This is a genomic window from Marinobacter oulmenensis (assembly GCF_014201735.1).
In the GTDB taxonomy this organism is placed as follows: Bacteria; Pseudomonadota; Gammaproteobacteria; order Pseudomonadales; family Oleiphilaceae; genus Marinobacter; species Marinobacter oulmenensis.
Genome location: NZ_JACHFE010000004.1, coordinates 226,226 through 281,588, shown reverse-complemented (window position 1 = coordinate 281,588; position 55,363 = coordinate 226,226). Strand labels below are relative to the sequence as shown.

Sequence of the window (55,363 nt, the reverse complement as noted above, 5' to 3'; positions counted from 1 at the left end):
AGGGCCGGTGGTGGTGCTCAATGGCTTCCCTGAGGTCCTCGTAGGCGGCCGTCATGGTGGTCTGCCAGTGCTCGGCCTGCTGCCCGGACAGCGGCGGTGCGCCGTCCGGAGAACCGTCCAGATAATCCAGTTGATGGGCAAATTCGTGCAGGATCACGTTGTGGGAGCAGTTCGGCGTGGTCGCTGCCTGCAGGCACTGGCTCCATGCCAGGACCACCTGGCCAAACCCGGACGCTTCACCGGCCCGGACTTCTTCACTTTCGTGCACGATCATGCCGTGATGCCAGGCATGCTTCACCCGGTAGACGTCCGGGTAAACCAGGATGCTGCGGATATCGTCGTAGTCGGAAAATGGGCGGTGCAGCAACAGAAGGCAGGCGTGGCCGGCGATGGTCACGCGCACCCGGTCATCCATCTCCAGACCGTCACAGCCATAAAAGTCCTTTTCCGCGAGAAACAGCTGGACCTTTTGCTCGAGCGCGCGCTTTTCCGTCACTGACAGCCGCTGGTAAAACGGGACGTTCGTTTCGAGCAACTGTCGCCATTGCCCGGGAAAGGGCTCCCCCAGCTCCCGTTGCCTGCGCCAGGACCGGTAGAAAAAGAGGTAGAACAACGTAAAGGCAATCAGTGCAACGGCAAAGACGGCAAAAGTCGCGGGGGATGACATACAGGCCCATCCTGAGAAACGTGTGGATCCACTATATCCCAGGATGGCGCTCAGGCCGAATGCGGTCGGCTTCTGTTAACGCACAACGAACACGGAAATATCGGTGTGTTTGACGATCTCCGAACCATTTGAGCGCAGCAGATGCAGTTTGTCGCCAAGCCCGGGTGCATGCGACGCCATCACCACCAGGTCGGCGCCCGTGTTCTTGATGGCTTCCAGGAGCTTGTCGTCCAGTTCGACGGCGGTATCCACTGACGACAGCACTTCCGCCTCGGTTTTGATGCCGTGGGCATTGCCCTGCTCTTCGGCAAATTCATGCATCCGGTCGGCCAGTTCCTCCGGATTATGGGCAGCCGCCCCGGGTGTACTGTTGGTGACCGTTACGTAGCACAGGGTTGCGCCGTAGTGTTTGGCCATGTCGATGGCGGTGTTCAGTGCCTTGGGCATCTTGTCGAGATGGGACAGGTCCACAGGGACCAGAATTTTGCGGTACATATCGACACCTCCCAGTGTTGATGGCCAGCGTCAGGCTGGCCGCAATGACGTCTTCTTTAAGGGTGGTTGCTAACACCGGAAGTTTCCAGTCCGTTCGCTCAGGGTTTGATCCTACGCAATTTGGGGGTGAGGATGGTTGCCTTAACCCCACGACGGGAGGTGAAAAGCATGAAGTACATTTTTGAAGTCCGTATCCGGGAGGGCTATCAGGCGGAGGACTATGCCGATGCCTGGGTCCGGGCCAGTGAACTGATCCAGCAGGCGCCGGGTGCCCGTGGCACTATGCTGCACCGGAAAATCGGTGATCCGCATACCCTGATTGCCATTGCCTCCTGGGACAGCAAGGCAGCGCGGGATGCCATGGAAAAGGACAAGGATCCCCGTATTACCGAGATTATTCGCAGTGCCGCACCGTTTGTGGAGGTGATTCCCCTGGGCGAGTTCGAGGAGCCGGAGTGGGTGGTGATGCCGCCTTCGGCCTGACTGATCAGGACGCCTCCTGCTTTACCAGGGTAAAGTCCCGGTCCAGTTGGTAAGTATCCAGGTCCCGCGCCAGGAACAGCTGCCCCCGGTAATGCTGCAGGGCTTCCGCAGCAATCTGGTTGATGTGAGGTGTGCCACCGGGGCCGGACTGGTACCGGGAGCTGAAGTGAGTCAGCACCAGATTGGGTAGCCCTGCCTGCCGGGCAAAACGGGCCACCTGTTCGGCACAGCTGTGCTGGGGCCAGTGGCCGACTTTATCCGCAATATCCCGGGTGTAGGTGGCCTCATGGATGAGAACATGGCTGTTGCGACTGGCATCGGCCAGAAGCTCGGGAGAATCGTTGTCGCCGGCCACGATGATTTGCCGTGGCGCCCGGCAGATACGGGTGTAATCGTCACTGAGCAGCAGCCGGCCGTCATCAAGCAGGACATCCTCGCCCTTCTGCAGGCGCCCCCAGGCTGGGCCGGCTTCCACGCCATCGGCCTCAAGTTGCTCCTGAATCAGTTGCCGTTCAACCCGGCGCTCGGTGAAGGTGAAGGCACGGCAGGGCACCCGGTGAGACAGGGCGGTGGTGGTTACCCGCAGGTTCTGGTCCTGCCAGTGAACGTTTTCTCCCTCGGAGTCGATGAAATTCAGCGGGAAACTCAGGCTGGAATCGCTGTTGCCAATGGCGGCTTCGACAAACCGGTGAACGGCAGCCGGTGCCACCAGGTCCAGAGGTTCTGACCGACCGAGCATGGAGGCACTGGTTAACAGCCCCGGCAGTCCGAAGATGTGATCTCCGTGATTGTGGGTGATGAATATGGCCCGCAACTGCATCACCGAATAACGGGTCCGGAGCAGTTGGTGCTGGGTCGCCTCGCCGCAGTCCACCAGATACCAGGGTTTGGGCCCGTGCAGGCAAAGCGCCAGGCCTGTTACGTTACGGGCCCGGGTGGGCGTGCCGGCGGATGTCCCGAGGAAAGTAAATTCCATCGTGCCTCGTTTCGCGGTAATGTCCGTTCCAAGGATAGGATGCTTGGTATTCCCTGAAAAGCATCAACACCCCATTCCAGACAAGAAAAGGAGCCGCAAGGTGTCTGAATCCCCCCGTTACCAGTGCTTTGAAGTGGATGTCACTGACCGGATTGCCCACGTCAGGCTGTGCCGTCCGGATGCCCTCAACTCCATGACCCGCGAGTTCTGGCTGGAGCTGCCACAGTGCATGCAGGACATTGAAGCCAACACCGATGCCCGGGTGATTGTGATTTCGTCCACCGGCAAGCATTTCTCCGCCGGCATGGACCTGGGCGTGTTTACCGACCCCAAGGCTGTGCCCATGACCGGTGACCCGGGGCGTATGGCGGAAAACCTGCGCCGTGTGGTGTTGCAGTTGCAGGATACGGTCACCTCCCTTGAGAAGGTTCGGCTGCCGGTGCTGGCCGCATTGCAGGGCGGCTGCATTGGCGGTGCTCTGGATATGGTCTGCGCCGCCGACAGCCGGTACTGCACCCGGGATGCCTGGTTCACCATCAAAGAAACGGAACTGGGTATGACCGCGGATGTGGGTACCCTGCAGCGTCTGCCCAAGCTCATGCCGGAAGGCGTGGTGCGCGAACTGGCCTATACCGGCCGCCGGTTTGGAGCCGATGAGGCCCATCGGCTCGGTTTCGTGAATGCGGTCTATGACAGCCACGAAGCCATGCTGGAGGGCGTGATGGAGATTGCCCGTACCATTGCGGCAAACTCGCCACTGGCCGTCACTGGCTGCAAGGAAATGCTCAACTTCAGCCGGGACCACAGCGTCGAGGACAGTCTCAAGTACATGGCCAACTGGCAGTCCGGTATGTTCCGCCCCAACGACATGATGAAAACCTTCCAGGCCCAGGGCCAGAAGCAGGTGCCGGAGTATGATGACCTGTTCCCGGTCAAAGGGCTGTTTGACAGCTGATCATGGCATCGCGTCGCGGTTCGTCCATTTCCACGGCAGCCGCCCTGGGTTTTCAGGGCGGTATTGGCGTGGTAGGTCTCGGGTTGGTCTGGTGGCTGGGCATTCCTTTGCAGTGGCAGGGCCTGGCTCCGGCGGAGGTACTGCTGCTGGGTGTGCTGGGGGCCGGGCTGACCTATCTGCTGCTGTTGCTGGTTTCAAAAATCCCGGGCCTGTTCCCCGATGACCTGGGCCGTCAGATGCGGGGCCTGTACCGCTTTGCCCGCAGTTACAGTTGGCTGGTGTTGATTGCTCTGTCGGTGCTGGCCGGCGTGGGCGAGGAACTGCTGTTCCGCGGCGCGGTCCAGGGGCTGGCCCTGGACTACCTACCATCCTGGGCCGCCGTCCTTGCCGCTGCGGTTCTGTTCGGGGCGGTGCACTATGTGTCGTTCACCTATTTTGTCATGGCCACGGGGCTGGGGCTGGTAATGGGCACGGCCTATCAGCTCAGTGGCAGCCTGGCACTGGTCATGGTCTGGCATGCCGTCTATGACATGATTGCCATCTATTGCCTGCTGACCTATCCACACTGGTTCGGGGTCCGAGCCAGGCCCTAGTGCGCTTTTCTACGCCTCACCCCGTTTGCTGGCCTCAAAGCGCTCCAGTTCGACGTTGATGGCATTGGTGGAAATCTGGATTTCGTACAGGGAGTAAAGCAGTGACAGCGACAGCAGCACCAGGCTGATGCCGAAGGCGATAACACCCGGCAACTGCAACTCCAGAAACAGCAGGAACATGGACACGGTGCAGAGAAAGAAACTCAGCACACCAAACGCCTGCATGCGCTTGGTCAGCACGATGCGTTTTCGCAACATGCCGATCTGGCGGCCAATCAGGCGGTGGTCTTCCTCGGAGCTCATCTGGCGCAGTTGCCGGATAAGTTGTGCCAGCACCAGAAAGCGATTGGTATAGGCCAGCAGAAGCAGGGAAATCGCCGGGAAGAGCAGGGCGGGTGTGGTCAGGTTCAAGGTCGGGGCTCCTTTACCGCTGGAGTATTCGGGTACGTTTGAGTGCCTGGGTCATGCGTTCCATGGTACCACCACCGTGTCGCCAGAAGTGCCAGTACAGGGGCACATCAAGATGATGGCCGGGTGCGATGGATACCAGGGTTCCGGCCGACAGCTCCCTGCTGGCCTGTATTTCCGGAATCATGCCATAACCCAGCCCGGCCAGCGCCATTTTTACAAAACCTTCGGATGACGGGCACCGGTGATGGGGAAACGAGCTGCGGAATCCGACCCCGGCCAGAAACCGATGCTGTAACTGGTCATTGGGGCCGAAAATGATTGCCGGCGCGTGCCGCAGGCTTTCCTCCGTCAAGCCGTCGGGAAAATGCCGGGCCACATAGTCTGGCGTTGCCAGGGGCAGGTAGGTCATGGTGCCCATGGCCATGCACCGGGCTCCGGCCACTGGTTGCGGGCTGCTGCACAGGCAGGCGGCAACATCCCCCTCGCGCATCCGGCGCAGCCCCACGTCCTGATCTTCAATCACCAGGTCCAGAAGCAGACCTTCCTCCTGACAGAAACGCCCGATCGCCTCGGCCCACCAGGTCGCCAGACTGTCGGCATTAATGGCAATGCGGAGCCGGGATGACGGTTCGGTCAGCGTGGGCAGCGAGGTGGCCAGATCCCGTTCGAGCAACTGCACCTGCTGTACATGGTTGAGCAGACGCTGACCGGCCGGTGTCGCCCGGAGTTCCGGACTGCGTACCAGTACCGGCTGGCCCAGGCGTATTTCGAGGGTCCGGATGCGCTGGGACACAGCGGACTGACTCAGCCCCAGCGCATCCCCCGCGCGTTCAAACCCGCCATGCTCAAGCACTGTGGCCAGCGCCTCAAGAAGTTTGTAGTCAATCATAAGAAAAACTGATGCAGCATTAGGAGTATGAATTTCAAGTATACACCTGCGCGGGTATGCTTGCGTCCTGGTTTGACGGAGGCAGGCATGATTGAGAGTTATCTGACAGGGCTGGTGGTTTGTGGCGGCATCATCGTGGCAATCGGTGCCCAGAATGCCTATGTGCTCAGTCAGGCCATTCGCCGGGAACATCACTGGTGGTCGGCCGGCCTGTGCATGACCTCGGACGTTATCCTGTTTACGCTTGGCATGTTTGGCGTCAGCGCCGCGTTGATGGCCATGCCGCAGGCAATGAAAGTGCTGCGCTGGCTGGGCGTGGCGTTTCTGGGGTGGCTGGCGCTGCAGGCCCTGGTACGCGCCGGACGTGGTCGTGAAGCGCTGCAGGCGGAAGGCGGGCTCGGCCGTCGCAGTGTCAAAGGCGTGCTGTTCACGACCCTGGCCGTGACCCTGTTTAATCCCCAGGTCTACCTGGACACCCTGCTGCTGATTCCCTCCATTGGCGCCCAGCAGGACGATGCCACCAGTTTTGTCGCCGGCGCCAGCAGTGCTTCTGTGCTCTGGTTCAGCGGGCTTGCCTGGTTTGGCTCAACGCTGGCGCCGGTGCTGTCGAAACCGTCTGCCTGGCGGGTGATTGATGGCCTGATTGGCCTGATGATGGCGGCGATTGCCTTGCAGTTGGCTATCGGTGGTCTGTAAGATTCAAACGATCGTATGAATCTGAACGTTCACCCGGGAGCCCGAGATCATGAATGCCACTGTTCGCCGCTGGTTTGCGTCTTCCGGCGCGTTGCGCCGTCTGCTGACGCTGTATCCGCCGTACCTGGGTGCCGGCATCCGGGTGACCCACATCGCCCCGGATTTCCGCTCTGCCACGGTGGAAATGCGCCAGCGCTGGTACAACCGCAATTACGTGGGTACCCATTTCGGCGGTTCGCTCTACAGCATGGTGGACCCGATGTACATGCTGCTGCTGATGCGCCGACTGGGGTCGGGGTATCTGGTCTGGGACAAGTCGGCGAGTATCGAATTTGTTCGCCCCGGGCGGGGCACGGTCACAGCCCGCTTTGAAATGAGTGACGAGCGGCTGAAAGAGATTCAGGCAGCCACTGCCAGCGGCGACAAATACCTGCCCACCTGGGATGTTGAGGTTGTCGATAGTGAGGGTGAGGTCGTGGCCCGTGTCCACAAGGTGCTGTACGTTCGCCGCAAACGGTGATTCAACCGCCCGGTGTTTTCCGTGCCCGGTTAGCCTGAGCCTGCGAGTGAATCGCGAGCCCCATCAAAAACGCCGCGCGCTGCTGAGACGTCCCTGCCAGTAGTAGCCGTTGATGTCAGATACCGTCACGCCCGCCGATGTGGAGGCATGGATGAACCGGTTGTTGCCCATGTAGATGCCGGCATGCTGCTCCTTGCCCGCAATCCGGAAGAACACCACGTCGCCGGGCTGAATGTCGCCGGGCCTGACCACCGATCCCCGGGCCAGCATTTGCGAGGTGGTGCGGGGCAGGTGTTGCCCGAGTCCTTCCCGGTAGGCTGTGAGGATGAAGCCGGAGCAGTCGAAACCGCTCGCCGAGGTGCCGCCGTATTGATAGGGGGCTCCGCGATAGCGTTCGAATACCTGCCAGAGCCTGCCGGTGTCCCCCGGCGCTTCGGTGAGTTCCGGAGGCAGGGGCTGCATCTGAGCCTGCTTCTGTTGCAGGCTTTCATTGCCGGCACAACCGCCCAGAACCAGCAGTATGGCGGCCAGAAATGTCAGGTTGCGGATGGCGAATGGCATGGGAAGCCCCGGCGGAATGAACAGGGTTTCACTGTATTATGACAAAATCGAAATGTCAGCCCTGATGCCGGTTATTTAATGTGTGGATTTGTTGGCCGGGGCAGTGGGGGTTGGCTGGCTGTCCTGACCGGACAGAATGCGGTCAGCGTCCAGGGACGCAATGGGTACCCGGGTGTCGGTGGGTACGTCTCCGGTCAGTTGCAGTTGCAGATAACGCAGGGCGCAGACCCGCAGGAATGAGGTGAAATTGCCCAGGTCGTGGCCGGCATCAATGGATTCGTGATAAAGCCGCGTCAGCAGTTGGGGCAGGTTCATGTCGTCTCGCTGAGCGATCTCTGCGAGTACGTGCCAGAAGGCGTTTTCCATGCGCACACTGGTGACCATGCCATCGATCCTCAGTGAATGGGTCTTGCTGACCCACAGGTCCGGATCCGTGTTGATAAACAGTTTGCACATGGCCACCTCCGGGAAACGGGGCCGGCGGCCGGCCCCGTCGTGATTACTGGTCGAGCAGCTTGAAGAACTGCGCCAGCCAGGCCGGGTGCGCGGGCCAGGCCGGTGCGGTCACCAGATTACCATCGGTGACTGCCTGATCAACCTCGATGCCGGCAAAGCGGCCGCCGGCCAGTTCCACTTCCGGTTGGCAGGCCGGGTAGGCAGAGCACTGGCGCCCTTTGATAACGCCGGCCGCGGCCAGCAACTGGGCACCGTGGCAGATGGCGGCAACGGGCTTGTCGGTTTCGAAGAAGTGGCGTACCAGAGCCTTGACCTCCTCGTTCAGGCGCAGATACTCGGGCGCCCGGCCGCCGGGAATCACCAGGGCGTCGTAATCCGCCGGATTCAGCCCGTCAAAGTCCGCGTTCAGGGCAAAGCGGTGCCCGGGTTTTTCCGAATAGGTCTGGTCGCCCTCGAAGTCGTGGATGGCCGTGGCCACCGTGTCCCCGGACTTCTTGTCGGGGCAGACCGCGTGGACCGTGTGGCCGACCGCCTGAAGTGCCTGGAAGGGCACCATGGTTTCGTAGTCCTCGGTGAAGTCACCGGTGATCATCAGAATCTTTTTCCCGCTCATGGCTGTCTCCTTGTCATTGTCATGCCAATCCCTTCTGAGATTAGCAGGGGCATGCGGGGAGCGGGTATTAGCGGACTACTACACCTGATCCGCCTCGACTGCCTGCAGGAATGCCCGGATATCCGCGAACGCCTCCTCCGCTTCCGGCAGTTGCCGGGGAAACATGTGCCAGACATGCACCAGGCCGGGCCAGAGGTGTAACTGAGCCGGTGAGCCGGCATTGCGGGCGGCGGTCACGTAACGGCGGGCGTTATCAACGAGCATTTCCTGATCGGTGGCATGAACCAGCGTTGGCGGCAGATTGTGAAGCGCACCACGCAGGGGTGAGGCAACCGGGTTGGCGGGGGACAGTCGGAACCCCAGCAACGTGACCCACCACAGCAGCGGCAATGGCACCCGTTTCAGGCCCCGGGTCATCGGGCCCAGAAGCGCATCGGTGGCCATGTTGTCCCGGTTGCTGGGCGCGGTCAGGGTGAGATCGGTGGAAGGGGCCAGTGCCACAGCCGCATCGGCCTGCCGCAGCCCCTGGTCACGAATCCAGGCGATCAGGCTCAGGGTATGGCTACCACCGGCCGAATCGCCCGCTACCACCAGAAAGTCCAGAGCTTCGGGGCCATCCGGTCCGTTTTCCAGCAGCCACTGATAGGCTTCGCGACAATCCCGGATGCCGTCCATAAACCGGTGCTCCGGCATCAGGCGGTAATCCACAGCGAACACCGCGGCATTGGCCAGTTGCGAAAAGCGATCGGTGATGGCCCGGTGACTGCGCGGGCTGCCGGCGGCCCAGGCACCGCCGTGAATGTAGAGCACACGCCGCCGGCTGTCGGCACCGGGCGCCAGCACCCATTCGCCCCGGGGCTGCGAATTGGACCGGAATTCCGACTGCATGGGAAGGTCGTCGTTGAGGTGGTCCATACAGTGGCGCAGCGTCTTCAGCCGGGCCTTGCCTCTGGCTGCCTGGGCAGCCTGCTGGAGTTGCCGGATGTCACTGAGCACCGAAGCGAGGCCGTCGCTCGGAGTCTGGTCCCGCACCGGGTAATGAGCCTGATCCAGGTGGGACAGATCCTTTATCCGGAACAGGAACCGGGGGGCAGCAAGCAGGACGAGGGCGATGGCAATAAGGGTCAGGATGAATTCCACAATGTATCCCTGTAGATTCGGCGGCAGTGGCTTTACAGTGTATGCCCATAGGGCTTACATGAGCCAGAGAACGTCACCCGATGAATTTGGGAGGAATAATGAGTACACCTGATGTCGTCGTGATTACCGGGGCAAACCGGGGAATCGGACTGGAACTGGCACGCCTGTATGCAGGCAGGGGTAGTGAGGTGATCGGTGTCTGCCGTCAGAGCTCGGAAGAGCTGGCAGGCGTAGCGAGCCGGGTGATCGACGGTATCGATGTGACCACTGATGACGGCGTTAACAGGCTCAAGTCCGGCCTGGACGGTGTGTCGGTGGATCTGCTGATCAACAATGCCGGTCTTCTGAGGGACGAGCAACTGGGCAATATCGATTTCGATTCCATCCGTGAGCAGATGGAAGTCAACGCCTATGGACCGTTGCGGGTGGCGGAAGCCCTGATCCCGCTGATGAAGGAAGGCAGCCGGATTGCCAATATCACCAGCCGGATGGGGTCGATTGCCGACAACGACTCCGGCGGCAAGTACGGTTACCGGGCCTCCAAGGCGGCGCTGAACGCCTTCGGCAAATCCCTGGCAGTCGACCTGAAATCCAGGGGCATTGCCGTCGCCCTGCTGCACCCGGGTTATGTCAAAACCCGCATGGTGAACTTCGGCGGCCTGATCACTCCGGAAGAATCGGCCATGGGTCTGGCTGAGCGGATTGCCAACCTGACGCTGGAGAACAGCGGGTCGTTCTGGCACAGCAATGGTGAAGAGTTGCCCTGGTAATGGCTGGGGCATCAGGGCGCGGCACCGGGCGTGATGGCCCTGAAAAGCGGGTGTTTTTCGGGCTGGAACTGCCGGTGCCGGTGCGGGATCAACTGCTGACCCTGCCCGTTCCCGTTGAGGGAGCCCGCTGGCAGCGGGCGGATCAATTGCATTTGACACTGGCGTTCGTCGGCGCGGTGTCACCGGCTCAGCTGTCATCCCTCATTGGCTCAGCGTCGCAGTTACGGGCCCCGCGCTTTGATCTGGAAGTGACCGGGCTGGGCGTGTTCGGTCACCCGGACACGCCCCGCAATCTGTGGGCGGGGGTTCAGCCAACGGCTCCGGTTACCCGGCTGCATGAACAACTGGTGGCCTGCCTCGGTGACCATGGTTCCGGCAGCGTGGCCGGAACGTTCACCCCTCACATTACCCTGGCACGCTTCCGCAAGGGCGCCGGACCGGTGCGGGAACTGTTGGCAGAGCAACAGGAAACCCGTTTTGGCCTGCTGCCGGTCCGGCACTTCGCCCTGTTTGAAAGTACACCGGGGCAAGACGGCTCGGTTTACACTGTCATCAGACGTTTTTCACTTGATTAGAGAATCCTCATGGAAAAAACAAGAATGACCATCGTTGCGGTGACCGGCATCGCGCTGTTCTTCCTGGCGAATTACCTTTGCCGGTTCCTGCTGGGGTTTACCGGGCTGCTCGCCTCCGTACTGATTGCACTGGCCATTGCCATCTACATGGGGTTCTCGGTCGCACGAGCCCTGCAGCGAGTGCCAGCGGCCGCGGAGCGGTCACGGCTGCTCTGGATTTACGGCGGGTTCCTGGGTGCCCTGTTTGCGGCGTTTACCGCCTGGCTGTTTCTCGGCGAGGGTTTCAACGCCGTTATTCTGGCGACCATCTTTCTGCATTACCTGCCGTATCCGGCCCTCGCGCATGTGATGTTGTCCGAGGGCGTCCAGCGCCGCTTCCTGGGAGGCCCCCGACAGTCATGACGGGCGCATGGAGCATGCGGTAATGGACCTGTGTCTTCAGGAGGTCTCCGTCGGGGCGCTCAGGGGTGTGTCGCTGACCATCGGCTCGGGCGAGGTAACCTGTCTTTCCGGTCCTTCCGGTTCCGGTAAAAGCCGTTTGCTGCGGGCCGTTGCAGATCTGGATCCCCATGATGGCCGGATTTTTCTGGGCGAGGACGAACAGAACGCCATGCCTGCCAACCGGTGGCGTGAACAGGTGATCATGGTGCCGGCGGACAGTCAGTGGTGGTATGACGCGGTGGGCGACCATGGTGTTGACCGGGACGATGCCATGATTGACCGGGTCCCCGGCATGGGCAGAGAGGTTCTGGACTGGCCGGTGAACCGTCTGTCTTCCGGTGAGCGCCAGCGCCTCGCTTTGTGGCGGGCGCTCGTTCGCAACCCCCGGGCGCTGCTGCTTGATGAGCCCACCGCGAACCTCGACGACGACATGGCCGAGGCGGTCGAGCGCTGGTTGCTGGATGAAATCCGCCGCCGGCAAATGGCTGTACTCTGGGTGGCCCATGACCGGGCCCAGATTCACCGGGTGGCGGATCATCACGTTGCAATCTGTGGCAGTGCTCTGGAGGCTCGCGATGCAGGTGATTGATCTGGCCTGGTGGAAGCTGGGGCTCGCCGCCTTTCTGGTACTCGCGCTGGCAGGGCTGAGTCTGTACGGTCGCCTGGGGCTTGCCCGCAATCTGTTGATTGCCGCCGCCCGCACGGTTATTCAACTGGCTCTGATCGGTCTGGTGCTGGAGGCACTTTTCGCTTCGGCCCACGTATACTGGGTGGCTGTCATGGCCCTGGTGATGCTGCTGGTGGCCGGCCGCGAGGTGATGGCGCGACAGCAGCGCCGCTTGCGGGGCGTCTGGGCGTTCGGCATCGGCACCGGCGCCATGTTCCTTTCTTCCTTTGCCGTCACGATTCTGGCCCTGACGGTGATCATCGGACCCTCACCCTGGTACGCGCCCCAGTACGCGATTCCCCTGCTGGGGATGATGCTCGGCAACACCATGACCGGCGTGGCCCTCAGCCTGGACCGCCTGAACGAATCGGTCTGGAGCCAGCGGGCACTGATCGAGAACCGGTTGATGCTCGGCGAAACCTGGGCATCCGCCATGGAGGGGATCCGCAGGGACGCCATGCGCAGCGGCATGATGCCCTCGATCAATGCCATGGCCGCCGCCGGCATTGTCAGCCTTCCGGGAATGATGACCGGCCAGATTCTGGCGGGCAGTCCGCCTGCGGTCGCGGTCAAATACCAGATTCTGGTGATGCTGCTGATTTCAGTAGGTACCGGTTTCGGTGCCGTGATGGCTGTCAGCTGGGGCAGTCGCCGTCTGTTTGATGAGCGCCAGCGCCTGCGTCTGGACCGCCTGGTGCGAACGCAATGATCAGAGCGTATGGCCGTGGCTGAGCCTGAAATGTTATATTGTAACAATTTGAGGTGAAAGCCGATGTCTCAACCTGTCCACGCCATTCCAACCACTCTGATCCTGGGGTTTCTCGGGGTTGGCAAAACCACCGCCATACTGGATCTGCTCAGGCAGAAGCCTGCCGATGAAACCTGGGCTGTTCTGGTCAATGAATTTGGCGAAGTGGGTATTGATGGCGCCATGCTCCAGACCGAAGGCGCCTATGTGAAAGAAGTTCCCGGTGGCTGCATGTGTTGCGTGGCAGGACTGCCCATGCAGATTGGCCTGAATCAGCTGATTCATCGGGCCAGACCGGACCGGCTACTGATTGAACCTACCGGTCTTGGGCATCCTGCCCAGATCATCCAGACCCTGACTCAGGAGCACTATCTGGATGTCCTGCACATGGGCCCGGTGATCACGCTGGTCGACCCCCGGAAACTGGGCGACGAGCGGGTGCGGGAAAACGTGCATTTTCGGGATCAGGTGGCGGCTGCCGACATCCTGGTGGCGAACAAGACGGACCTGTGTACACCGGCCCAGCTCTCGGATTTTGACCGCTGGGCCAGTGCTCTTGAACCCGCCAAGCAGCAGATTTTCCATAACGGGAGCAACGGGATGGCGGCAGACTGGCTGCATGGCGAGCCGGATCAGCGGCCAGTCAGTGACCCGCACGCTCATGGGCACCATCGGCACGATGAGACGCCCCCGCCAGAGCCGGCGGATATCCAGGCCCAGCCATGGCAGATGGTTGAGAACCGGGGGCAGGGCCATTTCAGTCTTGGCTGGCGGGTGCATCCGGAGGATGTGTTCGATGAGAGCCAGTTGCTGGCGCTTGCCGGTGATGAGTCTGTCGTCCGCTTCAAGGCTGTGGTCCGGACACCGGACGGCTGGCGCACGATGAATGTTGTCGATGGCGTGGTAAGCACCGGGCCCACCGAGCCACGGGACCTTAGCCGTCTGGAGCTGATCAGTGAGTCCGTCATTGATGCGCCGGCGCTCGATCGGCTGGTGCGCTCGGCTGCAGGCAGGGAACCGGTGCAATGACTGCCGACGAATCACTCCTTTGTCCGGTCTGCGAGCAGGGACGGACCGGGCCGTTCAGAACCCTCGGGCAGCAGGTGTATCTGCGCTGCGACGTTTGTGAAGCGACGATCATGGCACCCGAGTCCCGCCTGCCTGAGGATGAGGAACGCAGGGTCTACGAACTGCACGACAACCATCCGGATGATCCGGGCTACCGCCGGTTTCTGTCGAAGGTCATGGACCCGCTGTTGCCCAAATTGCCGGCAGGCGCCCGCGGGCTGGATTACGGCTGCGGCCCCGGGCCGGCCCTGGCAGCTATGTTTGCCGGCGCGGGGTTTGAGATGTCGCTCTATGATCCTTTCTTCTATCCGGATCCGGCGACCCTGGAGCGCCGGTACGATTTCATTACCTGCACCGAGGTAGTGGAGCATCTGCACCGTCCGGCCGACGTGTTCCGGCAACTAAACAGCCTGCTTGAACCGGGTGGCTGGCTGGGCATCATGACCTGTTTCCAGACCGACGACAGCCGGTTCGACCACTGGCATTACCGCCGGGACCCGACCCATGTGGTGTTCTATCGTCAGGGCACGTTTGAATGGCTGGCCGAGTATTACGGTTGGCACCTGGAGATTCCGCGCAAGGATGTGGTGCTGATCCGGCGTTAGTTGGTGTCGCCTTCGCCGGGTGCTACAGGGCATTCGGGAACCGGCGGGCAGCTCTGCATGCCTGGCGTGCTTCGGCTGAAATCTTCGTCATCAAAGGTGTTTGGCGCCAGTTCCATGGCGCAGCTCAGGGCTTTTTGTGCGCCGTCCTGGCAACCGACCGAATCCAGGGCATGGGCGAGGTTGTTCCAGCCCGGGGCATAGTCCCGAAAGCGGTCCACCAGGCGCGTGAAATGGCCCAGCGCCCGATCGGTGTTGGCCAGACTGTATTCCAGATTACCCTGTGCCAGCAGGGGTGTCGGGGTGTCCGGCCAGCGTTGTTCCGCAGCCTGGTAGGCCGTCAGGGCATCACCATAGTGCCGGGTGGTTTCCAGGTCGTGAGCCGAGCGCAGGAAGGCCACCGGCTGAGCTGTGGCCGGGAGTTCCGACGGCGGCAGGGCGACCACGGCCCAGCGTTCGGCCCGGTTCCAGGTGGCATGGAATACGTCGTATGCCATGGCGTAGTGTTCCCGGGTGTCTGTGTTCAGGATCAGTGTCTGCGCATCGTGGTTGTATCCGACCACGACAGCGAAATGCCACTGGGGCCACCAGTCCAGCCCGAGGTTCTGCATCACCAGCACGGGATTGCCCGCTGAGACTTCCGCGAGAATGTTGTCCACTTCCGGCTCCAGGGGATAGACCAGCATGCCGTAGTCCCTGGCAGTGGCCACCAGTTCCACCTGCAGGGAGCCTTCCCGACCCGGGATATAGACTTTGTCCTTGAGTTCCTCCGGGCTGGTGTTGAGTCCCTGGGTATTCAGTACCGTGGCGAGCGCGGCCGGGCCGCACTGGTACTTTTCCTGGGGGTAGAAAGGCACGTCCGGCACCAGCACGTCGGCATCCGACTGGACAACGGTGTCGGCCGGACCGGCAGGATCCTCAGGCCAGGGTGGGGCGGAAGCGCAGCCAGCCAGAGCCATGACCGTCAGAACAACGGCCATGGCGGGGAACCGTTCGGGCATGGCTTAGCGGATACAGCGCACGAACGGGAACAGGTCGGTGGCGCAGAGCATGTCGGTGACGATGAACACCAGCAGGAACAGCACAATCACACCAACCACGCCTTCGCCGGCCGGAGCCTCAGCGAGCTGTTGTTCGAAGTCTGCCAGTTCCGACGGTGTCAGGTTCTGGATGCGCTCGGCAACCTGGTCCTTGCTGACCCCGAGGTCCGCGAGCTTTTCCTGAACTTCCTGTTTTTCCAGCATGTCCAGCAGCTGCTGGCGGTCCAGTTGTGTCTGTTCCTGCTGGATAACGTCACCAGTGCCTACCATGCTGGCCTGGGCAACGGTTGAAAAGGTGGTGGCCAGAGTCAGGACCGCAACCATGGCCAGTGAAATCTGTTTCAGGTAGCTACGTATTCCGGGCATGTCAGACTCCTTTGTTCAGGTTTGCATTTACCCTAGGCTCAGGTGTCCGTTTATTCAACCGGCCGACCGCGTTTTGCCATTAACGTTGCGTCATCATCCCAGCCAGTGGCTGTGTACCTGACCAGAGAACAGGGTGAGCACGGATGAGGCTTCCGGCGCAGACTGCACCCGGGCTTTCAGTGCCGATACATCAAAACCTTCCTGTGCCAGTTCCGGTTGCTGGACGTCCAGATAGGCGGACATGATCGGGGCGGTGAATTCCGGGTGGAACTGCACGCCCCAGGCGTTGGGGCCCACACGGAAGGCCTGGTGCGGCTCGAAGTCGGAGCGCCCCAGCAGGATCGCCTCCGGGGGCAGCCGGAGTACCGACTGCTTGTGGGTCAACTGGGCGTCGAACCGGCGGGGTAACTGACTGAACAGCGGATCACTGCTGGCGTTGTCAGACAGGGTGACCTCATGGGTGCCGGTCTCCCGGCCCTCGGGATGGTAGCCCACTTCGCCGCCCAGGGCGTGGGCCAGCAACTGGTGGCCATAGCAGACACCGAGTACCGGGACTCCGGATTCCACCGCCTGTCGCACCCAGGCGGCGGTGTTTTCACTCCAGTCCGGCCGCTCGCTGACCATGGCGGGCGAGCCGGTGATAACCACGCCCTGCCAGTCGGCGGGATGACCGGGCAGGGGCTGCGTGGTGACATCCACCACGCTCAGGTCCAGGGTGTCCGGCAGGCCACGGATAAACCAGGCGTCGAAATCCCCGAACTGCTCTCGGATCGGGGGGTAGGTGGTTCCGGTCTTCAGGATGATCACCCGGGGTGCGCCCTGTGTCGGTTTGCGGGTCATGGCCTTGGGGCTCCTGTCAGTCCTGCGGCAGTTCAGCGTTATGGAACACGTTCTGGACGTCGTCCAGGTCGTTCAGCATGTCCATGAATTTCTCGAACAGCGGGATGTCGTCGCCTTCCACCGGCGTGGTGGTCTTGGGCAGGAACTGGATTTCATCGACATCGAACTCGATCCCCTCGAACGCCGCTTCCAGAGCCTGCTTGGCCTTGGCGTACTCGGTGTTGGGTGTGAACACGGTGATCTTGCCGTCCTCGTGCTCGATGTCGGTGACATCCACGTCGTCTTCCATCAGGGTTTCCAGAACGGCTTCCTCATCGTCGCCGGAGAAGGCAAAGATGGCGCAGTGGTCAAACATATGGGATACGGCGCCGGGGGTGCCGATCTTGCACTTGGTTTTGGTGAACGCCAGGCGCACGTCACCGAAGGTGCGGTTCGGATTGTCGGTCAGGCAATCGATGATCACCATGCAGTTGCCCGGGCCATAACCCTCGTAGCGGGCAGCGGAGTAATCCTCGCCACCGCCGCCCTGGGCCTTGTCCAGGGCCTTTTCAATAACGTGGGCGGGCACCTGATCTTTCTTGGCGCGTTCGATCAACCCCCGCAAAGACAGGTTGGCCTGCGGGTCCACGCCGCCGGCTTTGGCGCAAACGTAGATTTCACGGCCGTATTTGCTATAGACCTTGGTTTTTGCGGCGGCCGTCTTGGCCATGGATTCTTTGCGGTTCTGGTAGGCTCTGCCCATCTGTATGCCTCTCGGGTTTTCAGAAAAAAAGGATTTTACTGAACCCGGAGGCGATGGAACAGGGGCTCACCGGCCCCGGGCGGGAAAGGAGGGTTTCCGCATCCCTGCGGAAACCGGGGAAATCGCCGTCAGGCGTAGTCCAGCGGCTGCTGGTAGTTGTCCTGGGAGACCAGATCAATGCCACAGTCGACGCTTGAGACCCAGTCCAGGAAGCGGTCGACCATGTCGCGGCCTTCGAAACGCTTGCCGTGCTGGGGCACGATCATTTCCACGTCCATCTTGCGGACCATGTTGGCCCACATCTGACAGACTTTCTTGGAGGCGATGTACCGGCGGTGGAAACCGATCATGGTCGGCACGTGCTTGTCGAAATCGGACACGGGCTTGTGATCGTCCTCGCCACCCAGGGATGCCCCCAGATCACCGGAAAACAGGATCTTGGAAACCGGATCGTAAAACTGGAGGTTGCCCACCGAGTGCATGAAGTGAGCCGGCAGGCACTGGATGTAGGTGTCGCCGAAAGTGACGTTGATGCCGCCGTCCGGCACGCTGATGATGCGATCGTAGACGCTGCCGCTGAGCTGGTTGGTCACGTAGCTGGAGACCAGGTGAGGCAGGAACCGGGCCCAGAGTTTGGAGGTGACGATCTTGGCGCGGGTGTGCACGATCCAGCGGTCAATGGCGCCGATGATGTCCGGATCCTGGTGGGATGCGAAAACAAAGTCCATATCCCGGATGTTCATGTACCGGGAGGCCGCAACGGACAGAGGCGTGTAGGTAAGGTCCCCGCCCGGATCGATCAGCGCTTCGTGAGTGCCGTCAACAATAAGGAACTGGTTGGACTGCACGCCCTCGCCAGTTACCAGGGTATCGAACATCAGGCATTTGTGGTGCCCGTCGTCGAACAGAATAATCGGTTCAGCCGCCATATCGGTCTCCCGCTACATTCAGGCGTGGTGCCCTCACGGCGCCGTCTGCGCATCAAGGGCCTGATATTGCAATTAGCGCGGCAGATTACCGAAACACGGGGAACAGCCTCTTGCCGCAGATCAAGAATCTGATATCCGTCAAGGCACCTGCCGCTGTCCGCGCCATTACATCATGTTTGTAATGCCCTGATAATGCGTCCCATCACAACAGTGCGCTACACTGGCAGGTCTTTTCCATTACACAGGGGGTATGGAGGCCAGTCCGGCTCCATCGGGAACCATTCATGGGTCAGCAACCAGTCGAACAAACCGAACAGACACAAACAACCGAGTCGGATTCCGTTCAGGTGGGGCATTCCCTGACCGATCTTTCCACCCCGATCTACGGCATTTTCATTCTTGGCATCCTCTATACCCTCTATGTGGCTCACCAGATCGTGCTGCCGATCATTCTGGCAATCCTGGCCAGTCTGCTGCTGGCGCCCCTGGTCAAAAAAGCGCAGGTAAGCTGGCGGGTCCCCAGGGTGTTCAGTGCCCTGATCCTGGTTCTGCTGGTTCTGGCCGGGATTGCTGGTATCGGTGCCGCCGTGGCAACGCCGGCCATGGAATGGGCGCAGCGGGCGCCGGAGGGGGTGTCACGCCTGCTGGTAGGCGACAGCGAGATCATGCGCCAGATTGACAAGGTCAGCCGCTCGGCCCAGGAAGTGGAGCAGTCGGTGGAGGGGCTGTCCAAGGAGCAGGGCCAGGAGCCTACCACCGTGGTGCTGCAGACCGAGTCCTGGCGCAGCCAACTGATGTCCAAGGCTCGCAACGGTATTGCCGGACTCGCTCTGGCCCTAACGCTGACCTATTTCCTGCTGGTCAGTGGTGACCGGCTGATCCGGAATTTCGTCAAGCAACTGCCACGGCCGCACCGGTCGACGGTCCTGCGCATCACCCGGGATTCCCAGCAACAGATCGCCCAGTACCTGGCGGTGCTGGGGTTGAGCAATACCTCCGTGGGCCTGCTGACGGCACTGATATGCTGGGCCATTGGCCTGCCGGATCCCGCGGTGTGGGGCCTGGTTGCAGGCCTGGCCCGTTTTATTCCCTACCTGGGCAATATGCTCACCATCGCCTTGCTGGTGATTGTCTCGGCCCTGAGTCTGGACACCATCTGGATGATGGCTGTTGCGCCGCTGAGCTTTATTCTGCTGACCACCATCACCGGGGTGTTTCTGGAACCCTGGATTCACGGCTTCCGGATGGCGATCAACCCTATCGTGATCTTTGTCTCGATCTTCTTCTGGGGCTGGCTCTGGGGGCCGGTGGGGGTGCTGCTGGCGGTGCCGCTGATGACGGTTATCCAGGTGGTGCTCAAACAGATTCCCCGGCTGCGGCCGGTGTACAAGGTGATTGCCCGTTAGCGTCTGCGCCGGGCGGCTAATGGATATCCGTAACAGCCCCTGACACTGGCGGTGATCTTTCCTATTCTTGGCGGATACCAAATCCATCAGACAGGGAGACGCTGTTGCCCATGATTCCATCCTCCATGAAGGCCATGGTCCTGACCGGCCATGGCGGTATCGACAAGCTCGAGTACCAGGATGTGCCCGTGCCCCAGCCTGGCCCTGGCGAGGTGCTGGTGCAGGTGACTGCAACCGCGAAGAACAACACCGACCGCAAGGCCCGTGAGGGCCTGTATCCCACCAAAAAAGGCGAGATGACGTCGTTCCAGATGGGCGGCAAGCCGACGCTGACGTTTCCACGGATTCAGGGAGCCGATGTGGTTGGCCGCGTGGCGGCCGTTGGCGAGGGTGTCAGCGAAAGCCGCGTGGGCGAGCGCGGGCTGCTGGATTTCAATATTTACGCCGATGATCGCACAGACATCAATCTGACTCCGGACTATTACGGCCATGGCGCGGACGGCGGCTATGCCGAGTATGTGGTGGTGCCGTCCGACCAGTTCCACCATATTGCCAATCCGCTGGTGACCGATGCCGAGCTGGCGTCCATGGGCATGTGCTCCTACCAGACCGCCATGCACATGCTCACCTCCGCAGATGTATCCGAAGGTGAACATGTCCTTGTGACCGGCGCCAGCGGTGGCGTTGGCACCGCGCTGATCCAGTTGTGCCGCATCATGGGCGCGATCCCCTATGCCCTGAGCCAGCAGAGCAAAGCGCAGGCGCTGCTGGATCTTGGTGCCGAAGCCGTGCTGGACCGCGGTGACATGGAGACGTTTGTGGACCGGGTGAAGCAGGCGACAGGCGGAAAACCGCTCGATGCGGTCATGGATCTGGTGGGCGGTGAAATGACCGATCGTTTCATCGATGCCATGATCTTCGACATGAACGCCCGCCGTACCTATCCGCGCCTGAGCATTGCCGGCGCCAGTGGCGGAAACATCAGTGAGATCCTGTGGACCCGGATCTACCTTTACCAGGTCCAGATTTTCGGGGTTTCCCACGGCACCCGCGACGAAGCCGCCCAGTTGATGCAGTGGATACGGGACGGACAGCTCAAGCCGGTGCTGCACGGCGCTTTCCCTCTGTCCGAACTGCACAGGGCGGAGGAATACTTCATGAACCGGGGCAGCAACTACCTCGGCAAGATTGTGATCGTGCCTGATGAGCAATGGCAGGTGCACGGTGAACCCCACGCCCTGGAGGCTGACTGATGAAACCGGAACTGAGCATCCAGTTGATGGACACCCACGCCGGAGGCGATGTCAGCCGCATCGTCACCGGCGGCATTGATCTGCTACCCGGCGATACGGTGCGTGCCCAGATGGAATACCTGCGGGACGACGCCGATGGCCTGCGCCGCTTGCTGCTGGAAGAGCCCTACGGCATTCCGGAAATGTCGGTGGACCTGCTGGTGCCGGCCACCGATCCCCGGGCCGCGGCCGGCTACATCATCATGGAGGTGATGGGGTACCCGATCTATTCGGGGTCCAACACCATCTGCACCGCAACCGCGGTGCTGGAGTCCGGCATCGTGGAAAAGCGGGAAGGCCGGCAACATTTCATGCTGGAATCGCCGGCGGGGCTGGTGAACATTGAAGCAACGGTTCGTGACGGAGTGGTAGAGGCCATCACCTGCGAGGGTCTGCCCAGTTACATTGACACCTACAAAGCCAGCATCCATGTGCCGGACCTTGGGGAAGTGACTTACAGCGTGGCCTACAGTGGAGGTTTCTACGCGCTGGTGGACGCCCGGGAACTCGGCTTTCAGCTGAATATGGATGAGGAGCAGGCGCTGTCGCGCACGGCGTACGCTATTGTTGAGGCGATTCAGGCCGAGCGGGGCTTCTCCCACTACACCCTGGGGGATGTCGGCCCGCTGCCGTTCCTGCATTTCATGGGCCCGGTTGAACACGTGGCCGATGGCTACTACCGCTCCCGGTCAGCGACCTATGTGCACCCCGGTGTGATCTGTCGCAGTACCACCGGCACCGGCACCTCAGCCCGCCTGGCGCTGATGAACTACGAAGGCAGCATCCGCCCGGGGGATCGCCTGGAAACCATCTCGCTTCGGGAGACCGGGTTTATCGGTGAATTCACCTCGGTGGAGCAGGCCGGCGACTATCAGGTGGTGAAAAACAGCATCACCGGCAAGGGCTACGTCATCGCCCGTTCCGATATTGTGGTGAACTGCGACGATCCCATGGTGGAATGCGGCAGTCTGCACCATATCCTTTCCAGCCGGCACCGGCATAACCTGTCGACACCGGGCAATGCCGACGTCCTGCCCTCCGGTAACGACTGACGTTCCGTCAGCGCCCGGCCTCAGTGCCGGGCGGTATGCCGGTAATCACTGGGCGACTTGCCCATGACTTTCTTGAACAGCCGGGAGAAATAGTAGGCATCGTCGTAGCCGAGTTGCCGGCTGATGTCTGCAAAGCTCTGGCTGGTGGTGTCCAGCAACTGGCAGGCCCGTTCCACCTTCAGATGCAGGAAATGCTGGATCGGTGAGGTGCCTGTCTGCTCCCGGTAGCGGGTGGCGAAGTGCGCCGGCGATAACCCGGAAAGCTCGGCCAACTGGCCCAGTGTCAGTCTCTTCTCCAGATTTTCCCGCATGTAGTTGTGCAGGGTATCCAGCTCCGCCTGGCGTGCTGGCCCGGTTTCGTCAGCAATCAGCGGTATGGCTGTCATCAGTTGGCGCAGCCGGTTGCTGGCGTGCACCAGCCCGCGGGTCCGGAACCCGGTTTCCCGGACGGAAAGAAGGCCGTTGAAGTCTACCAGCAGTCTGGGCTGGCGGCCCAGTCGCCGAATCCGTGTGCCGTCATCGAATCCCATGTAATCACCAAAGGCCTGTGCCTGGGGGCCGGTGAAATGCACCCAGTGGATACTCCAGGGATTGTCCGGGTCGGCTGTGTATCGGTGGCTGGCGCCAGCCGGCAGTAATACCAGGTCGCCCGCCTCGACGGTGTAGGGCTCGCCAGCGACGTTAAGGAACGCCTTGCCGTCGGTGCAATAGATCAAAAGATTGTCACGATGATGCTCGCGGTGCATGTGATGGCCGGCGGCCCTGCGGTAGTGGCCGAACGCCAGCGGGTAGAGTTCGCGGGTCAGCGGGTGACTGGCCAGCAGGCGGACGATCGGCTCCGGAACCACATAGCGCACACTGTCTGCAGGGACCGGCCACTGGGAAGTCTGGGTGATCTGGGGCGGATGGGCTCTGTCATTCATCGAAAAATAATCCATCACCGGCGAAATTTAGTCAATCACCTTTACGTAAACTGCGTGCTAGTCTTTTCTGAAATCACCGTTTCACGGGGCCATGATGGTGCCGGTGAAACACTCCCGTATAACAACAAACAGGGAAGCCCAGTCATGCAGAAAGTCCCCCAGTTCATTGCCGGTGAGTTTGTCCAGAGCAATACCACCAACTGGATTGATGTCACCAATCCCGCAACCAATGAGGTTATCGCCCAGGTGCCCTGTGCGACACCGGACGAGATGCGTAAAGCCATCGACAACGCCGGAGAAGTGTTCAAGAGCTGGAAGGAAACGCCGGTTTCTGAACGCGCCCGGGTGATGATGCGGTATCAGGCCCTGCTCAAGGAGCATCACGACGAGATTGCCGAAATCCTGTCCCAGGAGACCGGCAAGACGTTTGACGATGCCAAGGGCGATGTCTGGCGCGGCATTGAGGTGGTTGAGCACGCCGCCAATGTGGCCTCGCTGATGATGGGCGAGACCGTGGAAAATGTGGCACGGGAAGTGGATACCCATTCCTGGACCCAGCCGCTGGGCGTTTGTGCCGGTATTACGCCGTTCAACTTCCCGGCCATGATTCCGCTTTGGATGTTCCCGATGGCGATTGCCTGCGGGAACACCTTCGTGCTCAAGCCCTCTGAGCAGGATCCGCTGACGCCCATGCGCCTGGCCGAACTGTTTGAACAGGCCGGTGCCCCCAAAGGCGTGCTGCAGGTGGTTCACGGTGCCAAGGAGCAGGTGGACACGCTGCTGACTGATCCGGCCATCCGCGCCATTTCCTTTGTCGGTTCCGTGCCGGTGGGGCAGTACATTTACGAAACCGGCACCCGCCATATGAAACGGGTGCAGAGTTTCGCCGGTGCCAAGAACCACATGGTGATCATGCCGGATGCCGACAAACAGCAGGTGCTGAATGCCCTGGTGGGGGCCTCCGTGGGCGCGGCCGGCCAGCGCTGTATGGCCATTTCCGTGGCGGTATTCGTGGGTGAGGCCCAGCAGTGGATTCCGGAACTGAAGGAAGCCATGGCGAAGGTCCGCCCCGGAGCCTGGAACGATTCCGGAGCCAGTTATGGTCCGATTATCAGTGCCAAGGCCAAGGACCGGATCGAGTCCCTGATCGCCACTGGTGAGTCCCAGGGCGCCAAGCTGTTGCTGGATGGCCGTGGCTGCACTGTTGATGGCTTGCCGGATGGTAACTGGGTCGGGCCGACGCTGTTCAGCGACGTGACGACCGAGATGGATATCTACAAGGAAGAGATCTTCGGCCCGGTCCTGTCATGTATGAACGCAGACAATCTCGGTGAGGCCATCGAGCTGATCAACAACAGCCCCTATGGCAATGGCACCTCCATCTTCACCAACCACGGTGGCGCTGCCCGCCGCTTCCAGCATGAAATCGACGTCGGTCAGGTGGGTGTGAACATCCCCATTCCGGTGCCCCTGCCGTTCTTCTCCTTCACGGGCTGGAAGGGCTCTTTCTACGGGGACCAGCACGCCTACGGCAAGCAGGCGGTGCGTTTCTATACCGAGACCAAGACGGTCACTTCCCGCTGGTTCTCAACCGAAGCGGCTTCCTCCGAGGCCAATTTCTCCATTCAGCTTCGTTAACAGCGTTGTCGGTGAGGCGTTGGCCGGACTCCGGTCCGGCCTTTTTACGGCCTCACCCCGGCGCCCTGACAGAACAGGAGCCTGGTCATGGACTTCAACCTGAATGAAGACCAGATTGCATTCCGGGATGCCGCCCGGGCCTTTGCTGAAAAATCCATGGCACCCCATGCCGCCCGGTGGGACAAGGAGCATACGTTTCCGGTGGACGTTCTCCGGGAAGCCGGGGAAATGGGGTTCATGGGCATGTACACCCCCGAGTCTCTCGGTGGCATGGGGCTGTCCCGCCTGGATACATCGGTCATCGTCGAGGAACTGGCCGCTGCCTGTCCCTCCACTGCGGCCTATATCACCATCCACAACATGGTGAGCTGGATGGTGGCCAGCTTTGCGTCCGATGATCTCCGTCAGGACGTGGTTCCGCGCCTGGCCAGCGGCGAATGGTTGGGGTCCTATTGCCTGACCGAGCCCGGTGCCGGTTCGGATGCCGCCAGTCTGCGCACCCGTGCGGTCCGTGACGGCGACAGCTATGTGCTCAATGGCAGCAAGATGTTCATCTCCGGTGCCGGCGGTACCGACATCCTCGTGGTGATGGCCAGAACCGGCGAGGCCGATTCCGGCGCCCGCGGCATTTCCACGTTTGTGGTCCCGGCCGGGGCAGACGGCATTTCCTACGGCAAGAACGAAGAGAAAATGGGCTGGCACAGTCAGCCCACGCGTCTGGTTACCTTTGAGGATGTCCGCATACCGGCGGCTAACCGGGTTGGCGAGGAAGGCGAGGGCTTCGCCATTGCCATGAAGGCTCTGGACGGTGGCCGCCTGAATATCGCTACCTGCTCGCTTGGTGGTGCCCAGTCGGCGCTGCTCCGGGCCCGAAACTACCTGCACGAGCGTCAGCAGTTCGGCAAGCCGCTGGCGACCTTCCAGGCCCTGCAGTTCAAGCTGGCGGATATGGCTACCAACCTGGTTGCCGCCCGCCAGATGGTACGTCTGGGCGCCTTCAAGCTGGACAGTGGTGATCCTGAGGCCACGCTCCACTGCGCCATGGCCAAACGCTTTGCCACCGATACCTGTTTTGAGGTGGTCAATGAGGCCCTGCAGCTGCACGGGGGGTACGGCTATATCCAGGAATACCCCGTTGAGCGCCTGCTGCGGGACCTGCGGGTGCACCAGATCCTCGAGGGCACCAACGAGATCATGCGCCTGATCGTGGCCCGCCGGGTGCTGGAAGACGGCGTGGCTGAAGCCATCCAATAACTGGGGAAGAGACAATGAGTGACCTGATCAAACTCGAGAAACGCGACCATATCGCCATCCTGACCATTGCCAATCCGCCGGCGAACACCTGGACAGCCGATTCGCTGAATGCCCTGACCGACACCATCGAGGCGCTGAACGCGGACCGCAACATCTACGCCCTGGTGGTGACCGGGGAGGGGGAGAAATTCTTTTCCGCCGGCGCCGATCTCAAGGCCTTCGCCGATGGTGATGTAGGCAATGCCAGTCAGATGGCGCAACTGTTCGGCCAGGCCTTCGAAACCCTGGTGAAGTTCCGCGGTGTTTCCATCGCGGCGGTCAACGGCTACGCCATGGGTGGCGGACTGGAGTGTGCCATGGCCTGCGATATCCGCATCGCCGAAGAACATGCCCAGATGGCCCTGCCGGAATCCGGTGTCGGCCTGCTGCCGTGCGCCGGTGGAACCCAGAACCTGCCCTGGCTGGTCGGCGAGGGCTGGGCCAAGCGCATGATTCTCTGTGGTGAGCGGGTGAAGGCCGACAAAGCGTTGGCGATCGGGCTGGTGGAAGAGGTGGTGCCGTCCGGGAAAAGCCTGGAAAAAGCCCTGGAGCTGGCCGAAGGTGCCTGTCGGCAAAGCCCGTCTGCCATTTCCCGTTGCAAGCAACTGGTGATGAGTGCCCGGGATGGTCGCAGCCACAGCGATGGCTGGCGCATGGAGCGGGAACTGTTCGTGGAACTGTTCAGTACCGAAGACCAGCGTGAGGGCGTGAATGCCTTCCTGGAAAAGCGCCAGCCTGAATGGAAAAACCGCTGATTACCGGGGAGATCCCATGAGCGACCAGACTCTCGTTTTTGAAGAATGGAAAACCCCGGGTGACGGCTGCATTGCGGTGGCCCGGCTGAATGCCCCGCGCAGCCTCAACTCGCTGTCCCTGGAAATGATCAACCTGCTGCGCCCCCAGCTCCAGCGCTGGGCGGAAGATCCCCGCGTCAAGGCGGTTTGGCTGGAATCCGAAGGCGATAAAGCGTTCTGTGCCGGTGGCGACATCGTGGCTCTGTACCGGAGTATGACCGAGTCTGGCAGCGCCGGTGAGGGAGAGCGATTCTTCACCGAGGAATACCAGCTCGATTACCAGATTCACACCTTTCCCAAGCCGATCGTGTGCTGGGGCAATGGTATTGTCATGGGCGGGGGGATAGGCCTGATGGTCGGCGCCTCGCATCGGGTGGTCACCGAACACTCCAGGCTGGCCATGCCGGAGGTGAATATCGGCCTTTACCCGGACATAGGGGCGGGCTGGTTTCTCAACCGCATGCCCGGGCACACCGGGCTGTTTCTGGGGCTGACTGGTGCCCGTATCAATGGCCCGGACGCCCTGTTTACCGGCATGGCTGACCGCTTTATCCGGCACGAGCTTAAAGCCGAGGTGATCCAGGCCCTGACCCGCGCTGAGTGGCAGGGGCAGCCGGCTCATGTGGTGGTTGGCAGTGTGCTGCGCCAGTTCGAGCAGCACAGTGCCGGAGCCATGCCGGAATCGCCGGTACGAACCCATTATGACGACATCAATCGGGCGGTGGATGCCGACACCCTGGAGCAGGCCGTCCATCAGTTGATGGAACTGGCAGGCCGGGATGACTGGCTGGGCAAAGCCACAAAAGGGCTGGCCGGCGCCTCGCCGACGTCCATGGCCCTGATGTGGCGGCACTACCATCGCAGCCGCCTCGACAGTCTGGCCCAGGTTTTCGACAAGGAACTGGTGCTTTCCTGCAACTGTCTGCGCAAGGGCGAGTTTGCAGAAGGCGTGCGGGCCCTGCTGATCGACAAGGATCTGCAGCCCCGCTGGCGTTACCCTACTCTGGCGGAAGTGGACAGCGACTGGATTGACGACTTTTTCAGCGAATGACAACAACAAGGAGAAGCAACATGGCCAAGATTGCATTTATCGGGCTGGGCAACATGGGTGGCCCCATGGCCAGCAACCTGCTCAAGGCCGGTCACGATGTCACGGTGTTTGATCTCTCGAAGGATGCTGTTTCAGCTCTGGTTTCTGACGGTGCGGCCACTGCGGACACGGCCCACGATGCAGCCAATGGTGCCGAATGCGTGATCACCATGCTGCCGGCGGGGCAGCACGTGGAAACCGTGTACCTGGGTGAAAACGGGCTGTTGTCGGCACTGCCTGCCGGCACCCTGGTCATTGATTCCTCTACCATTGCACCGGAAACCGCCCGGGGTGTCGCCCAGGCCGCCACGGAAAAAGGGCTGGCGTTTATTGATGCCCCGGTCTCCGGCGGTGTCGGTGGTGCCAAGGCTGGCACGCTCACGTTTATCTGTGGCGGCGAGGAGGAAACCTTCAACCGGGCCAAGCCGATTCTCGATGCCATGGGCAAGAACATATTCCTGGCAGGGCCTCACGGTGCCGGACAGGTGGCCAAAATCTGCAACAACATGCTGCTGGCGATTCTGATGGCCGGCACCAGTGAGGCACTGGCGCTGGGGGCCAATAATGGTCTGGATCCGGCGGTCCTGTCAGAGATCATGAAACAGAGCTCCGGCGGCAACTGGGCTCTGAACGTCTATAACCCGTGGCCCGGGGTCATGGAAGGTGTGCCCGCTTCCCGGGACTACCAGGGTGGTTTCCTGGTCAAGCTGATGACTAAGGACCTCGGGCTGGCCTTCGATAACGCTGTGAAGCAGCAATCCTCCATCCCCATGGGCTCCCTGGCTCGCAACCTGTTCCAGTTGCACGCAGGGCAGGGCAGTGCGGATCTGGATTTCTCCAGTATTCTGAAGCTCTACAAGCCGGAGTGAAGGCAACAAAGGGGCGGACCATGGTCCGCCTCTATTTTTGGTCAAAGGTTTACCTTTACGTAAAGTGTAGCCTGTGCTAAACCAACAATCTGAGATTGTGCAACCGAAGACAACAAGAACAGGAGTGTACGATGAGCCTTCCGCAATACAGCGATGTCTACAACAACTTTGATGCGGCTGCCCTTGAGGCGGAAATCCTGGATGGAAGCCTGACCGGCGGACTGAATGTCTGTCATGAAATCTGTGATAAATGGGCTGCGGACCCGGCCCGGGTTGCGCTCCATTACGAAACCGTGGACGGCGGTGACGGTTCGATGACCTTTGCCGAGCTCAAGGCAGCCTCCGCCCGTTTTGCCAATTATCTGAAATCCCTGGGTGTCCAGAAGGGCGACCGGGTGGCGGGGCTGCTGCCCCGGGGCCCGGAACTGCTCATCGTCATCACCGGTACCCTTCGCCTGGGCGCGGTTTATCAGCCCCTGTTCACTGCCTTCGGTTCCGGTGCAATTGAATACCGTCTGGAGCGTGCAGGTACCCGCCTGGTGGTGACTGATCCGACCAACTATCCCAAGCTGAATGACGTCAAGGGCTGCCCGCCGGTGCTGTGTGTGAATGCCGCTGAGGCCGGCGCTGATGTGCCCGATTTCGAACAGGCGCTGGCCGGTCAGTCAGACCAGTGCGAACCGGTCATGGTAACCGGTGATGATCCGTTCCTGCAGATGTTTACTTCCGGCACTGTCGGTAAGGCCAAGGGTGTGGCCGTGCCGGCGCGGGCGCTGATGGCTTTCTACGTGTATATGCGCTATGCCATTGATCTGCGCGATGACGACGTATTCTGGAACGTGGCCGACCCGGGCTGGGCCTATGGCCTGTATTACGCGGTCGTCGGTCCGCTGCTGATGGGCCATGCCACCCATTTCAATCCCAACCCGTTCACGCCGGAAACCACCTACGACATGATCCGCAAGTACGGCATCACCAACCTGGCGGCGGCGCCGACGGCCTACCGCCTGCTCAAGGCCAACGACCAGGTGCTGCCTGAAGGGGAGAACCTGGGATTGCGGGTGTGCAGCAGTGCCGGTGAGCCGCTGAATCCGGAAGTGGTGAACTGGATTGCCCGCCGCCACTACTGCCCGGTCAAAGACCACTACGGCCAGACCGAAACCGGCATGACCTGCTGTAACTTCCATGGTCTGGAGCACCCGACCCGGGAGGGCTCCATGGGGTACTCCTCGCCGGGGCACCGGGTAGTGGCGCTGAATGAGCGCAACGAGGAAGTCGGGGAGGGCGAAATTGGCCAGCTGGCCGTGGACATCAAGTCGTCGCCGCTGTTTCATTTTGATGGCTACACCTGGGGCGAAAAGGACCCGTTTGTGAACGGCTACTACCTCACCGGCGACATGGTGGTCTGTCATGGCGATGGCAGCTACTCCTTCAGCGGCCGGGATGACGACATCATCACCACCGCGGGCTACCGGGTCGGGCCCGCCGACGTCGAAAGCACCTTGCTGGAGCACGCCGCCGTAGCCGAATCCGGGGTGGTGGGCAAGCCGGACGAGAAGCGAGGCTCGATCATCAAGGCCTATGTGGTGATCAAGGCCGGCCAGGAGCCCGCCGAGGAGCAGGAGCTGAAAGATGAGCTCCAGGAACTGGTGCGCCGTCGCCTGTCGACTCACGCCTTCCCCCGGGAAATTGAATTCGTCGAGGAGTTGCCCAAGACGCCCAGCGGCAAGATCCAGCGGTTCATTCTGCGGGATCAGGCCAAGGGTGAGGCTTGAGCATGGTAATCACCTTCGAGCAACTGCAGGCTTTTCTCGAGGAGCAGTTTCCCCAGGGGGCCGCCTACGGCTCCCTGGAGGCACTCGGGGATGGCTGGGCCGAGATGAAGCTTGAGGTGGATGAGGAGCATCTGAGGCCCGGAGGAACTGTCTCCGGGCCGGCGATGATGGGGCTGGCGGACGTGACCATGTATGCCGCCCTGCTCAGTCGCATTGGCCTGGTGCCGCTGGCTGTGACCACCAACCTCAACATCAACTTTCTGCGCAAGCCCGTGGCGCATGCTCCGATCCGCGCCAGAGCCAGTTTGCTCAAAGTGGGGCGGACCATGGGTGTGGGTGAGGTCTCAGTCTACTCGGAAGGTGTTGAGGAGCCGGTAGCTCACTCCACCATGACCTATTCCATTCCGCCCGAAAAATATCGCAATTAGCTATTGACGTTTACGTATACGTCAATCTAATCTGTCCAGTAATTAGAGAATACAACAATAACAAAAGGTGAACTGGCTCATGAGTGAACAGTACGTTCTCGAGACCCGTAACCTGGTCAAGGAGTTCAAGGGGTTTGTCGCCGTCGATGACGTCAATCTCCAGATCCGTCAGGGCGACATTCATGCCCTGATCGGCCCGAATGGTGCCGGCAAGACCACTGTGTTCAACCTGCTGACCAAGTTCCTGCCGCCGTCCCGCGGGCAGATCCTGTACAAGGGCGAAGACATCACGGCCCTGAAGTCCGCAGCCATAGCCCGTAAGGGGATTGTGCGCTCGTTTCAGATTTCGGCGGTGTTTCCCCATATGACCGCCCTCGAAAACATCCGCGTTGCCCTGCAGACGTTTGAAAACACCTCTTACAGCTTCTGGAAATCGGGCAATTCCCTGCACAAGCTCAACCAGCGGTGTATGGAGTTGCTGGATGAGGTGGGCCTGGCGGGCTTTGCCAATACCACCACGGTGGAACTGGCCTATGGCCGTAAGCGGGCTCTGGAGCTTGCCACCACCCTGGCCATGGAGCCGGAAATCCTGTTGCTGGATGAGCCAACCCAGGGCATGGGGTCTGAGGATGTGGATCGGGTTGTGGAGCTGGTACGCAAGGCCGCCAAGGGGCGCACGGTACTGATGGTCGAGCACAACCTGAGCGTGGTCAGCAAGCTCTGTGACCGGATTACCGTGCTGGCCCAGGGGGCCGTGCTGACCGAAGGCGACTACGCCACGGTCTCGGCTGATCCGGCCGTGCGCGAGGTCTACATGGGCTCCGATGGCAGTGGTGAACGCGGCGTAGCCGCGGAGGATAACCAGACCGTGGAGGCGGCCCAATGAGCAGCAATCCGGACCGCGAATACGAGCAGCTTCGAATCTCCGGGTTGCACGCGTTTTACGGGGAGTCCCATATCCTGCACGGGATCGATCTGGAGGTGAACCGGGGCGAGCTGGTGACCCTGCTGGGGCGCAACGGCGCCGGTCGTAGCACCACCCTCAAGGCCATCATGAACATGGTGGGCCGGCGTACCGGTTCGATCATGATCAACGGCGAAGAAACCATGCAGTGCGCTCCCCATCACATTGCCAGGTTGGGTGTCGGGTATTGCCCCGAACATCGGGGCATTTTTTCCTCACTCAATGTCCAGGAGAACCTGACCCTGCCGCCGGTGGTGCGCAGTGGCGGTATGAGCCTGGAAGATATCTACACCATGTTCCCCAATCTCTACGAACGCCGCTTCAGTCAGGGCACCAAGCTGTCCGGCGGTGAGCAGCAGATGCTGGCCATGGCCCGAATCCTGCGCACCGGCGCCAATATGCTGTTGCTGGATGAGATCACTGAAGGGCTGGCGCCGGTCATCGTGGAGAAGCTGGGGGAGGTCCTGGTTGCCCTCAAGAACAAGGGACTGACCATTGTTCTGGTCGAGCAGAATTTCCACTTCGCCGCCCCGCTGGCCGATCGCCATTATGTGGTCGAGCACGGGCAGATTGTGGAAGAAATCAGCGCCAATGAACTGAGTGCCAAGCAGTCGGTGCTGGACAGCTATTTGGGGGTCTGATCCCGGATAGAACAAGAGCAAAAAACCAACAATAACCCGAACCAACGCAAGACAGTAGCGGAGAAACAACAATGACAATGACCAAAAAGCTTCTGACCTCAGCCGTTGCATCAGCTCTGATGGTGGGCGCAGCCCAGGCAGAAATTACGGACAACACGGTCAAGATCGGTTATCTGGCTGACATGTCCGGTACTTACCGTGACCTGGCAGGGCCCAATGGCCTGGCCGCACTGGAAATGGCGATCAAGGACTTTGGTGGCAAGGTGAACGGCGCCAAAATCGAAGTGGTCAGCGCCGACGATCGTAACAGCCCGGATGCCGCCTCAAGTACCGTCCGTCGCTGGGTTGAGAACGACAATGTGGACATGGTAGCCGGCCTGGTCGCGTCCTCGGTCAGTATCGCTGTCAGCAAGATTCTGGAAGAAAACGACAAACTGGGCATTGTGTCCGGCTCCGCCGCATCCAGCATCACCAACGAACACTGCACTCCGAACCACATTCACTATGTCTACGACACCTATCCGCTGGCCAACGGTACCGCCAGTGCGGTGGTCAAGGAAGGGGGGCAATCCTGGTATCTGCTGACTGCCGATTATGCCTTCGGTCATGCCCTGGAAGGGGACGTGACCCGGGTTGTCGAGGAAAACGGTGGTGAGGTGATCGGCAAGGTGCGTCATCCGTTCCCGACTCAGGATTTCTCCTCCTTTATCCTCCAGGCCCAGGCCTCTGGGGCTGACGTGGTGGGCCTGGCCAACGCCGGTGCCGATACCACCAACGCCATCAACACTGCCAGTGAGTTCGGTGTGACCCAGTCCGGCCAGACCCTGGCTGCGCTGCTTCTGTTCCTGACCGATGTGCACGCGCTCGGGGCTGAAACCGCGCAGGGTATCCAACTGACCACCGGCTGGTACTGGGACATGAACGACGAGACCCGCGAGTGGTCCGACCGCTTCATGGAGGAGACCGGCGTTCGTCCGACCATGGTGCACGCCGGTATCTACTCCAGCACCCTGCAGTACCTGAATGCGGTGGCGGCCACCGGGTCTGACAATGCCCAGGCGGTACGCGAGCAGATGATGGACACCCCCATCAACGACATGTTCGCGAAAAACGGCCGCATCCGTGAAGACGGCCGTATGGTGCACGACATGTACCTGGCAGAGGTGAAGACCCCCGCCGAGTCCAGCAGTGACTGGGATCTTTACAAGATCCTGCGGACTATCCCGGCCGACCAGGCCTACCGTCCGCTGTCCGAGAGCAAGTGCGATCTGGTCAATAACTAAGCGTGTCGGTTGCCGGTCACTCTCCCGTCAAGGGCGGGTGTCCGGCTCCCCTCAGGACGAGAGCCCAACAAAAACAACGTCTGCGCTGCTTCTGGAGTAAGCACCATGTCCATGATTTTCGGCGTCCCCCTCGCTGTGTTGTCCGGTCAGTTGCTGATCGGGGTCATCAACGGCGCTTTTTACGCCCTGCTAAGCCTTGGTCTTGCGGTTATCTTTGGCCTGTTGAAGATCATCAATTTTGCCCACGGCGCCATGTATATGCTGGGTGCCCTGGTGACGGTTGTCCTGTTTGACGCTCTGGGCATCAATTACTGGGTTGCCCTGTTCCTGGTGCCGATTATCGTGGGTGCCTTCGGGATGCTGATCGAGTATTTCCTGCTGCGCCGGATCGCCGGTCAGGATCATATCTACAGCCTCCTGCTGACCTTCGGTGTCGCCCTGATCATCCAGGGGGTGCTGACCAACATTTACGGGGTGTCCGGCCTGCGTTACACCATGCCGGACATCTTCAAGGGTGGGGTCAATCTCGGCTTCATGTTCCTGCCTTACTACCGTGCCTGGGTGATCGTTGCCGCCCTTCTGGTGTGTTTCGGCACCTGGTTCATTATTGAGAAAACCAAGCTGGGTTCCTATCTTCGGGCCGGGACCGAAGACTCCCAGTTGATGCAGGGGTTCGGTATTAACGTGCCTCTGCTGATCAGCCTGACCTACGGCTTCGGTGTCATGCTGGCGGCGTTCGCCGGTGTGCTTGCCGCGCCCATCTACTCGGTAACACCGGTTATGGGGTCGAGCATTCTGATCGTCGTCTTTGCCGTGGTGGTCATCGGCGGCATGGGGTCGATTGGTGGCGCCATCATTACCGGTATTCTGATGGGGGTTGTTGAAGGCCTGACCAAGACCTTCTACCCCCCGGCGTCGTCCGCCGTGATTTTCCTGGTCATGGTGGTGGTGCTGATGTTCCGGCCCACCGGACTGTTTGGTAAGGAGGCGTAACCATGAACCAGCCAATCAAGTCCACCGATATCCACCAGTCGATCCTGGACGATCAGAAGTCACAGGACCGTCGCAAGATGATGATCAACGGCGTGTTGCTGCTGGTACTGCTGGCCGCGCCGCTGGCCATCTACCCGGTCTTCCTGATGAAGATCCTGTGCTTCTCCCTGTTTGCAGTGGCGTTTAACCTGCTGTTTGGCTTTACCGGCCTGCTGTCCTTCGGGCACGCGGCCTTCCTGGCCGCCGGCGGCTACACCACCGGTTATCTGCTCAGCAACTACTCGGGCCTGGGCACGGAAATGGGCATCATCGCCGGTACGCTGGTGGCCACCGGCCTGGGGCTGGCGTTCGCCCTGCTGTCGATCCGCCGACAGGGCATTTACTTCGCCATGGTGACCCTGGCGCTGGCGCAACTGGTGTTCTTCTTCTTTGTGCAGTCCGAGTTCACCGGCGGTGAAGACGGCATGCACGGGATTCCCCGCGGCGAGCTGTTCGGGCTGGTCAGTCTGGAAGACAACCTCAACATGTACTACTTCGTGCTGGCGGTGTTCATCGCCTGCTACCTGCTGGTGCAACGTGTGGTGGGCAGCCCATTCGGCCAGGTGCTCAAGGCCATCAAACAGAACGAACCCCGGGCCGTGTCCCTGGGCTACAACGTGGACCGTTACAAGATCCTTGCGTTTGTTCTGTCTGCCGCTCTGGCGGGGCTGGCGGGCTCAATGAAGTCCGTGGTCTTCCAGCTTGCCTCCCTTAACGATGCCCACTGGCATATGTCCGGTGAGGTTATCCTGATGACTCTGGTTGGTGGCATGGGCACGCTGCTCGGCCCGGTGGTGGGTGCCACCTTCGTGGTGAACGTGGAATACCAGCTGTCGCAGGGGCCACTCCGGGACTGGGTAGACCCGATTCTGGGTGCCATCTTCGTGCTCACGGTCCTGGCTTTCCGCAGCGGTATCGTGGGTGAGATCCAGAAATTCATGCGCCGGAACCTGAGTTAACCGCATCTGACCGTTATCTCTTGCTCAAAAGCCACCTCTCGAGGTGGCTTTTTTTTGCCCGGTGCGGGCAGGCAAACCTGTTTCCTGAACTTCCGTCCCGGTAAGTTACTTTAATGTTGTGTAGCTATTCGTTGCAGATTGTAATGGTATGTAGCTAAATGTTTGGTCATACTGCCTTGAGTATAAAAAAACATTTTTTATAAGTACTGGGCTTTAACGCCCTTCAAATGTTTTATGAGTCTTAGGAGAGTAGTCCATGAACCATGTATACAGGGTGGTATTTAACCGGAGGCAGGGCCGTTACCAGGCGGTATCGGAACTGGCCACCGGCAGGCGGAAAAGTGCCGGTGGCAGCCGGCGGGTGGCGGGCGTGGCGGCGATTGTGGCGGTTTTGGGTGCCTCACCTGCCTTTGCCGCCGAAATCGACATCACGACCAGTTCGGGGACGGATGGCGCAAACCCCGGTGAGTCAGGCACAGCGGCTTACGGGGCGATCACGACCGACGGTGATACCTATAACCTGGGTGGAAGCGATACGCTGACGGGAGGGAGTGGTGCTAAAGGCGCTCAGGCTACCGTAGCGCAGACCACCGGGGGAACGGGGGGGGCCGGGGGTGATGGGCTTCTGGTAAATGGTGGAAGCAATGTCTTCAACTTGGGGGGAGCGATCACAGGTGGTGCTGGCGGAGCAGGGGGAGACGCGCCAGCCTCCCAGTTTTATGCCGGTAGCGCGGGGGCCGCAGGCAGCGGCCTTCGAGTGGAGGGCTCTGATAACCAATACGAAATTACGGGCAGTGTCACCGGTGGGCGCGGGGGCACGGGCGGATATGGAGTAAATGCGCGCAATGGCGGCGTGGGTGCTGCAGCTGTTCTGCTTAATGGGACCGGTAATACCGTCAGCGTTAATGGCGGCACGCTAACCGGTGGAGATGGCGGTGACCGGGGAAGTACGGTGCGTGCCGGTGGCATGGGTGGCAGCGCCGTTCAATTCAATGGCAGCAATAACCGTTTAATCACCAATAGCGCTCTCAGTGGCGGCAGTGCGGGTGTTGGTGGTGCTACGCAATCCAATGCCATTCAGATAAATGGCGAGGGTAATACGGTCGAGTTGCGTGACGGCTACACCTTCAGTGGTGATGTGGTTGTCCAGTCGGGAACTCATACCCTGGCTCTCGGGGGAACCACGACGAGCGGCAGTTTTGATGTCTCTCGTTTAACCGCTTCCGAGCAAAACGGAGACGGCGTCACGCAGTTTGTGGGGTTTTCGACCCTTGAAAAGGCCGGTTCAGGGACCTGGACCCTCTCAGGGACGCGTGGTGATTCAAATGCCACGTTGATATCGGGCGGTACATTAGTTGGTTCTATCGACTCTCTGGGTAATGGCGATATTGAAAACAACGGGACTCTGGACGTTTCACAGGTGTCCGCAGGTACTTATACCGGTGATGTAACCGGTACCGGCTCTCTGACCAAGTCTGGCGCCGGGACACTGGCTCTGACGGGGGCTAATACGCATAGCGGAGGCACCACCATCAGTGCCGGCACTCTGGCTATCGGTAACGGCGGTACGACCGGTTCACTGAGCGGTGACGTGCTGAATAACAGTGCCCTGGCGTTCAATCGCAGTAATGATCTGACCTTTGCCGGCGATATCAGTGGTACCGGTAGCCTGACCCAGGCAGGCAGTGGGCTTCTGGAACTGACGGGTGCGAGTACCTATTCCGGAACAACCGATGTTGATGCCGGAACACTCGCGGTGAACGGCTCGCTGGCGAACAGCCAAGTGGCGGTAAATAACGGCGGTACCCTGATGGGGGCCGGCACTATTGGTGGGCTGGATCTTGCCAGCGGCGGCACCTTGGCACCGGGCAACAGTATCGACACGCTGACCGTGGATGGCGACGTCACCTTTGAGTCCGGCTCGGTCTTTGAGGTGGAAGTTGAAGCTGGCGGTACCAGTGATGTGCTGGCGGCCACCGGCACAGCCACTATCAACGGCGGCGATGTCGCGGTCCAGGCCAGTGAGAGCGGTACCTGGTCGCAGACAACCAGCTTCAGCATTCTGACCGCGGATGGTGGCGTCAGTGGCGAGTTTGATGGCGTTACCTCCAACCTTGCGTTCCTGACGCCAACCCTGAGTTATAACACCAACAGCGTGGACCTGACGCTGGAGAGGAACGACGTCTCATTTTCCGACATGGGCCGCAATGCCCCGGAGACAGCGGTCGCCGGAGCGCTTCAGGCTATTTACCAGGAGGATTCTTCGGCCCTGGACGGCTTTTTCCCCGAGTTCCTCGGGATGTCTGATGCGCAAGCTGAGCGGGCAATACAGACCCTTAACGGCAGCAGCCTGGCGTCTCTGTCCAGAACCATCGGCATGCGGCAATCGTCGCCCGTGTTCCAGCACTTTATCCAGAGTGCGGGAGCATCGATGGTCGGGAGTGCTTCAGCGAAGCCTGTCTACCTGGCGTCGACGGACAACAGTGTGACTACCTCCGCTGTCGACGCTGTCAACAGTCAGGGCCGGCCAGACTATGGGTTGTGGCTGGAGACCTCCGGCATTCGCGGGGATGTTGATGCCAGCCGGCAGAACTACGGCTATGACACGGAAACCGAGTCCGTGTCAGTGGGTTTTGATTTCAGGCTCCCTCACGCGTTCGTGGGCGGCGTTGCGCTGTCACAACTGAGCACCGATGTCGAATTCGATACCGTAAACGACGATCAGGAGATGGATCAGACCTTCCTGACCCTGTCACTGCAACAACAGAGGGCAAGGCTGCGTGTGAGCGGTCTGGTTTCCTACGGCCGGAGCGACATTGACACCCGCCGTCGCATTGAACTGGCCGGGAGCACCCGATCAGCCAGAGGTGAGACGGATGGCTCCGAACTCTACGCCTATGCCGAAGCCGCTTACGATATCGAGCATAAAGGACTCGTCTGGCAGCCGGTTGTTGGTCTGTCTGCGGCGGATGTAACCGTGGATGGCTTTTCGGAGACCGGGGCCGGCAGTTTGAACCTCTCGGTGGAAGAGCAGGACCGGACCAGCGTGAAGTCCCGACTGGGTGGTCGAGCCCGGTTTGAGTCGCTTTCCAGCCCGTTCGCTGTGGAGTTATCGGCTTTCTGGAACCATGAGTTTGCCGACTCTGATAACGCCGTATCCATGCACTTCCGTGAGCAGCCGACAACGGTCTATACCGTCGAGGACGGCGATCGTGAACGGGATTCCCTGGAATGGGGCGCGTCGGGTGAGTACTACCTGAATGACTACGCCACACTGACTGCGAGGATCGGTGGCTCCCAGTCCAGCCATGCAAGCTGGCTGGGTGGTGCCCTCGGCGTCAGCGTTAACTGGTAATAAGCCGGGGCTCTGGCCCCGGACATGATCCAGAAGGACAGGGCCTGGCCCTGTCCTGCCTCCTCTCCCTTCTTATTCTCCATTGATGCATCCGGCCTCTGCGGCAATCCACAATGTTCTTTCACTCTTACGATTAGCATGCTTATAATATGTCACCTTGCCAGAGGTGATAACAAAGACAAGCCTGCAGGAAACACAGATGATAGAAGACAACAGGAACCCTCCCGTTACCCCTCCGTCTCGCCGCATCCTGGGACGAACCTCCATTCGATTGGTATTGCTGGTGTTTGTCCCCCTGCTGATTCTGGTGGGTTCCGGGGTGATCTATCTGCTGGGTGGCCGCTATGAGGACACTGAAAATGCCTATGTGCGCGCAGACATGGTTTCGGTGGTGCCCGAAGTATCGGGTGTTATTACCCGGGTATCGGTTGAGGAAAACCAGGTCGTGGGGGAGGGAGCACTCCTGTTCCGGATTGACTCGGAGCGATATCGCATTGCCGCCAGGCAGGCGGAAGCCGAACTGGCCGACGTTCGTACCCGGATAGAAACCCTGAAAGCCCAGTACCGTGAGCAGGAAGAGCAGCTGAAAACCGCCCGCAGCAACCTTGCCTTTGCCCGGCGGGAGTACCAGCGTCAGGTGGAGTTGTCGCCCAGCCACGCGGTGTCGGATTCGGTGCTGGATCGCTATAGTCATGATGAGGAACTCGCCAGGCAGGCTGTAGTGCAGGCCGCCAGGGCACTGGAGCGTCTGAAAGCCGGGCTGGCCGGAGAGCCGGATATCGCGGTGACCGAGCATCCGATGTACCGGGAGGCTGAGGCATCGCTGGCTGCCGCCCGCAAGGACCTGGACGATACCCGTGTGACTGCGCGTTTTGCTGGCATTGCGTCAAAGACGCCGGTGGTGGGGCAGTACGTCGGGCCCGGCCATGCGGCCATGAGCCTCGTGGCCACGGACCGGGTATGGGTTGAGGCAAACCTCAAGGAAACCCAACTGACCCATGTTCGCGAAGGTCAGCCGGTCGCGATTGAGGTGGACGCCTACCCGGATCAGGAACTGTCTGGCCATGTGGCCAGCATTGCCGGGGCGACCGGCTCCGAGTTTTCGGTGCTGCCCGCCCAGAACGCCACCGGTAACTGGGTCAAGGTTGTGCAGCGCGTCCCGGTGCGGATTGAGCTGGATACAGTGCCGGAGTCTACCCGCCTTCGGTCCGGCATGAGTGTCACCGTGGAGATCGACACCGGCTGGCATCATCGTGGCCCCGGGGTACTGTCATCAGCCACGGACTGGGTCCGCGGGCTCGTTGGAAGCGCGACAGCGGCTGATGGGGCGCCGGGGGCGGGTCAGTGAGTGATCAGGCCAGTAAGTCCGGCGCCGGGCTGAATCGGGCGTTAATCACTGTCTCCATCATGATGGCCACCATCATGCAGACGGTCGACACCACCATTGCCAATGTGGCCCTGCCCAATATGCAGGGCAGTATGTCGGCCACCTCGGAGCAGATTTCCTGGGTGCTGACCTCCTACATCGTGGCCGCTGCCATCATGACGCCGATGACCGGCTTTCTGTCCGGCCGTATCGGTCGCAAGCGGCTGTTCCTGATCTCTGTGGCCGGCTTTACCGTTACCTCCGTGCTTTGTGGGCTGGCGGTGTCACTGGAGCAGATTGTGCTGTTCCGGTTGTTGCAGGGTATTTTCGGCGCTGGCCTTGTGCCCCTGTCACAATCGGTTCTGCTGGACACCTTCCCCCGGGAGAAGCACGGTTCCGCCATGGCGCTCTGGGGCGTCGGTGTGATGGTAGGGCCGATCATCGGACCCACGCTAGGCGGGTACCTGACCGAGTATTACAACTGGCGCTGGGTGTTTTTCATCAACCTGCCGGTGGGCATTCTGGCGCTGGTCGGCATGATGCTTTTTGTACCGGAGACCGAGAAGGTCCGTCGCCGGTTCGATCTTTTCGGTTTTGCCCTGCTGTCTCTGGCGATTGGTGCCCTGCAGTTGATGCTTGACCGCGGGCAGAGCCTGGACTGGTTCTCGTCCGCCGAAATTATTGTGGAATCGATGGTCGCTGCCCTCTGTTTCTACATGTTCGTGGCCCACATGATGACCGCCCGTGAGCCGTTTCTGGAGCCCGGCCTGTTTCGGGACCGGAACCTGCTGATTGGCCTGGTGTTCATTTTTATTCTGGGTGTGGTCCTCCTGGCGACACTGGCCTTGCTGCCACCGTTCCTGCAAAACCTGATGGGCTATCCGGTGATTACCACCGGGGAACTGTTGGCCCCGCGAGGTGTCGGCAGCATGGTGTCCATGCTGGTTGTCGGCCGGCTGGTCAATCGTGTGGATGTTCGGCTCCTCGTGGGCATTGGTCTGGGACTGACGGCGCTTTCATTGTTCGACATGGCGCAGTTCAACCTGAATGTAGCCCCGGCGGACCTGATCCGCACCGGCATTATCCAGGGCCTGGGCTTGGGGCTGGTGTTTGTGCCGTTGAGTACCATTACCTTCTCCACGCTGGATCCGCGCTACCGTACCGAGGGCACCGCCATGTACAGCCTGATGCGCAATATCGGCAGCAGTATCGGGATATCGGTGATGGTGGCGCTGGCGGCGAGGCACACCCAGACCAACCATGCCGTTCTTGGTGAGCAGCTGACCCTGTTCCGGGACCCGGTCACTGCATTCATGGGAGAGCAGGGCCTGGGCCTGGCCCGGGATCAGACGCTGGCTCTCCTCAATCAGGAGTTGACCAGGCAGGCGACCACCATCGGTTACCTGAACGATTTCCGTCTGATGGCGTGGGTCACCCTGGCCGCCATTCCGTTAATTATCTTCTTCCGGACCCACAAGCCTGAGCTGGCGAATACGGCGAAAGAGGAGGCCGAAGCCGTGCCTGCAGAGGCCTGAGCGAACTGAGGTAACGTCATGCAGTCGCCGTTGCATACACGGAACGTATACAATGGGTGGGTAAACCGGTTTAACCAGCAGCGGAGTCGCCAATGAGTCGGAGTTCGGCAGTGCCAGAGTCCTCCAGGGAGCAGGAACAGAACCCGTCGTCACGATCGAGAAAGAAAAAGGGCCTGGATGCGGTTTATCGGTCGGTAGCGGATGCGATCATTGAGCACCGCCTCAAGCCCGGCGCCCGCTTGAGGGAAGATGCACTGGCCGAGGTGTTTGGTATCAGCCGGACGGGCGTGCGCAAGGTCCTGCAGCGCCTGGCAATGGAGCAACTGGTGACTCTGACGCCGCGCCGGGGCGCCAGCGTGACCCGGCCGTCGGTGGATGAGGCCAAAGATGTGTTTGAAGCGCGTCAGATGGTCGAGTGCGCGCTGATGGAAACCGCTGCCCGACGGGTCACCGCCGCCGAAATCCGGGAACTGCGCGAGATGGACCGTCAGGAACGGGAAGCGCTGCGCAGCGGCGAGCAGCGAATGGCCATCAAGCTCTCTGCTGCCTTTCATTCCCGTCTGGCCAGCCTTTCCGGTAACACCACGCTGGCGGATTTTGTCGGCCAGTTGTGCTCCCGTTCATCCCTGATACTGGCGGTCTACGGGAATTCCGGTCACCTGGGCTGTGAATCCCACGATCACGGGAAGCTGATTGATCTGATTGCCGAGGGGGAAGGCCGGAAGGCGAGTGACTTCATGGAGCGTCACCTCAAGTCGATCGAGGCGTCGCTGTCGATTGATGAGGACTCCGAAGAGACCCCGGACCTGAAAGATATTTTCCGGACGGCTGCCGATTGATTGCCCGCCCGGCGAAACCGGGCGGGCAATTTAATGGATCAGCTTTGTGCTTCTGCCGCTGCCAGGACTTTTCCAGACGGCATGAAGACCCGGTAGAACAGCCCGCCGAGTGCCGCACCAATCAGCCAGCCGTAGCCATCGAGACTGCTCAGCGCAGGCACCAGAACCGTCGCAATGGAAAACATCGCAGCCAGGGCAAACGCCATCAGGGCCCGGGTGTTCCAGCCGTTGACGTAGTGGTACTCGCTGTCCGCAGCTGAGGAGAACAGTTGCTGCATGTCGAGGTTCTGGCGCTTCACCAGGTAGTAGTCCACCACGATGATGCCGTAAAACGGTGCGAGGATCGCGCCCAGGGCATTGACGAACCCGGGCACCCCGATCTGACTGATCACCGATACCCAGAGACCGCCCACGAAGAACGCGATGATCGCGGTAATCAGGCCGCCCATGCGGAAGCTGATTCTGCTCGGGAACAGGTTGGCAAGATCGTAGGCCGGTGGGATGAAGTTGGCCACCAGGTTGATGCCGACCGTAGCCCCGAAGAAGGTCAGGGCAGCGATAATGGTCAGTGCCACTGAATCCACGCGTTCAACGATGGCGGTGGGGTTGGTCAGTGGTTCGCCAAACAGCACCAGGGTGCCGGCGGTGATGATCAGGGCAATGAACGAGAAGAAGGCCACGTTTAGTGGCAGGCCCAGCAGGTTGCCGAGTTTCATTTCTTTTTCACTGCGTACAAACCGGGAAAAATCGCCGAAGTTGATCACCACGGCCGCAAAGTAGGCCACCATGGTGCCCACGATCGCGACAAACGCGCCGACGGCACTGGTGGATTCCTCGCCGCTGTTGCTGAAGATCGAGCCCACGGCTGGCAGGAGCTGGTCGCCGGCTTTGGTCCAGACGATGACCATCAGCACCACCATGACCAGATAAACCAGGGGGCCGGCCCAGTTCAGGAACCGCTGGATGTGCTTGAGGCCCTTCCAGAAGATGGCAATCTGGAACACCCAGACGATCACGAACGACAGCCAGGCCACGCCGGACAGGCCCAGGAAGGTCTGGCCGTCACCGGTGCCGTAGAAGGTGCTGATCAGCAGGGTCACGGCCGTTGAGGCGAAATAGGTCTGAACCCGTACCAGAAAATGCCCACAATGCCCCGCAGCATGGCCGGGAAGTTGGCACCCCGCACCCCCATGCTGGCCCGGCTGAGTACCGGGAAGGGAATGCCGTATTTGACGCTGGGCCTGCCACTGAGGTTGACCAGGACCATGACGATGAAGCCGGCCAGGATGATGGCGCCCATCACGGCCCAGCCATTGAGGCCGTAACTCAGGAAAAGCGAGGCAGCCAGGGTGTAGCCGAACAGGCTCTGGATGTCGTTGGACCAGACATTAAAAATCTCAAACCAGCCCCACGAGCGTTTGCTATGCGGGATGGGACCCAGATCCTCGTTGTAGAGCGAGGGGTCGATCCGGCGAATATTCAGTTCACTGTCTTTCATGGGAGTCACCCGTTGGAATACGTTGAATCAGTGGGTGAAACGCTGGCAGGCGGGCCAGTGTTTCATCAGCAGGTAATAGCTGAGGCCGGCCGGAATCAGGCTGGCGTACCAGGACACCGCGGGGAAGCTGAAGGCGGCAATAACACCGATAACGGTGGCCACCAACGCCGCGTAGTTGACGCCCTGATAAGGCCCTTCCGGGTTGTACAACTGATCCAGAATGAGTTCACGACGGCGGATCAGGTAGTAATCGACCACCAGAATCGCAAAGATCGGGCCGAGGAACGCGGAGTAAGTCTGAACGAAGATCTGCAGCCCCTCGGCGGAGCCGTCCTTGACCAGTTCCCAGGGGAAGCTGGCAAACGCCAGAAGACCGACAATCACGGTCGCGGTCCGGAACTTCAGCTTGAACACATCCATCAGGACATAGGTCGGCGGCACCACGTTGTTCAGCACGTTGGTGGTGACCTGGGCGAAAGCGATGAACATCAGCGTGGTCATCAGCAGTGGGGTGTTGTCGACGGCGTTGGCGAAGACCTCAATCGGGTCCGCGATGCCGGTGGCTTCGGAGACCATGAAGCCGATCAGACCCATGAACAGGGTGCAGGGCAGAATGGACATGGAGTAGATGGTGGTCATCAGTCCCGGGCCGGTGCCGGGTTTGTGTTCCCGGGCATAGTCGCTGACGTTCAGGATCATGGTGCTGTAGATGCCCAGGAACAGCATGGTGGCACCCCAGAACGGCAGCCCCCAGGAGCCCTCCATGGTCAGCAGGTTGGCTGACAGTGCGTCGCCATAGCGCTCCACCGTGCTGTAAAACATGTACACCAGCGAGGCCAGGATGAAGGCGCTACCAATGTTTTCGAGCCATTTGATGCCCTGGAAGCCCATCACCGATAGCCCGATCTGCAGTAGCTGGAAGGCGACGAAAAAGAAAATCAGGTTGTCAAAACCGAACAGCGTGGCAGACACCATATTCAGAGCGCCGGCACCAATCCAGCTTTGAAAGCCGTACCAGACGATCGCCGGTACAGCCCGGACCAGGCCCGGCAGGCGTGTGCCTGAAAAGCCGAAGGCACTGCGGGCCTGAACCATGAACGGGATGCCGTACTTGTAGCCGGCGGCGCCATTGAGCGCCAGGGCAGCGCCGATGACAAAACAGCCAATGGCGATGGCCAGGGTCGCCTGGATCAGGTTCAGGGTGCCCACCACGCTTGATCCCATGGTGAAGGTGCCGATCGAAACGCAGCCACCAAACCAGGCCAGCAGGTAGGACACTCGTCCCATGATCCGGGTTTTCTGCGGGGCCAGGGACTCCTCCCCCAGTGCCTTGTGCGAATCAGCGTCTGACTCGGCGGCCCCGCTCTGGAACAGGGGTTGGGTTTGTTCGCTATTCATGAGGGGCCTCATCATCGTGTCTGTTCATTGTGCTCTCCGTTATCTCTGTTTTTTTAATGGCCTGATCGGTGGGGCCAGCCCTGGGCTGGCCCGCTTGCCGTCGGGTCTTTCTAGGTTTTGTTCATTGGTTTCTCAGGTGAGAAAGGTGTTCAAACTTTCCGGTAAACGGTTTTGGGCGCGGGAAGGCGAGATCCCCGTATTTGCTGGTACCCAGTTTCAGGCCGGCCACGGCTTCCGATAGTTTGACGGCTGCCGTAACCCCTTCGATCACTGGCAGGCCAATGGCATGGCTGATTTCGTCAGTCAGGTCCGCCATGCCGCCGCAGCCAAGCACGATCGCGCCAATGTTGTCTTCGTCCCGGGCCTTGCGGCACTCCTCAATCAGCCGGGACAGCGCCCTGTCGGCATCCTCTTCAAGATCCAGTACCGGTATCTCTGCTGCCCGGACCCGCCGGCAGTGATGGCTGAAGCCATAGGTTTCCAGCAGGTGCTCGGCAATGATTCCGGTACGGGCCAGGGTGGTGACGACGGAAAAGCGGGTGCTGACCAGGGTGGCCATATGGAACGCGGCCTCCGCGATGCCGATCACCGGGGCCCGGGTCAGCTCGCGGGCGGCCAGCAGGCCCGGATCACCAAAACAGGCGATGATGTAGGCGTCGGCCGGGTCATCGCTTTGTTCCGAGGCCATGACTTCCTCGGCGACGCCGACCGCACTGATCACTTCGTCAAAATGGCCTTCGATGGACACCGGGCCGCTGTCCGGTTGGGTGGCCGTGATCCGGGTGCCCGGAGCCGCGACGCGTGTTGCTGCCTCGGCAATGGTCCGGGTCATGGAGGCGGTGGTATTGGGGTTAATCGCGCGAATGTGCATGAATGTGGCCGATTCTCTTGGTGAACAATTCAATAGGTAATTGTACACAATGTAGAATGGTGGTCAGGTTTTTCGCAAGTTTTGATGGGCGAAAAATTCAGGAATGCAGGCTTGTTTTTTCTGATTATTGTTAGTAAACAGCATTTTATCCGACTATCTCTTTCGAGAATGTTTTTCGTTGGTACGAAATGATAAGTTTTAGTATACAATCGATGTCATTGTAGGTATTGGTACCTATAAGCAAGGTTTGAATCTGACAGAGGGCGTTTTCTATGGGTATGACGGCAGACTATCCCCGGGATCTGATTGGCTACGGCCGGGAATTGCCGGACGTTCGATGGCCGTGCCAGGCACGGGTAGCCGTTCAGTTTGTGCTCAACTACGAAGAGGGTGGTGAGAACTGTGTGCTCCATGGCGACAGCCACTCTGAGCGCTTTCTTTCGGAGATTGTCGGGGCGGAAGCGTTTCCCGACCGCCACATGAGCATGGAGTCCATCTATGAGTACGGTTCCCGGGTTGGTGTCTGGCGGATTCTGCGCGAATTTGAGCGGCGCAACCTGCCGCTGACCGTCTTTGGTGTTGCCATGGCTCTGCAGCGTCATCCCGAAGCGGCTCATGCATTCCGTGAACTGGGGCACGAGGTGGCCTGCCACGGCTGGCGCTGGATTCACTACCAGAATGTGCCGGAAGAGGTCGAACGGGAACATCTGCAGCGGGCACTGGCGATTTTCCAGGAACTCTACGGCGAGAAACCCATGGGTTGGTATACTGGCCGCGACAGCCCCAACACCCGCCGTCTTTTGCTGGATGAAGGGGGCTTCCTGTACGACAGCGACTATTACGGCGATGATCTGCCGTTCTGGACCCGCCAGAGTGACAGCCAGGGCGAGGTGCACAATCATCTGGTTGTGCCTTACACCATGGATACCAACGACATGCGGTTCGCCACGCCCCAGGGCTTCAATACGGGCGACCACTTCTTTGAGTACCTGCGTGATGCCTTTGACGTATTGTACGAGGAAGGCGCGGAGACGCCGCGCATGCTTTCCGTGGGACTGCACTGCCGACTGATCGGGCGGCCCGGCCGGTTCCGGGGCCTGCAGCGCTTCCTTGACCATATTGAGGCCCACGACCGTGTCTGGGTCACCCGGCGCATGGATATCGCACAGCACTGGGTACAAAACCATCCTATTGATACCGGGGAATAATGATGACCGACAAAGCCAATCAGCCAACCTATTACGCGCCTCATGGCGGGCATCCGCCCCAGACGCAGTTGTTAACGGACCGGGCTGTGTTCACCGAGGCGTATGCCGTCATTCCCAAGGGGGTGATGCGGGACATCGTAACCAGCCATCTGCCGTTCTGGGACAAGACTCGCCTGTGGGTGCTCTCGCGTCCTCTGTCCGGCTTCGCCGAGACCTTCTCCCAGTACATCATGGAGGTTTCCCCGGGAGGCGGTAGTGACAGGCCCGAGACCGATCCGGGTGCCGAAGCCGTGCTGTTTGTCGTGGAAGGTGAGATGACGCTCACCCTGGAAGGTGCCGAATACCGGATGACACCGGGCGGCTATGCCTTTATTCCGCCAGGCAGCAACTGGAAAGTGTGTAACACCGCCGAGCAGGCGGTACGCTTCCACTGGATCCGCAAAGCCTATGAATACGTTGAGGGCGTTGAGGTTCCTGAAGCGTTCGTGACCAACGAAGCGGATATCGAGCCGGGTGAAATGCCGGATACCAACGGCTGCTGGGCCACCACCCGCTTCGTGGACCAGAGCGACATGCGCCACGACATGCACGTGAACATCGTGACCTTCGAGCCGGGCGGCGTGATCCCGTTTGCCGAAACCCACGTCATGGAGCATGGCCTGTACGTGCTGGAGGGTAAGGGCGTCTACCTGCTCAACAAGGACTGGGTTGAGGTAGAGGCCGGCGATTACATGTGGCTCCGGGCCTTCTGCCCGCAGGCCTGTTATGCCGGTGGGCCGGGACGATTCCGGTACCTGCTGTACAAGGACGTTAACCGTCACATGAAACTGTCCGGGTTCACCGGTCGCTGATTTTGCCGGAGACAATGACATCATGCTGAATCTGAAAGCCCAGCCATTGACGCCGGAAGCCTTCGAGGATTTCGGGGAAGTGATTGATACCCGCGTGGCCAAGTCCTTTCCCATCAACGGAGGCAGGACCCAGCGATTCCACGATCTGGCCAGAGTAGAGGCCCTGGGCGACGGCGCCCGGCCCATGATAAGCATCTTCGTCAGCCAGCCGGTGACCATCCCGCTGGAGGTGGAGGGACTGGAGCGTCATCCACTGGGAAGCCAGGCCTTTATACCCATGCACGGGGAGCGCTTCGTGGTGGTGGTGGCACCGCCCGGAGAGCGGATTGAGCCGGAGAGTGTGCGGGCATTCGTGACCGACGGTGGTCAGGGCGTCAACTACCGTGCAGGCACCTGGCACGCCATCCACTCGGTTCTGGATCAGGAAGGGGAGTTTCTGGTGGTGGACCGGGGTGGCCCCGGCAACAATTGCGACGAGCACCCGCTGAAGGTGCTCGTCACACTGGACTGAGGGATTACTTCAGTCCCATTTCCTCGATTGAGATTTCCCGCATCTTGAATTTCTGGATCTTCCCGGTGACGGTCATCGGGAATTCATCCACGAACTTGTAGTTCCGCGGAATCTTGAAGTGGGCGATCTTGCCCTTGCAGAAGGCCTGCAGATCGTCGGCATTGACGGGCTCTGCATCCGGGCGCAGTTTCACCCAGGCAATCAGTTCCTCGCCGTATTTTTCATCCGGGATACCGGTGACCTGCACTTCCTCGATGGCCGGGTGGGTGTAGAGGAATTCCTCGATCTCCTTGGGATAGATGTTCTCGCCACCGCGGATCACCATGTCCTTGATGCGGCCGACAATCTGGATGTAGCCGTCTTCGTCCATGGTGGCCAGGTCGCCGGTGTGCATCCAGCCGCCGTCATCGATGGCTTCGCGGGTCTTTTCCTCGTTGTTCCAGTACTTGAGCATCACGCTGTAGCCGCGGGTGCAAAGTTCGCCAATTTCACCGCGGGGCAGCACATTGCCGGTGCCGGGGTCGACGATCTTCGATTCCAGGTGTGGCTGGGTGCGGCCCACCGTGGTGACCTGTTTCTCGAACGGATCGAGGGAGCTGGTCTGGGTCGACACCGGGCTGGTTTCGGTCATGCCGTAGGCAATCTGCACCTCTTTCATGTGCATCTTGCTGTTGACCTTTTTCATCACCTCGGCCGGGCAGATGGAGCCAGCCATGATGCCGGTGCGCAGGGTGGACAGGTCATAGCTTTCAAACTCGGGGTCCGCCAGTTCGGCGATGAACATGGTGGGGACGCCATACAGGGCCGTGGCCCGCTCCTGGTGGACCGCCTGCAGAACGGTTTTCGGGTCAAATCCTTCGCCCGGGTAGATCATGGCGGAACCGTGAGTGATGCACCCGAGGTTGCCCATCACCATACCGAAGCAGTGGTACAGGGGCACCGGGATCACCAGGCGGTCGTTTTCGGTCAGGCGCTGGCTCTCGCCGACAAAGTAACCATTGTTCAGGATGTTGTGGTGGGTCAGTGTGGCGCCCTTGGGGTTGCCGGTGGTGCCGGACGTGAACTGGATGTTGATGGCATCGTCGAACTGCAGTTCGCTCTGGCGCTTGGCCTGTTCCTCTTCCGAGACGTCGCTGTTGAAGGCCAGGAAGTCCTGCCAGGTCCACATGCCGTCGTGGCGTTCTTCGTGAACGTTAATCACCGCACGCAGTTCGGGCACGTTGTCGGCCTTGAGCTTGCCGGGAGCGCTGCGTTTCAGCTCCGGTGCCAGGTCGTAGACCATCTGGCGGTAGTTGGAGGTCTTGAAGCTGTCGGCGGTGACCAGGACACTGATGCCGGCCAGGTTCATGGCGTAATTGAGTTCGTGTACGCCGTAGGCCGGGTTGATGTTGACCAGGATGGCGCCAACCTTGGCGGTAGCAAACTGGGTGACGGTCCACTCGTAGCGGTTGGGGGACCAGATGCCCACCCGGTCGCCCCGCTTGACGCCGATGGCCATGAACGCCCGGGCGGCTTCGTTGACCTTGTCGACGAATTCCCGGTAGGTCCAGCGGATGTCCTGATGCAGGCACACCAGGGCTTCCTGATCCGGATACAGCTCGGCGGTGCGATCCAGCATGTCCCCGATGGTCATGCCCAGCAGGGGGGATTCGGCGGTGCCGCTGGTGTAGCTTGGTAGAGTCTTGCTCATGTCTCTGCCTCCGATTGTTTTTGTAGTTGAGGGCTGGCAAGCATTCGGGGCTTGCTAGCGACTCTGGCTGTGGTATTCAGGGTTGGGTTGCATATCGCTGGCGATCGCCACGCGGTTCGACATGTTGTAGAAGCCAATCAGGTTGCTCAGGTCCCAGATGGCGCGGTCGCTCAGGCCGGCATCGCGCAGGGTCTGGATATCCTGTTCCGTGGTGGTGGCGGGTGAGCGGGTCAGTTGGGATGCGAAATCGAGCATCGCCCGCTGGCGCTTGTCCAGGTTGGCGGTGCGGTAGTTCATCACCATGTGTTCACCCAGGGTCGGGTCGCCGCTGAGGACTCGAACCGCCGCGCCATGGGCCACCAGGCAGTAGAAGCATTTGTTCTCGGATGACACCACCACGGCGACCATTTCCCGCTCCAGCTTGGACAGTTCGCCTTCACCGAGCATGAGCTCGTTGTAGAGGCGGGTGAAGCCTTCAAGCTGTTTCAGGTTCTGGCTGTAGGCGGTGAGTACGTTCGGGATCATGCCGAGTTTTTCCTGGCAGATCTGGAAGTATTTTTGGGTGTCCTCCGGTAAATCACGGATCTCGGGGATCGGGAGGTCCAGGGCGACGATGTTGTTGTTACTCATTATTTGCTCCTAGCCTTCAGTTCAATATCGGGCGTAGCGGCGAGTGGGCACGACTGTCCGGGATACGCTGTGAATACGTCCCTGTACGCTCGACCAAAACATCCCTGTTTTGGACGATCCCGGACAGCCGTGCCCACTCCCCGCTCCTCTCATTGGCAGTTACCGCCCAGTGCCTGGCCGACTTTTGAGCCGTTATGGCGGTCCAGTTGGCCGCAGATCCAGTCTCCGGTGGCCACCAGTTTGTCCAGATCGACCCCGGTTGCGATACCCAGTCCGTTGAGCAGGTATAGCACGTCTTCGGTTGCCACGTTGCCGGAGGCGCCCCGGGCGTAGGGGCAGCCACCCAGGCCGGCGACCGAGGCGTCGATGACGGCTACGCCTTCTTCAAGCACGGCGTAGAGATTAGCCAGTGCCTGGCCGTAGGTGTCATGGAAATGGGCGGCCAGATGCGCCATCGGCACCTCGCGGGCAACGGCTTCAAGCATGCGCTTGGCTTTCAGGGGCGTGCCGACGCCGATGGTGTCGCCCAGGGAGATTTCATAGCAGCCCATGTCGTAAAGTGCTTTGGCCACCGTTGCCACCTGATCGGGTGCGATCTCGCCTTCATACGGACAGCCCAGGACCGTGGACACGTAGCCGCGCACCGGGATGCCGTACTTCCGGGCCTCTTCCACCACTGGCGCGAAGCGTTCGAGGCTTTCGGCGATGGTGCAGTTGATGTTCTTTCTGGTGAACGATTCCGACGCTGCGCCGAACACGGCCACTTCGTCAGCGCCCGCTGCCCGCGCGTTTTCAAAGCCCTTGAGGTTGGGCGTCAGGGCGGAATAGCGGACGCCGGGCCTGCGGGTGAGGCCGGCCATGACCTCGGTCGCATCACCCATCTGGGGCACCCATTTGGGGGAGACGAAACTGGCGGCCTCAATATGCCCCAGGCCGCAATCGGCCAGCCGGTCGATGAGGCCGGTCTTGATGTTGGTGGCGATGACCGGGCCGGGCTCGTTCTGGAGTCCATCCCGTGGGCTCATCTCCACCAGGCGGACCTGTTTCGGGAAAGCCATCAGTCTGCCTCCTCTGTGTCGATGGCAATCAGTTCAGCACCTTCGGCCACCTGATCACCCTCACCGTAGAAGATCTCGCTGACCACGCCATCGGCAGGGGCCTTGATGGCGTGTTCCATCTTCATGGCTTCCATGATCACCAGAGTGTCACCTGCTTTGACCCGGTCGCCTGCCTTGGCCTGGATAGCCACTACAGCGCCATTCATCGGGGCCGCCAGGCTGCCTTCGCCGGCCAGTTCCTCGAAGTCGTAGGTTTCGCGGTAGACGGTGCACTTGAAGGTGTCGCCCTCATAGAACAGCACCAGTTCGTCGTTATGCAGGTTGCCGTGCACGCTGAGCCGGTGGCCATTGATGACAGCCTGCAGGTAGTCATCATCCAGGCGGGCGTTCAGGTGGTAGACGCTGTCGCCCACGAAGACCTGGTAACGGTCATCCCGCTCCAGCAGCTTGAGCTCGTGTACCTCGTCGCCTACCTGCAGCTTCAGCGGCTGGGCATACTCGGAGTTCAGGCGCCAGCTGTTCTTGCGGCCGAACGGCGACCAGGGGTCTGCGGTGACCGGCTCTGCCGATTTGCGCTGTTCCAGCACAAAGCCAGCGGCCAGCACCAGGGCCTTGTCGGTATCCAGACGGGATTTCGGGAACAGCAGGTCACCGTGGCTGGCAATGAAATTGGTGGTCAGTTCGGCGGCCCGGAAAGGCTGGCTGTCCACCGCCGCATGCAGGAACCGGATGTTGGTCTTCAGGCCTGCAATCCGATACTGCTCCAGCGCCTGAACCATGCGATTGACGGCCTGGTCACGGCTCTCGTCCCAGACGATCAGTTTGGCGATCATCGGGTCGTAATGGATGCTGATCTCGTCGCCTTCGGTCACGCCGGTATCCACCCGGACGTGGGCGGATTCATCCGGCGTGCTCAGATAGCGCAGTGTGCCGGTGGCGGGCAGGAAGTCCTGGTCCGGGTCTTCGGCGTAGATGCGGGCTTCCACGGCATGGCCACGGGTTTTTACCTGTTCCTGCGCCAGCGGCAGGGTTTCGCCCCAGGCCACTTTCAGTTGCCACTCCACCAGATCCTGGCCGGTGACCATTTCGGTGACGGGGTGTTCCACCTGCAGGCGGGTGTTCATTTCCATGAAGAAGAAAGAGCCGTCCACGTCATACAGGAATTCGACCGTGCCGGCCCCGACGTAATTGATGGCCTTGGCAGCCCGCACCGCGGCTTCGCCCATGGCTTTTCGGGTGTCTTCGCTCAGGCCCGGCGCCGGTGCTTCTTCCAGCACTTTCTGATGCCGGCGCTGCACGGAGCAGTCCCGTTCGGCCAGATAGATGCCGTTGCCGTGCTGGTCACAGAACACCTGGATTTCCACATGGCGGGGCTGGGTCAGGTAGCGTTCGATCAGCATGTCCGGGTTGCCGAAGGCATTTTTCGCCTCGCGCTGGGCGGCGGCCAGGGCATCGTCGAATTCGCTCATGCGCTCGACCACACGCATGCCTTTGCCGCCGCCACCGGCGACGGCTTTGAGCAGCAGCGGGAAGCCGCACTTTTCGGCCTCGGCCCGCAGCAGGTCCGGTGACTGGTCGTCACCGTGATAACCGGGAACCAGCGGCACGCCGGCCTTTTCCATAATGGCCTTGGCCGCGGACTTGGAGCCCATGGCGGCAATGGCGGAGGAAGGCGGGCCGATGAAGGCGATGCCATTGGCTTCGCAGGCCTCGGCGAAATCGGTGTTTTCGGACAGGAAGCCATAACCGGGGTGTACCGCCTGGGCGCCGCTTTGCCGGGCCACCTCGATGATCTTGTCACCGCGCAGGTAGCTGTCGGCGCTGGCGGCGGGGCCGATGTGGAAGGCCTCGTCGGCCATGGCCACATGGCGGGCACTGGCGTCAGCATCGGAGTAGACCGCAACGCAGCGGATGCCCATGCGGTGTGCGGTCTGGATAACCCGGCAGGCGATTTCGCCCCGGTTGGCGATTAGGATTTTGCTAAACATTATGAGTTGTCCTCCGGTACCCAGTTGGCCTTTCGTTTGTTCAGGAAGGCGCCAAGCCCCTCCTGTCCTTCCTTACCCACCCGGATATCCGCGATGCGGTGTGCCGTGTCGTCAATCACTTCCTCATCAATGGGCTTGTGGCTGACGGCAAATACCAGGTCCTTGGCGGCTTTCATGGCCTCGGGTCCGTTCATGGCCAGTTGTGCGAGCATGTCGTTGCAGCGGGCTTCCATGTCATCGACATCATCACAGACGATGTGTACAAGGCCGTATTCCTGAGCCTGCTGTGCGGTGAACACTTCGGCGGAGATGAAGTAACGGCGGGCCTGGCGTTCGCCGATGGCCCTGACAACATAGGGGCTGATGACCGCGGGGATCAGCCCCAGCTTGACCTCACTGAGGCAGAAACTGGCCTTTTCCGTTGCCAGTACGATGTCACAGCAGGCGGCCAGGCCGACGGCGCCGCCAAAGGCCGCTCCCTGAACCAGACCGATCACCGGTTTGGACAGGTGGTTGAGCACGTTCATCAGCCGGGCCAGTTGCCGGGAGTCGTCCAGGTTTTCCTGGCGGGTGTTGTCGGCCATCCGCCGCATCCAGCCCAGATCCGCTCCGGCCGAGAAGTGCCGGCCTTCGGAGCGGAGGATGACAATCCGGGTATCGTCGTCTGCGTCCACCCGGGTCAGGGCGTCGATCAGTTGCTGGATGATGAGGTCGTCAAAGGCGTTGCGCTTGTCCGGGCGGTTGAGGATCACTTCGGTGATGCCTTCGCTCCGGTTGTTCAGCCGCACGGCATTTTCCTGTTCTGTCATGACTCGGCTCCCTGATTACATGCGGAACACGCCAAAGCGCGTGGGCTTGGCGGGCCGGTTTAGGGTGGCTGACA

57 protein-coding genes and 1 pseudogene (2 of these 58 cut by a window edge) are annotated in these 55,363 nt (G+C 60.7%); 34 read left to right on the top strand and 24 right to left on the bottom strand.

Annotated elements, in window-relative coordinates; genetic code table 11:
• Both HNR38_RS09610 and HNR38_RS09605 read right to left on the bottom strand, forming a co-directional pair.
• Positions 1-667: the 5' portion of a M90 family metallopeptidase gene (locus HNR38_RS09610; protein WP_183702889.1), read on the bottom strand. The gene continues 167 nt to the left of window position 1, outside the view; only the first 667 of its 834 coding nucleotides appear in the window; it begins with the start codon at positions 665-667; its stop codon lies beyond the left edge, outside the window.
• Between the two features lie 75 nt (positions 668-742).
• Positions 743-1,162, bottom strand: coding sequence for a universal stress protein (locus HNR38_RS09605; RefSeq protein WP_183702886.1), 420 nt, complete (start codon positions 1,160-1,162; stop codon positions 743-745).
• A 168-nt stretch (positions 1,163-1,330) separates the two neighbouring features.
• Between HNR38_RS09605 and HNR38_RS09600 the strand changes: the two genes are divergently transcribed.
• Complete coding sequence (locus HNR38_RS09600) at positions 1,331-1,645, top strand: antibiotic biosynthesis monooxygenase family protein (protein WP_183702884.1); 315 nt, start codon at positions 1,331-1,333, stop codon at positions 1,643-1,645.
• A 4-nt stretch (positions 1,646-1,649) separates the two neighbouring features.
• Here HNR38_RS09600 and HNR38_RS09595 read toward each other — a convergent pair whose 3' ends face one another.
• On the bottom strand, positions 1,650-2,621 hold the full coding sequence (locus HNR38_RS09595; protein ID WP_183702882.1) for a ribonuclease Z: 972 nt from the start codon (positions 2,619-2,621) through the stop codon (positions 1,650-1,652).
• A gap of 100 nt (positions 2,622-2,721) precedes the next feature.
• On the opposite strand from HNR38_RS09595, the gene HNR38_RS09590 reads away from it, so the two are divergent.
• Together HNR38_RS09590 and HNR38_RS09585 are read left to right on the top strand one after the other, a co-directional pair.
• The gene (locus tag HNR38_RS09590) at positions 2,722-3,576 is read left to right on the top strand and encodes a crotonase/enoyl-CoA hydratase family protein (protein ID WP_183702878.1); all 855 of its coding nucleotides are present in this window, start codon (positions 2,722-2,724) and stop codon (positions 3,574-3,576) included.
• Positions 3,577-3,578: 2 nt separating this feature from the next.
• A complete protein-coding gene (locus HNR38_RS09585; protein WP_183702874.1) occupies positions 3,579-4,169 on the top strand; it encodes a CPBP family intramembrane glutamic endopeptidase in 591 nt (196 codons plus the stop codon).
• A 9-nt stretch (positions 4,170-4,178) separates the two neighbouring features.
• Here HNR38_RS09585 and HNR38_RS09580 read toward each other — a convergent pair whose 3' ends face one another.
• The gene (locus tag HNR38_RS09580) at positions 4,179-4,580 is read right to left on the bottom strand and encodes a DUF2721 domain-containing protein (protein ID WP_183702871.1); all 402 of its coding nucleotides are present in this window, start codon (positions 4,578-4,580) and stop codon (positions 4,179-4,181) included.
• A 13-nt stretch (positions 4,581-4,593) separates the two neighbouring features.
• Positions 4,594-5,469 (bottom strand): LysR family transcriptional regulator ArgP, encoded by an 876-nt coding sequence (locus HNR38_RS09575; RefSeq protein WP_183702868.1) that lies wholly within the window; start codon positions 5,467-5,469, stop codon positions 4,594-4,596.
• Positions 5,470-5,556: 87 nt separating this feature from the next.
• Here HNR38_RS09575 and HNR38_RS09570 point away from each other — a divergent pair, with 87 nt between their 5' ends.
• Entirely contained in the window at positions 5,557-6,165 is a 609-nt protein-coding gene (locus HNR38_RS09570; protein WP_183702865.1) for a LysE/ArgO family amino acid transporter, read from the top strand.
• A gap of 49 nt (positions 6,166-6,214) precedes the next feature.
• Positions 6,215-6,685 carry a DUF4442 domain-containing protein gene (locus HNR38_RS09565; protein ID WP_183702862.1) on the top strand — a complete coding sequence of 157 codons (471 nt, stop codon included), beginning with the start codon at positions 6,215-6,217 and terminating at the stop codon, positions 6,683-6,685.
• A 63-nt stretch (positions 6,686-6,748) separates the two neighbouring features.
• Here HNR38_RS09565 and HNR38_RS09560 read toward each other — a convergent pair whose 3' ends face one another.
• The 4 genes from HNR38_RS09560 to HNR38_RS09545 all read right to left on the bottom strand — a co-directional run bounded on the left by HNR38_RS09560 (position 6,749) and on the right by HNR38_RS09545 (position 9,455).
• Positions 6,749-7,246: a C40 family peptidase gene (locus tag HNR38_RS09560; RefSeq protein ID WP_183702859.1), complete on the bottom strand. Its 498-nt coding sequence runs from the start codon at positions 7,244-7,246 to the stop codon at positions 6,749-6,751.
• A 75-nt stretch (positions 7,247-7,321) separates the two neighbouring features.
• Entirely contained in the window at positions 7,322-7,702 is a 381-nt protein-coding gene (locus tag HNR38_RS09555; RefSeq protein WP_183702855.1) for a ribbon-helix-helix domain-containing protein, read from the bottom strand.
• A 43-nt stretch (positions 7,703-7,745) separates the two neighbouring features.
• Complete coding sequence (locus HNR38_RS09550) at positions 7,746-8,315, bottom strand: DJ-1/PfpI family protein (RefSeq protein ID WP_183702852.1); 570 nt, start codon at positions 8,313-8,315, stop codon at positions 7,746-7,748.
• A 78-nt stretch (positions 8,316-8,393) separates the two neighbouring features.
• On the bottom strand, positions 8,394-9,455 hold the full coding sequence (locus tag HNR38_RS09545; RefSeq protein WP_183702849.1) for an alpha/beta hydrolase fold domain-containing protein: 1,062 nt from the start codon (positions 9,453-9,455) through the stop codon (positions 8,394-8,396).
• A gap of 98 nt (positions 9,456-9,553) precedes the next feature.
• Between HNR38_RS09545 and HNR38_RS09540 the strand changes: the two genes are divergently transcribed.
• The 7 genes from HNR38_RS09540 to HNR38_RS09510 all read left to right on the top strand — a co-directional run bounded on the left by HNR38_RS09540 (position 9,554) and on the right by HNR38_RS09510 (position 14,329).
• Positions 9,554-10,225, top strand: a complete 672-nt coding sequence (locus tag HNR38_RS09540) for an SDR family oxidoreductase (RefSeq protein WP_183702846.1) — start codon at positions 9,554-9,556, stop codon at positions 10,223-10,225.
• Positions 10,225-10,800: an RNA 2',3'-cyclic phosphodiesterase gene (thpR, locus tag HNR38_RS09535; RefSeq protein ID WP_183702843.1), complete on the top strand. Its 576-nt coding sequence runs from the start codon at positions 10,225-10,227 to the stop codon at positions 10,798-10,800. Before HNR38_RS09540 ends, thpR begins: the two co-directional genes overlap by 1 nt.
• A 9-nt stretch (positions 10,801-10,809) precedes the next feature.
• Positions 10,810-11,202 (top strand): hypothetical protein, encoded by a 393-nt coding sequence (locus tag HNR38_RS09530; protein WP_183702840.1) that lies wholly within the window; start codon positions 10,810-10,812, stop codon positions 11,200-11,202.
• 7 nt (positions 11,203-11,209) lie between these two features.
• On the top strand, positions 11,210-11,830 hold the full coding sequence (locus tag HNR38_RS09525; RefSeq protein ID WP_183702837.1) for an ABC transporter ATP-binding protein: 621 nt from the start codon (positions 11,210-11,212) through the stop codon (positions 11,828-11,830).
• Entirely contained in the window at positions 11,817-12,617 is an 801-nt protein-coding gene (locus tag HNR38_RS09520) for an ABC transporter permease (RefSeq protein ID WP_183702823.1), read from the top strand. The genes HNR38_RS09525 and HNR38_RS09520 overlap by 14 nt, the downstream gene beginning before the upstream one ends.
• Before the next feature lie 63 nt (positions 12,618-12,680).
• The gene (locus HNR38_RS09515; RefSeq protein WP_183702820.1) at positions 12,681-13,685 is read left to right on the top strand and encodes a CobW family GTP-binding protein; all 1,005 of its coding nucleotides are present in this window, start codon (positions 12,681-12,683) and stop codon (positions 13,683-13,685) included.
• On the top strand, positions 13,682-14,329 hold the full coding sequence (locus tag HNR38_RS09510) for a class I SAM-dependent methyltransferase (protein ID WP_183702817.1): 648 nt from the start codon (positions 13,682-13,684) through the stop codon (positions 14,327-14,329). Before HNR38_RS09515 ends, HNR38_RS09510 begins: the two co-directional genes overlap by 4 nt.
• On the opposite strand, the gene HNR38_RS09505 is transcribed toward HNR38_RS09510, so the two are convergent.
• The 5 genes from HNR38_RS09505 to HNR38_RS09485 all read right to left on the bottom strand — a co-directional run bounded on the left by HNR38_RS09505 (position 14,326) and on the right by HNR38_RS09485 (position 18,243).
• Positions 14,326-15,306 carry a PA2778 family cysteine peptidase gene (locus HNR38_RS09505; protein WP_246362581.1) on the bottom strand — a complete coding sequence of 327 codons (981 nt, stop codon included), beginning with the start codon at positions 15,304-15,306 and terminating at the stop codon, positions 14,326-14,328. The two genes, HNR38_RS09510 and HNR38_RS09505, sit on opposite strands and share 4 nt — an antisense overlap.
• A gap of 24 nt (positions 15,307-15,330) precedes the next feature.
• Positions 15,331-15,732: a PA2779 family protein gene (locus HNR38_RS09500; protein WP_183702811.1), complete on the bottom strand. Its 402-nt coding sequence runs from the start codon at positions 15,730-15,732 to the stop codon at positions 15,331-15,333.
• 93 nt (positions 15,733-15,825) lie between these two features.
• Positions 15,826-16,572, bottom strand: a complete 747-nt coding sequence (locus HNR38_RS09495; RefSeq protein WP_183702809.1) for a glutamine amidotransferase — start codon at positions 16,570-16,572, stop codon at positions 15,826-15,828.
• Positions 16,573-16,588: 16 nt separating this feature from the next.
• The gene (locus HNR38_RS09490) at positions 16,589-17,314 is read right to left on the bottom strand and encodes a YebC/PmpR family DNA-binding transcriptional regulator (RefSeq protein WP_183702806.1); all 726 of its coding nucleotides are present in this window, start codon (positions 17,312-17,314) and stop codon (positions 16,589-16,591) included.
• A 128-nt stretch (positions 17,315-17,442) separates the two neighbouring features.
• The gene (locus HNR38_RS09485) at positions 17,443-18,243 is read right to left on the bottom strand and encodes an oxygen-binding di-iron domain-containing protein (protein ID WP_183702803.1); all 801 of its coding nucleotides are present in this window, start codon (positions 18,241-18,243) and stop codon (positions 17,443-17,445) included.
• A 284-nt stretch (positions 18,244-18,527) separates the two neighbouring features.
• Between HNR38_RS09485 and HNR38_RS09480 the strand changes: the two genes are divergently transcribed.
• The 3 genes from HNR38_RS09480 to HNR38_RS09470 all read left to right on the top strand — a co-directional run bounded on the left by HNR38_RS09480 (position 18,528) and on the right by HNR38_RS09470 (position 21,993).
• The gene (locus HNR38_RS09480; protein WP_183702801.1) at positions 18,528-19,649 is read left to right on the top strand and encodes an AI-2E family transporter; all 1,122 of its coding nucleotides are present in this window, start codon (positions 18,528-18,530) and stop codon (positions 19,647-19,649) included.
• 110 nt (positions 19,650-19,759) lie between these two features.
• Positions 19,760-20,902 (top strand): zinc-binding dehydrogenase, encoded by a 1,143-nt coding sequence (locus tag HNR38_RS09475; protein WP_183703366.1) that lies wholly within the window; start codon positions 19,760-19,762, stop codon positions 20,900-20,902.
• Complete coding sequence (locus tag HNR38_RS09470; protein WP_183702799.1) at positions 20,902-21,993, top strand: proline racemase family protein; 1,092 nt, start codon at positions 20,902-20,904, stop codon at positions 21,991-21,993. Before HNR38_RS09475 ends, HNR38_RS09470 begins: the two co-directional genes overlap by 1 nt.
• A gap of 20 nt (positions 21,994-22,013) precedes the next feature.
• Here the strand turns inward: HNR38_RS09470 and HNR38_RS09465 are convergent, their stop codons facing one another.
• A complete protein-coding gene (locus tag HNR38_RS09465; RefSeq protein WP_246362579.1) occupies positions 22,014-22,916 on the bottom strand; it encodes an AraC family transcriptional regulator in 903 nt (300 codons plus the stop codon).
• A 144-nt stretch (positions 22,917-23,060) separates the two neighbouring features.
• Here HNR38_RS09465 and HNR38_RS09460 point away from each other — a divergent pair, with 144 nt between their 5' ends.
• The 16 genes from HNR38_RS09460 (at position 23,061) to HNR38_RS09385 (ending at position 42,777) form a co-directional block, all read left to right on the top strand.
• A complete protein-coding gene (locus tag HNR38_RS09460) occupies positions 23,061-24,554 on the top strand; it encodes a CoA-acylating methylmalonate-semialdehyde dehydrogenase (RefSeq protein WP_183702796.1) in 1,494 nt (497 codons plus the stop codon).
• Positions 24,555-24,641: 87 nt separating this feature from the next.
• Positions 24,642-25,808: an acyl-CoA dehydrogenase family protein gene (locus HNR38_RS09455; RefSeq protein WP_183702793.1), complete on the top strand. Its 1,167-nt coding sequence runs from the start codon at positions 24,642-24,644 to the stop codon at positions 25,806-25,808.
• A gap of 14 nt (positions 25,809-25,822) precedes the next feature.
• Positions 25,823-26,602 carry an enoyl-CoA hydratase gene (locus tag HNR38_RS09450; protein ID WP_183702790.1) on the top strand — a complete coding sequence of 260 codons (780 nt, stop codon included), beginning with the start codon at positions 25,823-25,825 and terminating at the stop codon, positions 26,600-26,602.
• A gap of 16 nt (positions 26,603-26,618) precedes the next feature.
• Entirely contained in the window at positions 26,619-27,692 is a 1,074-nt protein-coding gene (locus HNR38_RS09445) for an enoyl-CoA hydratase/isomerase family protein (protein WP_183702787.1), read from the top strand.
• 20 nt (positions 27,693-27,712) lie between these two features.
• Positions 27,713-28,600, top strand: coding sequence for a 3-hydroxyisobutyrate dehydrogenase (mmsB, locus tag HNR38_RS09440; RefSeq protein WP_183702784.1), 888 nt, complete (start codon positions 27,713-27,715; stop codon positions 28,598-28,600).
• Between the two features lie 131 nt (positions 28,601-28,731).
• The gene (locus HNR38_RS09435; protein WP_183702781.1) at positions 28,732-30,375 is read left to right on the top strand and encodes an AMP-binding protein; all 1,644 of its coding nucleotides are present in this window, start codon (positions 28,732-28,734) and stop codon (positions 30,373-30,375) included.
• Positions 30,376-30,377: 2 nt separating this feature from the next.
• Positions 30,378-30,803, top strand: a complete 426-nt coding sequence (locus HNR38_RS09430; RefSeq protein WP_183703361.1) for a PaaI family thioesterase — start codon at positions 30,378-30,380, stop codon at positions 30,801-30,803.
• Between the two features lie 79 nt (positions 30,804-30,882).
• Positions 30,883-31,689, top strand: coding sequence for an ABC transporter ATP-binding protein (locus tag HNR38_RS09425; protein ID WP_183702778.1), 807 nt, complete (start codon positions 30,883-30,885; stop codon positions 31,687-31,689).
• On the top strand, positions 31,686-32,408 hold the full coding sequence (locus HNR38_RS09420; protein WP_183702775.1) for an ABC transporter ATP-binding protein: 723 nt from the start codon (positions 31,686-31,688) through the stop codon (positions 32,406-32,408). Before HNR38_RS09425 ends, HNR38_RS09420 begins: the two co-directional genes overlap by 4 nt.
• Positions 32,409-32,479: 71 nt before the next feature.
• A complete protein-coding gene (locus tag HNR38_RS09415) occupies positions 32,480-33,691 on the top strand; it encodes an ABC transporter substrate-binding protein (RefSeq protein WP_183702772.1) in 1,212 nt (403 codons plus the stop codon).
• 105 nt (positions 33,692-33,796) lie between these two features.
• Positions 33,797-34,684, top strand: a complete 888-nt coding sequence (locus HNR38_RS09410) for a branched-chain amino acid ABC transporter permease (RefSeq protein ID WP_183702769.1) — start codon at positions 33,797-33,799, stop codon at positions 34,682-34,684.
• Between the two features lie 2 nt (positions 34,685-34,686).
• Entirely contained in the window at positions 34,687-35,682 is a 996-nt protein-coding gene (locus HNR38_RS09405; RefSeq protein WP_183702766.1) for a branched-chain amino acid ABC transporter permease, read from the top strand.
• A gap of 256 nt (positions 35,683-35,938) precedes the next feature.
• Positions 35,939-39,037: an autotransporter domain-containing protein gene (locus HNR38_RS09400; RefSeq protein WP_183702763.1), complete on the top strand. Its 3,099-nt coding sequence runs from the start codon at positions 35,939-35,941 to the stop codon at positions 39,035-39,037.
• Between the two features lie 199 nt (positions 39,038-39,236).
• On the top strand, positions 39,237-40,385 hold the full coding sequence (locus HNR38_RS09395; protein ID WP_183702747.1) for an HlyD family secretion protein: 1,149 nt from the start codon (positions 39,237-39,239) through the stop codon (positions 40,383-40,385).
• Between the two features lie 59 nt (positions 40,386-40,444).
• A complete protein-coding gene (locus HNR38_RS09390) occupies positions 40,445-41,938 on the top strand; it encodes a DHA2 family efflux MFS transporter permease subunit (RefSeq protein ID WP_183703358.1) in 1,494 nt (497 codons plus the stop codon).
• Between the two features lie 92 nt (positions 41,939-42,030).
• On the top strand, positions 42,031-42,777 hold the full coding sequence (locus HNR38_RS09385; protein ID WP_183702744.1) for a GntR family transcriptional regulator: 747 nt from the start codon (positions 42,031-42,033) through the stop codon (positions 42,775-42,777).
• Positions 42,778-42,815: 38 nt separating this feature from the next.
• On the opposite strand, the pseudogene HNR38_RS09380 reads toward HNR38_RS09385, so the two are convergent.
• The 3 genes and pseudogenes from HNR38_RS09380 to HNR38_RS09370 all read right to left on the bottom strand — a co-directional run bounded on the left by HNR38_RS09380 (position 42,816) and on the right by HNR38_RS09370 (position 46,544).
• Positions 42,816-44,275 (bottom strand): annotated as a pseudogene (locus tag HNR38_RS09380) (NCS1 family nucleobase:cation symporter-1).
• A gap of 27 nt (positions 44,276-44,302) precedes the next feature.
• Complete coding sequence (locus HNR38_RS09375; protein ID WP_183702741.1) at positions 44,303-45,673, bottom strand: NCS1 family transporter; 1,371 nt, start codon at positions 45,671-45,673, stop codon at positions 44,303-44,305.
• Between the two features lie 121 nt (positions 45,674-45,794).
• Entirely contained in the window at positions 45,795-46,544 is a 750-nt protein-coding gene (locus HNR38_RS09370) for an aspartate/glutamate racemase family protein (protein WP_183702738.1), read from the bottom strand.
• Between the two features lie 278 nt (positions 46,545-46,822).
• On the opposite strand from HNR38_RS09370, the gene puuE reads away from it, so the two are divergent.
• From puuE to HNR38_RS09355, 3 genes are read left to right on the top strand one after another with little or no spacing between them, the layout of a single operon-like run.
• On the top strand, positions 46,823-47,752 hold the full coding sequence (puuE, locus tag HNR38_RS09365; RefSeq protein ID WP_246362602.1) for an allantoinase PuuE: 930 nt from the start codon (positions 46,823-46,825) through the stop codon (positions 47,750-47,752).
• A 2-nt stretch (positions 47,753-47,754) separates the two neighbouring features.
• Positions 47,755-48,603 carry a bifunctional allantoicase/(S)-ureidoglycine aminohydrolase gene (locus HNR38_RS09360; RefSeq protein ID WP_183703355.1) on the top strand — a complete coding sequence of 283 codons (849 nt, stop codon included), beginning with the start codon at positions 47,755-47,757 and terminating at the stop codon, positions 48,601-48,603.
• 22 nt (positions 48,604-48,625) lie between these two features.
• Positions 48,626-49,114 (top strand): ureidoglycolate lyase, encoded by a 489-nt coding sequence (locus HNR38_RS09355; RefSeq protein ID WP_183702733.1) that lies wholly within the window; start codon positions 48,626-48,628, stop codon positions 49,112-49,114.
• 4 nt (positions 49,115-49,118) lie between these two features.
• Here the strand turns inward: HNR38_RS09355 and HNR38_RS09350 are convergent, their stop codons facing one another.
• From HNR38_RS09350 to HNR38_RS09325, 6 genes are all read right to left on the bottom strand, one after another.
• A complete protein-coding gene (locus HNR38_RS09350; protein WP_183702730.1) occupies positions 49,119-50,804 on the bottom strand; it encodes an AMP-binding protein in 1,686 nt (561 codons plus the stop codon).
• 54 nt (positions 50,805-50,858) lie between these two features.
• Entirely contained in the window at positions 50,859-51,434 is a 576-nt protein-coding gene (locus HNR38_RS09345; protein WP_183702727.1) for a peroxidase-related enzyme, read from the bottom strand.
• A gap of 149 nt (positions 51,435-51,583) precedes the next feature.
• Positions 51,584-52,492 carry a hydroxymethylglutaryl-CoA lyase gene (locus HNR38_RS09340; protein WP_183702724.1) on the bottom strand — a complete coding sequence of 303 codons (909 nt, stop codon included), beginning with the start codon at positions 52,490-52,492 and terminating at the stop codon, positions 51,584-51,586.
• Positions 52,492-54,480, bottom strand: a complete 1,989-nt coding sequence (locus tag HNR38_RS09335) for an acetyl/propionyl/methylcrotonyl-CoA carboxylase subunit alpha (RefSeq protein ID WP_183702721.1) — start codon at positions 54,478-54,480, stop codon at positions 52,492-52,494. Before HNR38_RS09335 ends, HNR38_RS09340 begins: the two co-directional genes overlap by 1 nt.
• Positions 54,480-55,289, bottom strand: coding sequence for an enoyl-CoA hydratase-related protein (locus HNR38_RS09330; protein WP_183702718.1), 810 nt, complete (start codon positions 55,287-55,289; stop codon positions 54,480-54,482). Before HNR38_RS09330 ends, HNR38_RS09335 begins: the two co-directional genes overlap by 1 nt.
• A 15-nt stretch (positions 55,290-55,304) precedes the next feature.
• On the bottom strand, positions 55,305-55,363 hold the end of the coding sequence (locus HNR38_RS09325; protein WP_183702715.1) for a carboxyl transferase domain-containing protein. It continues 1,549 nt past the right edge of the window; 59 of the gene's 1,608 nt are visible here — the last part of the coding sequence; its start codon lies beyond the right edge, outside the window — the gene reads right to left on this strand; the stop codon is at positions 55,305-55,307.

Coding starts and splice junctions, on each gene's coding strand:
- HNR38_RS09485 (WP_183702803.1), bottom strand. CDS start 18,243: ATGGCGGCTGAACCGATTATTCTGTTCGACGACGGGCACCACAAATGC.
- HNR38_RS09555 (WP_183702855.1), bottom strand. CDS start 7,702: ATGTGCAAACTGTTTATCAACACGGATCCGGACCTGTGGGTCAGCAAG.
- HNR38_RS09400 (WP_183702763.1), top strand. CDS start 35,939: ATGAACCATGTATACAGGGTGGTATTTAACCGGAGGCAGGGCCGTTAC.
- HNR38_RS09520 (WP_183702823.1), top strand. CDS start 11,817: ATGCAGGTGATTGATCTGGCCTGGTGGAAGCTGGGGCTCGCCGCCTTT.
- HNR38_RS09515 (WP_183702820.1), top strand. CDS start 12,681: ATGTCTCAACCTGTCCACGCCATTCCAACCACTCTGATCCTGGGGTTT.
- HNR38_RS09460 (WP_183702796.1), top strand. CDS start 23,061: ATGCAGAAAGTCCCCCAGTTCATTGCCGGTGAGTTTGTCCAGAGCAAT.
- HNR38_RS09480 (WP_183702801.1), top strand. CDS start 18,528: ATGGGTCAGCAACCAGTCGAACAAACCGAACAGACACAAACAACCGAG.
- HNR38_RS09420 (WP_183702775.1), top strand. CDS start 31,686: ATGAGCAGCAATCCGGACCGCGAATACGAGCAGCTTCGAATCTCCGGG.
- HNR38_RS09395 (WP_183702747.1), top strand. CDS start 39,237: ATGATAGAAGACAACAGGAACCCTCCCGTTACCCCTCCGTCTCGCCGC.
- HNR38_RS09465 (WP_246362579.1), bottom strand. CDS start 22,916: ATGAATGACAGAGCCCATCCGCCCCAGATCACCCAGACTTCCCAGTGG.
- HNR38_RS09505 (WP_246362581.1), bottom strand. CDS start 15,306: ATGGCCGTTGTTCTGACGGTCATGGCTCTGGCTGGCTGCGCTTCCGCC.
- HNR38_RS09595 (WP_183702882.1), bottom strand. CDS start 2,621: ATGGAATTTACTTTCCTCGGGACATCCGCCGGCACGCCCACCCGGGCC.
- HNR38_RS09405 (WP_183702766.1), top strand. CDS start 34,687: ATGAACCAGCCAATCAAGTCCACCGATATCCACCAGTCGATCCTGGAC.
- HNR38_RS09550 (WP_183702852.1), bottom strand. CDS start 8,315: ATGAGCGGGAAAAAGATTCTGATGATCACCGGTGACTTCACCGAGGAC.
- HNR38_RS09360 (WP_183703355.1), top strand. CDS start 47,755: ATGACCGACAAAGCCAATCAGCCAACCTATTACGCGCCTCATGGCGGG.
- HNR38_RS09330 (WP_183702718.1), bottom strand. CDS start 55,289: ATGACAGAACAGGAAAATGCCGTGCGGCTGAACAACCGGAGCGAAGGC.
- HNR38_RS09430 (WP_183703361.1), top strand. CDS start 30,378: ATGGTAATCACCTTCGAGCAACTGCAGGCTTTTCTCGAGGAGCAGTTT.
- HNR38_RS09600 (WP_183702884.1), top strand. CDS start 1,331: ATGAAGTACATTTTTGAAGTCCGTATCCGGGAGGGCTATCAGGCGGAG.
- HNR38_RS09435 (WP_183702781.1), top strand. CDS start 28,732: ATGAGCCTTCCGCAATACAGCGATGTCTACAACAACTTTGATGCGGCT.
- HNR38_RS09585 (WP_183702874.1), top strand. CDS start 3,579: ATGGCATCGCGTCGCGGTTCGTCCATTTCCACGGCAGCCGCCCTGGGT.
- HNR38_RS09455 (WP_183702793.1), top strand. CDS start 24,642: ATGGACTTCAACCTGAATGAAGACCAGATTGCATTCCGGGATGCCGCC.
- HNR38_RS09475 (WP_183703366.1), top strand. CDS start 19,760: ATGATTCCATCCTCCATGAAGGCCATGGTCCTGACCGGCCATGGCGGT.
- HNR38_RS09530 (WP_183702840.1), top strand. CDS start 10,810: ATGGAAAAAACAAGAATGACCATCGTTGCGGTGACCGGCATCGCGCTG.
- HNR38_RS09385 (WP_183702744.1), top strand. CDS start 42,031: ATGAGTCGGAGTTCGGCAGTGCCAGAGTCCTCCAGGGAGCAGGAACAG.
- HNR38_RS09335 (WP_183702721.1), bottom strand. CDS start 54,480: ATGTTTAGCAAAATCCTAATCGCCAACCGGGGCGAAATCGCCTGCCGG.
- HNR38_RS09500 (WP_183702811.1), bottom strand. CDS start 15,732: ATGCCCGGAATACGTAGCTACCTGAAACAGATTTCACTGGCCATGGTT.
- HNR38_RS09355 (WP_183702733.1), top strand. CDS start 48,626: ATGCTGAATCTGAAAGCCCAGCCATTGACGCCGGAAGCCTTCGAGGAT.
- HNR38_RS09415 (WP_183702772.1), top strand. CDS start 32,480: ATGACAATGACCAAAAAGCTTCTGACCTCAGCCGTTGCATCAGCTCTG.
- thpR (WP_183702843.1), top strand. CDS start 10,225: ATGGCTGGGGCATCAGGGCGCGGCACCGGGCGTGATGGCCCTGAAAAG.
- HNR38_RS09425 (WP_183702778.1), top strand. CDS start 30,883: ATGAGTGAACAGTACGTTCTCGAGACCCGTAACCTGGTCAAGGAGTTC.
- HNR38_RS09450 (WP_183702790.1), top strand. CDS start 25,823: ATGAGTGACCTGATCAAACTCGAGAAACGCGACCATATCGCCATCCTG.
- HNR38_RS09375 (WP_183702741.1), bottom strand. CDS start 45,673: ATGAATAGCGAACAAACCCAACCCCTGTTCCAGAGCGGGGCCGCCGAG.
- HNR38_RS09605 (WP_183702886.1), bottom strand. CDS start 1,162: ATGTACCGCAAAATTCTGGTCCCTGTGGACCTGTCCCATCTCGACAAG.
- HNR38_RS09340 (WP_183702724.1), bottom strand. CDS start 52,492: ATGGCTTTCCCGAAACAGGTCCGCCTGGTGGAGATGAGCCCACGGGAT.
- HNR38_RS09570 (WP_183702865.1), top strand. CDS start 5,557: ATGATTGAGAGTTATCTGACAGGGCTGGTGGTTTGTGGCGGCATCATC.
- puuE (WP_246362602.1), top strand. CDS start 46,823: ATGACGGCAGACTATCCCCGGGATCTGATTGGCTACGGCCGGGAATTG.
- HNR38_RS09345 (WP_183702727.1), bottom strand. CDS start 51,434: ATGAGTAACAACAACATCGTCGCCCTGGACCTCCCGATCCCCGAGATC.
- HNR38_RS09525 (WP_183702837.1), top strand. CDS start 11,210: ATGGAGCATGCGGTAATGGACCTGTGTCTTCAGGAGGTCTCCGTCGGG.
- HNR38_RS09370 (WP_183702738.1), bottom strand. CDS start 46,544: ATGCACATTCGCGCGATTAACCCCAATACCACCGCCTCCATGACCCGG.
- HNR38_RS09390 (WP_183703358.1), top strand. CDS start 40,445: ATGATGGCCACCATCATGCAGACGGTCGACACCACCATTGCCAATGTG.
- HNR38_RS09510 (WP_183702817.1), top strand. CDS start 13,682: ATGACTGCCGACGAATCACTCCTTTGTCCGGTCTGCGAGCAGGGACGG.
- HNR38_RS09540 (WP_183702846.1), top strand. CDS start 9,554: ATGAGTACACCTGATGTCGTCGTGATTACCGGGGCAAACCGGGGAATC.
- HNR38_RS09410 (WP_183702769.1), top strand. CDS start 33,797: ATGTCCATGATTTTCGGCGTCCCCCTCGCTGTGTTGTCCGGTCAGTTG.
- HNR38_RS09565 (WP_183702862.1), top strand. CDS start 6,215: ATGAATGCCACTGTTCGCCGCTGGTTTGCGTCTTCCGGCGCGTTGCGC.
- HNR38_RS09445 (WP_183702787.1), top strand. CDS start 26,619: ATGAGCGACCAGACTCTCGTTTTTGAAGAATGGAAAACCCCGGGTGAC.
- mmsB (WP_183702784.1), top strand. CDS start 27,713: ATGGCCAAGATTGCATTTATCGGGCTGGGCAACATGGGTGGCCCCATG.
- HNR38_RS09495 (WP_183702809.1), bottom strand. CDS start 16,572: ATGACCCGCAAACCGACACAGGGCGCACCCCGGGTGATCATCCTGAAG.
- HNR38_RS09575 (WP_183702868.1), bottom strand. CDS start 5,469: ATGATTGACTACAAACTTCTTGAGGCGCTGGCCACAGTGCTTGAGCAT.
- HNR38_RS09470 (WP_183702799.1), top strand. CDS start 20,902: ATGAAACCGGAACTGAGCATCCAGTTGATGGACACCCACGCCGGAGGC.
- HNR38_RS09490 (WP_183702806.1), bottom strand. CDS start 17,314: ATGGGCAGAGCCTACCAGAACCGCAAAGAATCCATGGCCAAGACGGCC.
- HNR38_RS09350 (WP_183702730.1), bottom strand. CDS start 50,804: ATGAGCAAGACTCTACCAAGCTACACCAGCGGCACCGCCGAATCCCCC.
- HNR38_RS09560 (WP_183702859.1), bottom strand. CDS start 7,246: ATGCCATTCGCCATCCGCAACCTGACATTTCTGGCCGCCATACTGCTG.